This is a genomic window from Parasediminibacterium schistidii (assembly GCF_046546515.1).
Classification (GTDB): domain Bacteria; phylum Bacteroidota; class Bacteroidia; order Chitinophagales; family Chitinophagaceae; genus Parasediminibacterium.
The window spans coordinates 57,204-114,874 of the sequence record NZ_JBKHKJ010000012.1 but is presented as its reverse complement, the minus strand read 5'-3'; the positions used below and the strand labels follow the sequence as shown (position 1 = coordinate 114,874).

Genomic DNA, 57,671 nt, shown 5'->3' with positions numbered 1-57,671 from the left:
ACCAGTAGTTACACTTACGCTACCACTTGCACCACTACCTACTACAGCCGTAATAGTTGTAGCATTAGCAACTGTAAAAGATGTAGCTGCCGTACCCCCAAAACTTACCGCCGTTGCTCCAGTAAAATTAGTACCTGTTAGGGTTACTGTTGTTCCTGTGCTGGCTATTGTTGGGGTGAAGGAAGTAATAGTTGGTGCTGCTATATAAGTAAACCCAGTTTTGGTTGCTGTGCCGCCACCAGTAGTAACACTTACACTGCCACTTGCCCCACTTCCTACTAATGCTGTAATAGTTGTGGCATTAACAACTGTAAAAGAAGTGGCTCCAGTGCCGCCAAAACTAACGGTCGTTGCACCTGTAAAGTTTGCGCCTGTTATCGTTACGGTTGTGCCAGTGCCGGCTGTCGTTGGAGTGAAGGAGACAATTGTAGGACTAGTGGGGGCAGCGTATTTGGCTATATAATACTTGCCATTTGTATTTTTAAAATCGCCCCCAGCGTATACATTCCCGTTGGCATCGGTGGCAATGTTTTTGATATAACTATTAAATTTAGAAGTGTTTGTGCCGCCTAATTCACTCCAGGCACTTCCGTCCCATTTGGCTACATAATACTTATTACTGCCATTCTGCAAATCTCCCCCAATATATATATTACCACTACCATCTGTGGCAATACTCCAAATAACGCCGCTATTAAAAGTAGAATTATTTGTGCCACCTACTTCACTCCAACTGCTTCCATTCCATTTGGCCATATAGTTCTTGAGGTTCCCGTTGGTAAACGCGCCACCAGCATATACATTACCGCTTGCATCGGTGGCAATGCTCCAAATAACATTATTAAAAGTAGAGGCATTCGTGCCGCCAAGTTCACTCCATGCATTACCGTTCCATTTGGCTACATAATATTTGCTACTGCCGTTCCGAAAACTGCCTCCGGCATAAACATTGCTGTTGCCATCAGTGGCGATACTGTAAGTAATATTATTAAAAGTAGAAGTATTTGTACCGCCCAGTTCACTCCAACTGCTACCGTTCCATTTGGCTATATAAGATTTACTACTTCCGTTGCGAAAATCTCCGCCAGCATATATATTACTATTGCCATCAGCAGCAAGACTGTAAATAGTACTATTAAAAGTAGAAGCATTTGCACCACCCAGCTCACTCCAAGCACTTCCATTCCATTTGGCTACATAGTATTTGCCATTTGCATTAGTAAATAACCCCCCAGCATATACATTCCCGTTTCCATCGGTGACAATACTGTATATAGGGTTATTAAAAGTAGAAGCATTCGTGCCGCCTAATTCACTCCAAGCACTACCATTCCATTTGGCTACATAGTATTTGCCATTTGCGTTGGTAAATAAGCCCGCCGCATACACATTGCCGTTGGCATCGGTAGTAATACGCCCCCAAATGTTATTATTAAAAGTAGAAGTATTCGTGCCGCCCAGTTCGGTCCATTGTGCTTGGGTTTTTGTTGAACCAAACATTAACAAAAAATAGAAAATAGCAACCAACGCTGCCGATTTTAGCGAGCGGGGCAATAATAAATTGGTCATAAAATGAGTTTTGTGGTTTGATTAAAAAAGTATTTGAAAAAATTAAAACCTGTTTTATTTCTTTGTTTCAGTGCTTAATATTTTTCGCTACAAAACAATACAAAAAAAAGTTAAAAAAAATACCCGGTTATGGGTATTTTTTGAATAAATTTAAAGTGTTTTGAAAATGCAGTTTTAGTTAAAGGCCTAACCTAATTAATGGCAAGGCAATGCGTCAGAATTATCCTATTCCCAAGTGCCAATATTTTTTAGCAATGCTTGCACCTTAATCAAGTTGTAATAATTTTTTTGTAATAATTGTATTTATTCGTAAATTTTTATTGCAAGGTTGTAATAAAAATATTGCAATATTTTATTTTATTGCAAAAAAATTATTACAAGTGATGCAAGCAAAATATTTTGACGAATGATTCATTAAATACATAAAAAAGAGGATTAGCATTAGATTGCCAGCCTCTTTTTTGTATTTTCTGCAAAAGAATGGTAAGACTTTTTGCTTTACTCTATAAAGAAAAAAGCCCCGCTACAAGCGGGGTTTTCTTGTAATTTAGATTGCGACTGCCTTTTATTTTTTAAATGTACCTGTAATGGTTTTAGCAACGTTGCTGCTGTCAGCATACAATTTAGCACTATAGCTGCCTGCAAAAGAAGCCGAAGCAGAGTCGATGGCAGTTAGCGTGATGGTATTGTTGTCGCTGTAGTGGCTGCTGTATTTTTTGCCATTGATACGGCTATAAATATAAAAACTGCTAAGCGTAGTGTCGGCACTAGAATAAGTGCCTGTTTTCAAGGCTTTCAACGATGCCAATCCTAAGCTAAGCGAGGTAGTGCCTTGCACACCACTGACGCCATAAAAAACTAGGTTTTTGCTAGATAACGTGCCAGTTGTAACAGTCGAGAAATCAACTGTGCTGCCATCAAAAGTTGCTTGGTTTACGCTTGGGCCTGATGTGCCCGGTGTAGAGTCTTTGGAGCAGGCGAAAAAACCTGTTGTAGCCAATGCCATGGCCATAAAAACGGTGTTTCGTCTTGTTCTCATTCGTTGTTTTTTAGTTTTAAATGTTAATTATATTTACCATGCAAATAACATACAAAAAAAGTTGAAAAAAATACCCGGTTACGGGTATTTTTATAATAAATCTAAAATATTTTTCAAATTAAATATATAATTTAGCCACCAAACTGATTTATGATGACTGAAACCGGAATTGAAAGCATAATAGCCAGAAGTATTGCCGAGATTGATGTAGTTGCCGATAAGCTACCGGGCGTTTCCATCATCCACGACCTGAGGGACTGGTCGGTAGCGTGGATGTGCAAGCGGGGGTTGGTACATTTAGGGGTAACCCTAGAAGAAATCACCAGCATAACGTCTGCCGAATATTTTGGGCGTTATTTTAATAGCGAAGACACCGATGAAGCAACCCCTAAAATATTAGGGCTGCTTGAACGAAATGATGATGACGATTTTTGCACTTATTTCCAACAAGTGCGTTTTCGTATTCACGAAGATTTTAACTGGTATATGTCTAGTACTAAAATACTGGCACACGATGGTACAGGTAAGCCCTTGTTAACCATCACGCTGGCTTTGCCTATAGATGCCATGCACCACATGACGGCCAAAGCTGCTAGACTATTAACCGAAAATAATTTTTTGCGGAAGAATTTCCACCTGTTTTCCAGCCTTAGCAAGCGGGAATGCGACATACTAAAGCTGATGGCATTGGGAAAAAGCTCGGCGGAAACAGCCGCAGAACTCTTCCTTGCCCTTGGCACCGTGGAAACGCACCGAAAAAATATTAGGAGGAAATTGGATACCAGCGATTATTACGAACTGAGCCAGTTTGCAAGGGCTTTTGATTTGATTTAGATGCCAACTTTCCGAAAGTTCAAAACTTAGAACTATTTATAAAACTACCCAAAATGGATATTGAACAAAAAATAAAAGACAGGATTGAACAAATAAATGAGGTGGCAAACTTGCTGCCGGGCGTTATTATCATACACCGCATGCCAGGCTTTAGCTTGGAGTATATGTCGCCCAGCGGGCTGGCCCAGCTAGGCATTACCTTAGAAACGTTCCGTAACTATACCTTGTGGGAATACACAGAAAAATATTTCAACCTGGAAGATGCAAAGGAATATGAACCAAAACTACATAAAATGATAGATAGTAATACGGATGAAAACATTACCTTTTTCCAACAGGTAAAAATAAACGGCAGCCAAGATTGGACTTGGCACATCGGCACTATGAAAATATTGATGCGCGATGATGACGGGCTTCCCCTACTAACCATCAATATGGTATTTAAGGTGGATCCCATGCAGCAAATTACAACAAAAGTGGAACGCATTTTACAAGAAAACAATTTCCGCCGTAAAAATATACACCTGTTTTCTCAACTAAGCAAACGGGAACGCTTGGTATTGACACTAATGGCGTTGGGCAAAAGCTCAGCAGAAACAGCCGCAGAACTCTTCCTAGCCCTTGGCACAGTGGAAACGCACCGAAAAAATATCCGGCGAAAATTAAATGCTACTGATTACTATGAACTGTGCCAGTTTGCACAGGCTTTCGATTTGATATAAGTGCTAACTTCCTTAAAGTTCAAAACTTTCGGGAAGTTGAACTTACTACTTATTCAACCACATAAAAAGCAATTTTGGCTTTGTTTTTGCTCGATTTACCACTAAGCACAATTCCTTGCAAATGCAGGAAACAACACTTACCTCTAATAAGCGTTAGTTTTGACCACCTAGAAGCGAGTTTTATCAGCAAGTAAAAGCAATCATTAAAAAAACACATACATACTTTTAAATTATCACTAACATGAAAAATGTCCTTTTTAAAATACCAAGTTCATTTTTCATGTTTGCAAAAAACGTTAGCACATTACATAACCTATTGTTATCTGCCTTTGTTTTGTTTTATGCGGGTTTTGCAAGCCCTGCACATGCGCAATGGAATCATATTGGCCCGGTAGATAAGAGCCTTGCATCCAATGGTGGGTTTGTGGAGAGCTTAACGAGCGACTACCAAGGAAATGTGTATGGTTTTGGATATTTTAATCAAGATAACCCATCTTTTGGCATTGGGAAATGGGATAGCAATCATTGGAGCAGGGTAGGGGACAGCTCCAGTAAGCGGCTTGGTTTTAGTACTGGGTCGATTAGTTGTTTTGATACTGCTGGTAACCTGTTTATAGCCACAAGCAGTGGAAATATAGGCGTAGCAAAATGGGATGGCACTACTTGGAGCGAACTTGGTGACCATCGTATAAATGACACAACACTTGGCATCAGAAATATATGTGCCGACACGAAAGGTAATGTGTATGTAATGGGTAGTTTTTTAAATAAAAGCACAGGCAACCCTTATTACTTAGCAAAATGGGATGGGAGCAGCTGGAGCGAATTTGGTGGTACAAACTTATTTGGTGCTAGTAGCTTGAATTATCTGTGGAGCGATACAAAGGGCAACGTATATATTTATTTAGGGAGCAATGGGGTAAACTATGTAATGAAATGGGATGGCAGCAGTTGGGGCGTAATAAGCAGCGGCTTTTTTAAGAATGCCACTGTTAGCGCATACTGTACCGACTTAAAAGGTATAGTATATGCCTCTGGGCACTTTAGCGACAGTAGTGGGCAGTATTATGTATCTAAATGGGATGGCAAAAGATGGTATGGGTTAAGTGGCCTTAATACAACCAATGGCGGGAGCCCCTTTATATGCACAGATGTAAAGAGTAATGTTTATGCAGCAGGTGTTTTGGATTATGCAAATGGGGTAGCCAAGTGGAACGGTGTCACATGGGATAAAATAGGGAACTTGGATTCCATTTCTCTCGGAGGAGAGATTGTTTCTAATATAGCTGCCGATTCATTTGGCAGGGTCTATATTAATTTAACTAATAAATATAATTCCTCTTCCATTGTAGTGAAATGGGATCGTAACAACTGGGCCGAAGCCGATGGCGTAGGCAGCAGTACAGCCAATGCCCCTATTTATAAAATAAGCAGCGATACAAAGGGCAATGTTTATACAGCAGGCACTTTTACCAATAGCAAAAGACAAAACTATATATCAAAATGGGACGGTGACACCTGGGGAGAGTTGAAAAGCTTTAATGGCTATTCACTAGCGGGTACTTTTATCAATTCCCTTTGTAATGACTCAATAGGCAATTTGTATGCCTCTGGTTACAAAAATGCCCAGTCTAATACTTATAATTTTTTAATAAAATGGGACGGCACTAATTGGGCAGAGGTAGCGGGGACCAACTGCACTGTGCCAAACGGGGCAATCACATGCATGTACACGGATGCAAAAGGGAACATGTATGCTGCTGGGGGTTTTAAAGACAGCCTTCACTTCAAGGATACCCTTATTAGGCAAGGGGTGGCAAAATGGGACGGGGCGCAGTGGGCAATACTGGGTACCAGAACCATACTAGGAGGTTACATCGGCCTTGACAAGGATAACGGTTCAATTTTAACTATATGCAGCGATGCCAATGGGAATGTGTATGCAGCTGGTGCATTTTACAATAGTAATCAAAATTATTATGTAGCAGAATGGGACGGCAGCAAATGGAGCGAGCTTGGGGGGCTAAATGCCCTTGCCGCTAACAATCCTATCCAAAGCATACAATGCGATTCAAAGGGGAACTTATATGCAATAGGGGGCTTTACCAACAGCAACGGAAATAGTTATATAGCCAAATGGGACGGCAGCAGCTGGAAAAGGATTGGGGATATTCACCACGAAACTGCCATTTATACCTTTTATGGTTATAGCTTATCTATTGATGCCAATGACAATGTATATGCCGCAGGCGATTTCCTAAACAGCGATATGCATTATTATGTAGCAAAATGGGACGGCATCACATTTAGCGAGCTTGGCACCAGTGCCTTGGCTGCCCCCAGGCCCATCAACTGCGTGTATGCCGACAAGGCATCTGGAAGGGTTTTTATCGCTACCCAATTGCCAGAAAGCACTGGCGGTCGCACATGGTGGGCTTACTATGGCAGTGGCATACCTACGCCACTAAAACTTGTTGCGTTTGCTGCCACTGTGGGCAACAACGCAGTAAACCTGCAATGGCAAACCGCCAACGAAGTAAATACTCAATCTTTTGCTATAGAATGCAGCAGCGATGGCAAAGCATTTGCACCAATAGGCAGTGTACGAGCAAAGGGAAGCGGGGATAATAGTTATGCTTTTATAGATATCGCACCCCTTCAGGGACTAGGGGCTTACCGCCTGAAAATGCAGGACAAAGACGGCAGCTTTGCTTATAGCAAAATAATAGAGGTAAACTTACCAATTGCCCATTATCCATTATCCATTTACCCCAACCCTGCCAAAGACTATGCCGTGCTGCATTTTAACCAAGCAGTTTCTTCGGTATCAATAGCCGTATATAATGCTTCGGGGCAAAAAGTATTGGCCAAGGAATTGAAGGGCGGCACTTACAATAGCTATGCCCTGCCTATACTTCATTTAACAGCAGGCACTTACACGGTAACAATGCAAACAAAGGGCGCAAGCTATAATAGTAAACTGGTGGTGGAATAGAGGTGATTTTTTGCTAACTTCCCGAAAGTTCAAAACTTTCGGGAAGTTATACTATTTAAACGTGCTACTTATCCAGCAAGGCTACCAAGGATAATATTTCCCTTTGGCTATCCGCCTCCGAAGGCAGGCTGTAGCACTTGCTCAATTCTTCCAGCAATACCTGTATAATCTTTTTGTGGCTAAGGGGCTTGTAATATTGCTGCGCATTGGGCAGAGACATTTTGTGGAGGTAATTTTCAACCTCTGCGTGGCTATATGCCTGCCCAGTAGTGGCATCTACAAAAAAATGGATTTTATTTTGCGGGTGGCCTTTAAAAGTAGCTACTTCATAATCGGAATGGTAAAAAGCAATGATAAAATGCCGGGGTATATTGATAATTTTTGCATTAATGTCTAGCAGCCCACACATCACTTGGTAAATAATGCCATTTGTAAGAGCATTGCCCTTCTTTTTTGCCAAGACTTTGTTCAAGAAAAAATCATCTTTTTGGCTATAAGTAACCTCGTTGCCTTTCAGGTTGTAATAGTTGTAAATAATGCTGCTTAGCACATTTGCATGTTCTAAGGGCGTGAGGAAAGTATTCAGTTCCAGCCACACATTGCGCCTTATTTTTTCAATATCCTGCAATACAGGCGTGCTTTGCAGGTCGGGGTACTGGTATTTTGCTACCAACAAAGCCCCAAACAAAAGGTCGTGGTAGGCACTGTCCCTCCATTCTGCCAGGTCTGCAACTAGGTCGGTATAGTGCAGGCGGTGTATCAGGGTTTCTATGCGCTCTTGCACATCCTCGCTTGGGGTATTTTCCCACAGGTCTTCCAGATTGGGGATGATGGCTTTGCCAAAACCAACAATCCTGTCTGAAACTGTTTCATAAACTTCCTGGTCCGGATCGTCAATCAAGGTAAAAAGCGCATTTATTTCTCTGGTATGGTTCATAGCTTTCAAAATTTAGGATGGATAAAACAAGGTTTCATTTACTGGCACACATCTATCCCCTATAATGAACGTTCAAACCAACTGAAAAAGTATTTAAAGGGAAAGTTTATTTATCCCACTGTGTGGAAATGTATAGCTGGGGTATAAGCTTTTTTGCACAATGGGGCATTTAATTAGGAATTGGGAATTAGGTGCAAGTTTGGTTAATCAGAGACGAAGTCACGAAGAAACAAAGAGGCATAAAGTTTTAAGGAGAAAAAAGAAAAATGATGTTATCAATCGTAACATGAGTAAATCATATATCTGAGTGTTTATACTCAAATGATATGTTTCCCAAAATTGCTTCTGAATTGGCTTGGGGTTGTGCCTTTTATTTTCAAAAATTGCTTGTTGAAATTTACGGCTGTGTTAAAACCGCTGTCATAGCAAATATCTATAATGGGCTTGTCTGTTTCCTGCAATTGGGTACAGGCATAGCCAATCCTAACTTCGTTTAAAAAAGAGATATACTGTTTTTTGGTGCTTTTTTTAAAATAGGCACAAAAAGCAGTGACGCTCATATTGGCAACTTTTGCAATTGCTGCTAAGGTAATTGGTTGCTGGAAATGCTTGATCGTATATTGAATGGTATCATCCAGTCGTTGTTTGTCCTTGGTGTTCACTAAGTTCATTTGCCCGGTAGAGAGTGTTATTTTATCTTTTTCATCCAATATCAATTGTAGGCAGTCGCACAAAATGCCAATGCGTAAAAAACCTGTTGCTGTTTCCAGTGCCACAATCAATGCCGCAAGCTGTGCCTTTGCTTCGCCTTCTATCCTAATGCCCTTGATTGACAACATGAATAGTTCTTTAAGTTCATTGCTCTCTGGCAATGCCAAAAAGGCCTTTCCCCAAAAATCATCTGTAAACTGCACCACCACGGCACTGCCCACCATTCCATCGTATTGCTTTTGAAAAGTATGCGGCACTTGGCTGCCAATAAAAAAAATATCATTGGTTTTAAACTCGCCTACATAATTGCCTATAAAGCTCATGCCATTGCCTTGGGTAAACAAAATTAGTTCATACTCTATGTGCTGGTGCCATGGCACTTCAAAATGGGGCGAGGTAAAGGTTTTTGCAACAAAAGAGGTATGGGCATTAAGAGGGAGTTTCTGTACCAATGGCTTCATGCAAAAAAATTTTGTACAAATAAATACAACTTATCCATCCATTCTAATAAAATAGTTTTCATAGTCAGCAAAAAGTAAGCTTTTATTTATATTTTCAATAGTATCTATGCAGCTTATTGTGATTGTAAAATAATTTGCCATGCCCCAATGGATGCCATCTCAGCTTGCTCGTTTACATTTTTTATTGTTTGTTATGTGTTATTGCACTATTGCTAATGGACAAGGAGTAACAACAGCAGCCACTGATACAAATGCCATTGTGGCTATTGCCTATCCCCCATTAACGGAAAGGGAAGGGAAAAACTTGGTTCTTCCATCGCCACCATCAGAGCACCCACGCTTGTGCTTTACCCTAAAAAATATTGCTTTGCTAAAAGAAAAAACAACTAGTCCTTTAATAAACGATTGCTGGGAAAAGTTGCTAAAGGCATCTAAATTTGTTACAGATGGTTATTTGCCATTGGGCAATATCCAAAACAACGATATAAAAGTAAGGGATGCCATTGAAGCAAAAGCTTTGTTGTATGCCTTGTACCATAATGAAGAACAGGGCAAAGCGGCTGCCAGTGGGGCGCTTCATTATTTAGCCACGCTACAATTTGACAAGAAAACGCCCGATTTAACCCGAGAAATGGGCAGGGCAATTTTAACGGGTTCATTGGTATACGATTGGTGCTACTCTTTGCTTTCCTCGGCAGAAAAAACAACCCTTATTGGCAGGATGGAAACCCTTGCCACGCAAATGGAAATTGAATGGCCACAAATAAAAGGAAGCTCCATCACCAGCCATACAGTAGAGGCGCAATTAGCTAGGGACATGCTTTCATTTGGCATTGCCACCTACAACGAAAAACCCATTATTTACAACAGAATTGCAGGCAGGATGATGGCAGAATTTGTACCAGCCCGCAACTTTTTTTATCCTGCCAATTACCATCACCAAGGCAGTGCCTACGGGGCTTACCGGTTTTATTGGGACATGTTTACCACATTTATTTTCGACAGGATGGGCTACCCAAATTTCTATGGCAAGCAGCAGCAGGGCATACCCTATTATTTTATCTATAGCCGCAGGCCAGATGGACAATTGATGCGCAATGGGGATGATTACACAGAACAGTTTACACCCTTTGGCAAATGGTGGGGTTTGGGGCAAAGCGCATTGCTATATAGTGGTGCTTATCATAAAAATGCCATTGTATTAAACGAGGCTTTTAAAGAAAGAAAGCTGGGTGAAACCCCAGATTATTTGTTTGATTTCCTGTTTTTTGATGCCAAGGCAATAGATACAAAAGCTACAAAAGCCAGCCTTCCATTAACCAAATATTTTGCTATGCCATTGGGGGCAATGATTACCAGGACGGGCTGGGAGGATGGCATAGCATCAAACGATGTGGTGGCTACCATGAAAGTGCAGGAGTACAATTTTAGCAACCACCAGCATTTAGATGCAGGCAGTTTCCAACTATACTATAAAGGGCCTTTGGCAGTGCAAAGCGGCATTTACCAAGGCAAAAAAGGGGGCTATGCCAGCGAGCATTTCAAAAACTATAGCCAGCGCACCATTGCCCACAATACCATGCTTGTGTACGACAGCAGCGAGCATTTCACATGGCATGGAAAGGCTATTACCAATGATGGTGGGCAACCTTATCCAGGCGATGCGCACGAGCCAGAAAATATGAATGAATTGCTTACACTGGGATATAAAACAGGGGCTGTGTTGGCACATTCGTTTGGCCCAGACTCGCTACAACCAGACTATACATATTTAAAAGGCGAACTGGCAGAAGCTTATCCCAAAAAAATAAAAAGCTTTCAGCGTTCTTTTGTGTTTTTAAACTTGCACAATAAAGACATCCCTGCTGCATTAATAGTGTTTGACAGGGTTGAGGCTACCAATAAAAATTTCAAGAAAACATGGCTATTACATTGCGTAGAAGAACCTTCTATTAAGCAAAATATTTTAAAAACAAAGAGTGGCAATAAAGGCTACAATGGACAATTGGTGAACACTACTTTGCTGCCTTTGCCAAATAACCTTTCTATTGCTAAAATTGGAGGGTTGGGCAACGAGTTTACTGTGAATAGCGAAAATTACCCGCAACAAATTGAAGCTACAAATAACTCATGGGACAGTGCCGTTTGGCGAATAGAAATATCGCCAAAAATACCTGCCGAAACAGATTATTTTTTAAACGTAATGCAGGTAATGGACTACGATAGAAGTAATAAGCAAATGCCCGCCAAAGCAATAGAAACCTCGAAACTTACAGGTACAATATTAGGCGACCGGATGGTTTTGTTTAGCAAAGATGGGCAGGTAGTTAATGAAAATTTAGAATTGACTATAACTGGCAATACCCCATTAAAAGTGTTGGTTGCCGATGTGCAGAATGGCAAATGGAAAGTGCAATGCACTAACAATATAAGCCAACAGCCAATTTTAATTGAAAGTACCAATCACTTGCTTTATTTTAATGTTGGTAACGGGCAGTACCAAATAATCAAATTATAAGAAAGAGAAACATGGATAGTATTCCTAAAGTAATATGCTCGTGTCGTGGCACTTCAAAAGATGGCGTGGTAAAGGTTTTTTTTAATAAAATAGGAATGGGCATTAAGGGGCATTTTTTGTAGTAGAGGCTACATGCAAAATCAGGGTTGAACAAATAAATGCAATTAATATGTCAATTTTAATAAAATAGTTTTCATATTCAGCAAAAAAGTAAGCACCTGTTTCTTTTTTGAATAGTACCTATGCACAATAAACAATTTGCAATTTGCTATTATGAAAAGAAGAGAATTTACCAACCTTGCAGCACTGTTGGGTACTGGCAGTATGTTAACACCCTTACTATCTAAAGCTGCAGAAAATCATTTGACAAGTTTTTTTGAAAACGATAATGGGTTACCCAAAAATTTGCCCTCAAATATTAGGGCTTTAGTAGAAAATGTGCTGAAACAAAAGTTCAGCGATGTAAATACCGATTGGTTTGGTTCCATTCAAATTGAAGGCTTATTGAGGTTTGCAAACAGGGGTTTTAAACAAGGCTACGAGTTTGCAGACAAATGGTTTAAGTATCATATAGAAAATGATGGCAAGCTAACTGACGAGGAATATTTTAAACAATACGATGGCCCAAAGGCAAGGATTTTAAGGGACGGGCCTCTAGCATTTGTCATTTATTCTGCCAACCTTGGCGTCTCATTCCCTGTGCATGAACTGTATAAAATAAATAAAGATGCCACTGCAAAAAGAGTTTGTTTTGATGTGGCAGATGCGGTGTTGCATTACGCCGGGAGGGATAGGTTTGGCATGTTAGCCCACGACGATTATAATTATATGAATTTTGCCATACCCGATACTGCTTATTGGGCCACACGAACCAATGCTATTGCAGCAACCTTATGCACTGATAAAGACGTGGCCGCTATTTACTGGAAACAAGCCATTTTTCAATTAGAGGCGGGCATTAAATATTTTCTTGACAAAGAAAAAAAACTTGTAAGGACGGGCTTGTTCAAGGGCGAAAACGCAACTACTTATTGGTGCCGTTCACAAGGCTGGCTTTTATGGGCCATTGCTGGGCTGCTCCGTTACCTGCCACCAAGCCACCCAAAATTTAAGCCTATTGCAGAAAACATGAAAATTATAGCAGATGGCGTTAAAAAGTACCAGAGCAAAAGTGGAGGCTTGCATGTGTTGGTAGATGACCCATCAACTCCTGAAGAAGTTACCAGCATCTCGATGGTATTGTCTGCTTTGAAAGAAGGTACACGCAAAGGATGGATACCTAATGAGTATGATGAAGTTTTTGCCAAAGCATGGGCTTTTATACTTAAAAGTGTAGATGAAAAAGGGAATGTACATAATGCCTATACAGGCTGGGCTGTGCCTGCCGAGCAAAAACAAGTAAATAAGATAGATGAACGTTTTATGGGTTTTGTGCCTGGTATCATCATTGTGGCAGCCGATGAAATGATAAGATAGTTAACAAACTTTTTCAAAAAATTTACTATGGCTTTTGCAAGCAACGATAGCGCACCATTACCATTGAACACCCCTGTGGCCATCAACAAAAAATATGTGCTGCTTATAAGCACCGTGGCCGCTTTGGGTGGTTTGCTTTTTGGTTTTGATACTGCCATTATATCTGGCACCATCCCCTTTATCAAAAGCTATTTTGGGCTTGACGAATTGATGCTTGGCTGGGCAGTAAGCAGCATTTTAATAGGCTGTGGCTTGGGTGCAATGGTGGCTGGCAAACTGGCGGATAGGTTTGGCAGGAAAAAGGTATTGTTTGGCTGTGCCTTGTTGTTTGCTGGCACTGGCGTTGGCGTGGCAATGGCTACATCATTGTTCACTTTTATCAGTTTCAGGATTGTGGGCGGGCTGGCGGTGGGTGCAGCAGCGATGGTAGTGCCTATGTACATTGCCGAAACCGTGCCTGCCGTTTATCGGGGCCGCATGGTTGCCTTGTACCAATTGGCCATAGTGGCAGGCGTATTGCTAGCTTATGTAATCAATTATTTATTAACCGGCTTAGGCCAAGATGCCTGGCGTTGGATGTTTGCCTCTCAAGCATTGCCAGCAGCCCTGTTTTTCTTTGCCCTTTTCCTTGTGCCTGAAACACCTAGGTGGCTCATTCATAAAGTATTTACAACAAAAGGGTTGGATGTGTTGCTAAAAACAGGGGGACAGGAATATGCAGATGCTACGTATAAATCTATTATCGAAACCTTTAGCCACGACACCAAAGAAAGCTGGGCAGATTTGTTGTTGCCTGCTTTTAGAAAAGTAATGGGCATGGGTATTGTGATTGCTATTTTTCAGCAAATAACAGGCATCAATGCCATTTTATACTATGCCCCTGAAATATTCAAAAACACAGGCGTAAGCACTGCCGATGCTGCTATGCAAACCATCGCAATAGGTGTAGTGATGTTTTTATTTACACTGGTAGCCATTTGGCTGGTAGATAAATTGGGGCGGAAAAAATTGCTGCTTACGGGTAGTGCGGTAATGGCTGTTTCGCTGGTAGTAGTGGCTGCCTGCTTCCAGCAAAATTTCTTTGCTTACTATGTAGTCCTCATATTTTTAATGCTGTATATAGCAGGCTTTTCGGCCAGCTTGGGTGCTGTTACTTGGGTTATCCTTTCTGAAATTTTCCCCAACCGTATACGTGGCTTGGCTATGTCGTTTGCCACTTTGGTTTTATGGCTTGCCGATTTTGCTGCCAGCTTTTCATTCCCCATCCTCAACCAACATTTTGGCACATCAAGTACCCTATTGTTGTTTGCTTTTTTCTGTGTGCTTTACTTTATTTACATACAAACAAAAGTACCCGAAACCAAAGGCAAAACATTGGAACAACTCGAAATCTTATTGGTAAAAAATAATTGATTATGCAATATTCAAACGGCAACACTGCCCTACAAAACATTACCCAGCAAGACATTGATTTTTATACAACAAATGGTTATTTGGTGGTAAAAAATTTATTTAGCGAAGCAGAAATAGCAGAGTTGAAACAAGACACGGCAAAAATATTCAAAGGCTTTTACGGCAATATAGAAGGCTTGCTACCCGTGGCAGATGGCGAAACGGACGATGCTATTTTAAAGAAGTATGTGGCTATCCATTTCCCCCATAAAATATCGCCTATTATTAAAAAATATTTGGCACACAAGGCCGTTTTAGACGTGCTTACCAGCATCATTAGCGCCAATGTAAAATGTATGCAGAGCATGTTATTTGTAAAAGGCTCTGGCAAGGCAGGGCAAAGCTGGCACCAGGATGAGTATTTTATACCTACTAGGGACAAATCTTTAACAGGCGTATGGATAGCCATTGACAATGCCAATGTAGAAAATGGTTGCCTATGGGTGGTGCCGGGCAGCCAAAACCCCGCCTACATAATGCCAAGAACAATCAACGAAAGCAATGAATATGCCGATGAAGACACCATTGATGTAAGTGGCTACCCATCTGAAAACGTTATCCCTTTAGAAGCCCAAAAAGGAGATGTTGTTTTCTTCAACGGATACCTGTTGCACAGTTCCTTGCGAAACAAAACCGAGGATGATTTCCGCACGGCATTGGTAAACCATTACATGAGCGCAGAGAGCATGTTGCCTTGGGACCAAGATGGCAAATTCCCACTGACCGAGGATTTACGGGATATTGTGCTGGTGGCAGGAACAGATCCCTATGCCCACAAGCCAATTGTAGATATGAACCATCCTTATTTAAGGCCAGAAGTTTTACATGCCATAAAAAACGATTAATAAAAACATCATGAACAGAAAAGATTTCATCAAATACAGTTCACTGTCATCCATGGCAGTATTGGCTGCCCAAACAGGGCTAGCAAATTTTAATGTGCCCAAAACCGTTCGCCCATTGGCCATTACCATGTGGGAGTTTAGCTGGCTGGAAAGGCGTTGGCCCGGCGGCAGTTACGAAGATTGGGACAAAGCTTTGGACGAATTGGTACTTCGCGGCTACAATGCTGTGCGCATAGATGCCTATCCACATTTAATAGCTGTAGACGCAACCAAAGAATGGACTTTATTGCCCGTTTGGGACATATACGATTGGGGAGCGCCCGCCACCATAAAAGTGCAAGTGCAGCCATCGCTTACCCAATTTATAGCCAAGTGCAAAAAAAGAAACATTAAAGTTGGCCTATCTACTTGGTACAGGGAAGATGTGGACAATACAAGGCTCACCTTAGATACCCCTTCAAAAATGGCCAACAATTGGTTGGCTGTTTTAGATATTATTAAAAAAGAAAACCTGCTGGATGCCATACTTTATGTAGATCTATGCAATGAATGGCCAGCCAATGTTTGGACCCCTTTTTTCAAAGCAAAGAGGGACGGCCATAATTGGAGCATAGAAGCATCCACTACATGGATGAAAGAAACGATGGAAATAATGCACAAGCACTATCCAGCAATACCTTTCACGTTTTCATTCGACTATTACGAAGAGAAAATTTTACAAAAGAACCCTACGCCCTACTTAGATTTTGTGGAGCAGCATGTTTGGATGGCCAGCTTGAACAATGGAGAATTTAACAATGCAGTAGGTATAAATTGGGATGGCTTCAGTACAGGCGATTTAAAAAGCCTGGCTGAAAAAGCAGAACCATTGTACAAAAGCAAGCCTGAGTATTGGAATAATATTTTAACATCTTCTATTAAACAGCTTGCAGCAGATACCCAAGCTACCAAAAAACCGCTTATAACTACCGAGTGCTGGGGCGTAGTAAACTATAAAGATTACCCGATGCTCAATTGGGAATGGGAGAAAGACCTATGTGAATTGGGTGTAACCACTGCAGCAGCTACCGGGCAATGGGTAGCTATAGGCACCAGCAACTTTTGTGGTCCCCAATTCAAGGGCATGTGGGCTGATGTGGCGTGGCATAAAAAATTGACTGGGATTATTAAAAATGCACCCATTGCTCCAAATTTAAAAGGCAGCAAAATATTAAATAGGTTGTAAGGACAGGTACAATTTACCTTATTATTCATAACAAAGGGGAACATAGCAAGAAAAAGAAAATAAGTGGGGACATGGTACTTCCCTTGCAATTTTAACGTCTCATAGATATAAAAAAAAAGAATGAAACAATTGCTTTACTTGCTTGCAATCTGCCTATTATTAATCAATAGTACTTCATGCAAAAAAAATGACACAACCACCACAACGCCAATAGTTACTACCCCCACATCAACCTTTCCATCTAACCTGATTTTTAATACGGGATTCGAGGCTGGTACTTATATGGTTTCAACAAGTAGCCAAACAGCTGAGTTTAGGGGAACCGATGCTTCTGTCCCTGCCCCTAACAATTGGGTATCTGACTTTGTTAACAATCCCAGCATTGGTTTATTTAGGATTTATTACGAACAAGGGGATTCTTCGCAAAGGCTTTGCAGCATTGTTGCAGACCCAGTAAACCCATCCAATAAGGTAATGAACTACAAAATAAATGTTCCAAATATTGATTTGCCTTTAAAAGATCAATACACCGTAAACGGTATTTTATTTAATAAGAAAGCAAGGATACAAGCAGACTTATATGGCAATATTGGCTTAAAAGAAGTGTACCAGTCAATAAGGCTATTTATACCTACCGACTTTAATAAATTGGTTAATTCTCCTTATCCTGGTAATGGTGACTGGATAACCCTGTTTGAATTTTGGAACAATGCGTCATTTGTAACGCCCAATTACGATTTTCGTTTTGGCATCACGCTTTCTAAGGTATCTTCTGCTGTTGGATCACCTTTTTATTTTAAGACAGAAGGGCAAACATACGACACTGCCACTGGCTATAAAACGGTTTGGACAAAGCAAAACACCGCTTTTCTTGCCCCTATCGGCAAATGGATGACCATTGACTATTATATTAAAGAAGGTAACAAGGGTACTGGGCGTTTTTACTTTGCCGTAACCCCAGATGGTGGCAGCAAAACCGTAGTGTATGATTTGAATGAAGCAACCTGCCACCCCGATGACCCAAACCCCGATGGGCTTACAGAATTCAACCCTATAAAATTATATGGCTCCAACAATATTGTAAACCAGATGAATGCAAGGGGAGGCAAGTTTCAAGTGTATTGGGACGATTTTAAAATATGGAAAAGATAAACCGCTTATTAAAACCTTGCTTTTAACCTCATTAAAAAAACAATGAAACAATTTTTCTCCTTGCTTGCAGCTTGCTTATTTTTAATTACCAGTGCTTCATCCCAAAAAAATGATGCCGCTAGTACAAAGCCAGTTACAACGTCTTTCACTTTTCCCTCTAGCCTGATTTTCAATACCGGATTCGAGGCTGGTACTTATATGGTTTCAACAGGTAAGCAAACAGCAGAATTTAGGGGGGTAGATAGTTCTGTTCCACCCCCTAACAATTGGGTGTCAGACTTTGTGGATCATCCCAACATTGGCTTTTTTAGGATTTATTATGAACAAGGGGATTCGTCCCAAAGGCTTTGCAGTATTGTTGCAGACCCTGTAAACCCATCCAATAAGGTATTAAATTACAAAATTTTGGAACCTCACATTGATTTACCTCCTGCTTCCCAATATACCATTAATGAGGTTCTATTCGATAAGAAAGGAAGGGTACAGGCCGATTTGTATGGCAATAATGGGTTGAAGGAAGTGTATGAGTCAATAAGACTATTTATACCTACTGATTTCAATAAATTGGTTAATTCTGTTTATCCTGGTCAGGGCGATTGGATAACCCTGTTTGAATTTTGGAACAATGCAGCTTGGGTTACCCCAAAATACGATTTTCGTTTTGGCATCACTTTGCACAAAGTAAAACCTACTGCAGGTTCCCCTTTTTATTTTAAAACAAATGGGCAAACATTCAATGGTAAATATACCACTGTTTGGGAAAAGGAAAACAAAGCCTTTATAGTGCCTATCGGCAAATGGATGACCATTGAATATTACATTAAGGAAGGCAATAAAGGCGATGGGCGTTTTTACTTTGCAGTAACCCCTGAAGGTGGCCCCAGAACCGTGGTTTACGATTTGAATGTGCCTACCTGCCACCCCGACGACCCCAACCCAGATGGCTTGTCAGAATTTAATCCTATAAAATTATACACGTCTAATAACTTAATCAACCAAATGAATGACATGGGTGGCATATTTCAGGTTTATTGGGACGATTTTAAGATTTGGAAGAGATAAAACCCTGAATAAATTACATTTCCTATTAATAAATAGTTTCTCAATGCTCATCAAATTAAGAAATATCTGCCTAATGGCAACTTTTACGCTTCCCTTCACTATCTGTACGGCACAGGACAAACCTTCTAAACCCATACTTATTTTCCAATCAGGTTTTGAGGGCAGCACCAAAGTGGTGGCAGATTCTGGCACAGACGACCATGGGGCATTGTACGAGCATATTGCAGGCATAGACAGCGGCCTAAAACAAAAAAGAAATTGGGACAAAGACTGGGTAGGTGTTTTAAATGATGGGTACATGGGTGTGCAATATACTGGCGGCGATGCCTCCAAAAGGTATGCAAAAGTAGAAGTAGACCCAACAAACCCCAAAAACAATGCACTCCACTTTTGGCTAAATGATGCTTGGCCAGCATCGGAAGGGCAAATAAAAGCAAGGGTTCAAACCAATATTTATGGCATCAAAACTGGTTATAAAGAATTTTACCAGTCTGTAAGGGTATTTTTAACGGAGGATTTTAACGCCTTAAAAACCTACCCACATAGGATCCCTTGGTGTACCATATCCGAGTTTTGGAACAATGAATGGTGGGTGAAAGGTGAAGAACATGGTTTTAGGGTAACGCTAGGCGTGGGAAAGCCAACTGCAGAAAGCAACGAACTTAATTTTATTTTGAATGCAGAAAATGCCGGCCAAAAGGAAGTATGGAACGCAGATAATGTTGCCATAAAAGTACCCATTGGAAAATGGTTTACGATGGACTATTATTTTAAGGAAGGCAACAAAGAAAATGGCAGGTTTTGGATGCGCATTACCCCAGATGGTGGTGAGCCTCAAAATGTTTTTGATGTACATAATTTTACACATGCCACCAATGACCTTTCTCCCAATGGCCTTACCAGCTACAACCCTATGAAACTATACACTTCCAAAGATGTTGTTGGTTTTATTAAAGCACAGAACAAGACTTTGCAGATATATTGGGATGATTTTAGATTGTGGTCAGATAAACGGCCTTAGGTGCGACACATACATTGTTCCTTTTCTAGCTGTTAGTGTCCATCAACCGCTAGGAAATAACTTTGATAATTCCTAATTTATAATTCCTAATTCTCCTTCAACCTTACTGACTTTGTGGCGATACATTCGTTATCACAATATCACTACTTGCAGCAGCTAAAGAAATTGCCCTTTCATCCAACAGCCCAATCACAGCAAGGTTTATTTTTTCCCTAAGCAGGTTAAAATCAGCGGCAGTTTGGGTTATTACTGTATAATATTCTATTTCTACTATATGGGCGTTCTTGCCTGTATCTTTTAAAAATGCGGAAGCACTCACTATTTCTGTAAGTTGCAACAATTGCTTGATGGCTGGGGTTAGCTCTTGTAGTTGTTCAGGCTTTGCAGACAGGCTTAGTTCTAAAGTGATCACTACTTTCCGCTGTGTGCGGCGGCTAAGGTTGTCCACAATGCTGTCAACCATTTGCTTGTTGGGTACAGATATATAGGTTTTTTCTTCTGTTCTTATCCTAGTGCTGCGCAAGCCTATTTTTTCTATTGACCCTGTAAGGTTGTTTACTTTCACACTGTCGCCGACGGTAAAAGGGCGGTCAAAAAAAATGATAAAAGAAGCTATTAGGTTTTCAAGGCTTTCTCTTGTGGCCAACGCCAATGCAGCCCCAACAAGGCTTAGACCCGTAACAAGGTTGCCCACGTCTTTATTGAAAGAAAAATGGAGGATAAGCAGAAAGCCCATGATAACTAGTATCATTTTGAAGAAGTCTTTAAAAAACACAATTAGCTGGCTTTCTGCCTTGTCATTCGCCCTTATGGCTACTTGTTCCAGCACAGTTGCCACAAAGTCTATCACCCGCAAGCAAAGCCATGTAAACGTGATGATTAAAGTAGCACTAGATGCGGCATCTATAACCTGAAAAAATGTAACCCTGTATATTTTGAAATTCAGCTCGGCAGGGTAGTTTAATTTGTCTAATGCCACGAAAGAAATAAAAAGCAACAAAAAGTTTTCTAATGGCTGCACGATAAGGCTTAGAAAAGCTTGTTTGTCAAGCCGCTTCCCAGTTCGAGCAACCAATTTAAAAAGTATAGTAGCAAAGTATTTAGAAAACAGCTTTTTTAAGCAAAATGCTAGCACTATGGTGAAAAACACAGACAGATAGCTATATACCGTGTTGTTATAAAATGTTTGGTGCAAAAAGTTGAACATGGGTGCAAATTAAAGCACCTTGTATATTTCTAAACCATCCTTGGTAAGTAAATAGCAAATATTTTGCTTTTGCACTATTTTTTTAGCCCTTGAAATGTTGATATTGGTTTTAGCAGAGGAGAATTGCAGGGTTTTAGGTTTGCTAGCATAAAACATGGTGCTGTCATGACCTTGCAAAAAAGCATCGGTTACCTGCACATCCTGCCAGTTTAGTATGGGGTAATCAATTTTAAAGCCGCCATAGTAGTCAAAAATTTTCCATCCTGCTTTGGGCTGGTACAGGTATAGCAACCCATTGATGTCAATAATGTTTTTTGGTGTGTACCCGCCATCAAACAGCAGCCTGAAATCTGGTGTTTCTAAAAGCACATTGCCCGACTCGTCTATTTTTTTTAGCTTGTTGTCAATCTCGTCAAATACCCAAATATTGTTGTCGTAGCTCTGTGCAATGGCCCTTGCCTGAAAAATATTTTGCTGCCGCAAGTCAATAGTATTCCTGTTGTTTAGTTGCTTGTCCAGCATTAGGATGGTAGTATAGTCTTTGTAATATACTAGCACCCGCAGTGGGTTGCTTACATCTATGGAAAATATATCGCCATACAGTTTGCTGTCGTTAAAAATAGCGATGCTATCCAAGTAGCTGTTTAGTTTTTTTATCTGGTTGGCTTGTGTAACCAAGAAGATATTGCCTAAATTATCCACTGCAAAGTCTGTGTAGCTGCCTTTTAAACTTTGGGTCAGTTGCAACTGCAAAGTAGTATCCGTTGCTGCTTGTAGTGGCTGGCAATTGAAAAAAATTGATACAATAAAAAATAATACTATCCTGCCCATGTGTGTAGTTGCATGTCCTGCCCATCAAAGGTAGCATAAGTACAGGTACGGATCCAGTCGCCTAGGTTTATATATCGGCTGGTATCGCTTAGTTTGAAATCGAGCGGCAGATGCCTATGGCCAAAAATAAAGTAATCGAAATGTTGGTGCTGCAATATTTCCTTGCAGAAAAGGATAAGCCATTCTTTGTCCTCCCCTAAAAAATATTGGTCTGCATTGCCTGTTTTTTCTTTGCTACGCCTGCTTAGGTAGTTGGCCAACCCCATGCCTAGGCTTGGGTGCAACTGCCCAAACAGCCAATGGCAAACAGGGTTTCGGAATATTTTTTTAATGAATTTGTAGCCATTGTCGCCAGGGCCTAGGCCATCGCCATGGCCGATATAGAATTGCTTATTGTTAAACTCGAATGTTTTAGGGTGGTGGTAAACAGGTATGTTTAGTTCTTGTTCAAAATAGCCGCTCATCCACATATCGTGGTTGCCTACAAAAAAATGGATAGGTATGCCACTGTCTGTAAGTTCTGCTAGCTTTCCTAATATCCTTGTGTATCCTTTAGGCACTACTGTTTTGTACTCGTACCAAAAATCGAACATATCGCCTACAATAAAAATCTGGAATGCATCATGCTTGATAGCATCTAAAAACAGTACTAATTTCTTTTCACGAACTAGGCTTTTTTCATGGTTGGGCGCACCCAGATGAAAATCGGAGAGGAAGTATATTTTTTTAGAAGGGGTTATTTCCATAGTTGTTGTTTTTCTTTGCCACAAAGGCACAAAAACACGAAGAAGCACAAAGAAAAGGAAATTTAAAAGGTTCTTACATTACTCAAAGCCATTGGGTGCATAAAAGTCTTTCGTTTTTTTAATTAAAAATCAACCTAGCCCAACCTTACCTCCCGAAAGACCGGAACAAGTTACCCAAAAGAAAAGATAACAGGAATAGGGCAACAATATTTGCATATTTTTAATAATATCAATATTTCCTAGTGTTATATTAAAATAGTTTCAGTTTTGCCATTTTTGTGGGATTTTTATTCTGTTTTTTTTTTCAAAAATCGCCACCACCCTTATAAGTCATTGATTATCAACAACTACATCAAATTTTTGTGCGTAATTCGTGCTTATTAAGTGCTTATTTTTTGAGTGATCTGTGCTTATTTTATGCATATTTTGTGCTTGATTTGTGCATATTTTATAGACATAAATACAAGACCAAATTTTTGGACTACAACTATCTTAATATTAGTAAAAAAAGAGCTACGATTGGGATACCAAGACAATAGTTTTGTAAATAGTTTGTATAAAATGCATTTCTAGCACAAAGATAAAGTTTTTATAGATTGGGGGGTATCAGGACAAAGCGAAAAAGTTTTATGCACCCAAGCCACTTCTTATTTTTCTTTTTTCTTCCTATCTTTTTTCTTTTATTTCCTTTGTATCGCTTTGAGTCTTCGTGCCTTGGTGGCAAATAATCACGAGTCCACTAAAAAACAAAAAACTTCTTTTGGGCCATGTACGCCTACTACCAATGTTTTCTCAATATCGGCCGTGCGGCTGGGGCCAGATGCCAAGGTAATTAGTGAGGGAAGATTGCTGCCATACTTCGCTTTTATATGCTGCAAGCCATCTTTTATATCATATACCAACTGGCTGGTAAAAGCAACGCAGATATGCACGGGTGCATACACGCTCGTTGTTCTGCCTTGTTCTGCAGCACTCATGATAATGCTGCCAGTCCTCGCAACAAGGTTTTCGCAGCTAGTAATGGAAGCATCACAGGCTTTTAAGTCTGTTGATGTAAAATTAGCATAGCCATTGCTGGCCAGTTGCTTCATCAGGCTATCTTCCACGCAATAGATATTTTTCCATTGCCGGGCATTGGCCAGTGCATTTAAGTTGGCCACTAATTCTTCTATATCTGCACAAAAAGAAAACCTGCCTTGTAACTTAGTAAAGTTTTCGGCAAACACAATTTCCAAATCTTCTGCCAAGGGCTTAAAAACATCGCCATCGGCCTTGCCCCCATCGAATGGGGCAGGCACTGAACTAGTCAGTGCCTGCTTTATTTTGTTTAATATTATTTCTCTTGAGTTATCCATTGTTTGTTTTAAGTTTTGTGTTTTAAGTTTTGAGTTGTTTTAAGCACATTGCCATAACACAGAACTTAAAACAAAAAACTCAAAACAAAAACCTATGCTCCAACTACTGTTACAATCGTTGTTTCAGGTGGGGCTATTACCACTTCCGGTTCCGATTCCAGCAATTTTTTTGCTTCAAAAGGGCGCTTGCCAATCAATAGCTCCACATCGCTTTTGTGCAATACCTCTTTCGATAATAATTCTTTTGCAAGGGTTTCTACTTCGCTTTTCCTTTTTGTCAATAATTCCAAAGTAAGTGTATAAGCCCTGTCAATAATGGCTTTTACTTCCTCGTCTATTATTTTGCCAGTGCCTTCGCTAAATGGCTTGGTGAAGGTATTTTCCTGCGTAGGGTCGTAGAAACTAACGTTGCCAATTTTATCGCTCATGCCATACGCTGTAACCATGCCATAAGCCATGCGGGTAATCTGCTGCAAGTCGTTGCTGGCACCAGTAGATATTTTGCCAAAGAAAATTTCTTCGCTGGCTCTTCCGCCTAATGTCATACAAATCTGGTCCATTAGTTGGTCCACATTGTACAGGTATTGTTCTGTTGGGGTGTATTGCGCATATCCCAAAGCAGCAGTTCCACGGGGCACAATGGTTACTTTCAATAATGGGTAAGCATGTTCCAGGAACCAGCCACAAACTGCATGACCAGCCTCGTGGTAGGCAATTATTTCTTTCTCATGCGGGGCAATTATTTTGTTTTTCTTTTCCAAGCCGCCAATAACCCTGTCAATTGCATCTTGAAAATCAATCATTTCCACGGCTGCCTTGTCTTTCCTTGCGGCTATCAAAGCGGCTTCGTTGCATACATTGGCTATATCTGCTCCAGCAAAACCAGGTGTTTGCTCGGCCAGTTTATGCACGTCTAGCTTTTCGCTTACCTTTATGGGTACTAAGTGTACTTTAAAGATGGCTTCACGCCCCTTTACGTCTGGCTTATCTATGCTAATCTGCCTGTCGAACCGACCCGGCCTTAGCAAAGCACTATCTAGTACATCAGGCCTATTGGTAGCAGCAAGTATAATAATACCCGTATCACCACCAAAACCGTCCATTTCTACCAGCAATTGGTTCAAGGTATTTTCCCTTTCGTCATTGCTCATCATTACGTTTTTGCCCCTTGCACGGCCAATAGCATCAATTTCATCAATGAATATGATACATGGGGCTTTTTCACGGGCTTGCTTAAACAAGTCCCTTACGCGGCTTGCGCCCACGCCTACGAACATTTCTACAAAGTCGCTGCCGCTCAAGCTAAAGAAAGGCACTTGTGCCTCGCCAGCCATAGCTTTTGCCAATAAGGTTTTACCAGTACCAGGGGGGCCAATTAACAAAGCACCCTTTGGTATTTTGCCACCTAACGCCGTATATTTTTTAGGGTTTTTCAGGAAATCTACTATTTCCATCACCTCTACTTTGGCTTCATCCAAGCCAGCCACATCTCCAAAGTTGATGTTTACTTTTGCTCCCTTATCAAACAAAGTAGCTTTCGATTTGCCAATATTGAAAATACCGCCTGGGCCACCGCCGCCTGGGCCACCACCGCCCATTTTGCGCATCAATATCAGCCAAATGCCCGCAAATACCAGTACATACACAATCAAGCTGGAAGCTGGGCCAAAAAAGTCTGGCTCGTCCCTTACACTTTGCGGAACAGCTGCCACCGCAGGGTGGCTTTTGTAGAATTTATCATAATCGGCATAAAAAACTTCCCATTTAATAATCCTGAACATGAAAAGTGGGGCCCCTTTTATTTTCGTGGCATCCATCTTTTCCTTGAATTTTTTTACATAAAAATCTTTTCCGAGGCTATCGCTTTTTATGTAAACATGCACTTCATTCTTATTGCTAATCAGTTCTATCTTAGCTATGTCGCCCTTGGCAAGCATTTCATTTTCAAAATCCTGCTCGCTTATTTCTGTTAAATCGGGGGAACTTTTGTTGTAGATAGATGATGCTACCAACCCAGCGAAAATGAGTCCATACACCCAGTAAATATTAAACTTAGGTGTTTTGCGGGACGGCTTGTCGTCACCAGAGTTGGTGAATGGTATTTTAGGTAATTGTTTATCTTCTTGTGCCATAATGAATTACTTGCGTCAAAATGAAAATAATGCCTGTACTCTCTAAAAGTTCAAATACGGCTTGTTAAAAATTTTTCTTATTCGTGTTTTTGCAAAACTGCGTCGCTCCACATGTCTTCCAAACTATAAAATCTCCTTGCTTCTGGGTGCATTACATGCACTACTATGTTTACATAATCTACCAATACCCATTGCCCGGTGGTTTTGCCTTCGTGCTTGTAGGGGTCTTCGCCAGATACTTCTTTTACTTGGAATTCAATAAAATCTGCAATTGCTTTTACCTGCGTGGTAGATGGTGCCTGGCAAATAATGAAAAAATCTGCCACAGCTTCCGGTATTTTCCTGAGGTCTAGGCTTACAATCTGCTCGCCTTTTTTTTCTTCAATGGCATTGATGATGGCCTTAAAAATTTTTGAGCTTTTAGTAAGCCTCGTTAAGCCTTTGGTGCGGGTGCCTAAAACAGAAAGTTGTTCCAACAAAAATGGTGTTTTTAATTTAAAAAAATATACTATAACTTAAACATAAATAGGTTTGCTCTCCATGCGTGCATTTTGTTTGCAACATATAAATGTTTTACCAAGCAAAGATAAGCAAGCTGCACGGGTGCATAAACATAATTATACCAATGTTTTCACTTAGTACAATATTCTATTTACCTTCGGTTCCAAAAATAATACTTCTTTGCCTCTTACAACTGCTAATAAAGATTCAAATTTTGTATTTCCTGAAATTGGCAGCTTTTTTATTGAGCTGGATGAAGTAGCAAGTACCAATAGTTATGCCATTGACAAGATACAGGCAAATTTGGCTGCACACGGCACTGCATTCTTTGCCCATGCACAAACTGCAGGCAGGGGGCAAAGGGGCAGGCAATGGGTGGCCGAGGCTGGTAGTAATATTATTATTTCTTGTGTTGTGGATACACGCTTATTATCAATGCAGCAGCAGTTTTCTTTCAGTGTTTGCATAGCCCTTGCGTGCAGAAATTTTTTTGCATCTAATACAGGTGGCGATGCTGCCATAAAATGGCCAAACGATATTTACTGGCGTGACAGAAAGGCAGGCGGGATATTGATAGAGAACATTATCAGGGGGCAAGAATGGCATTGGGCTGTTGTAGGCATTGGCATAAACATTAACCAAACTGTTTTCCCTGATGGATTAAAAAACCCGGTTTCACTACGCCAAATAACAGGAAAGCTACTAGATGCAGTAGCCCTTGCAAAGCAATTGTGTACTTTTTTAGAAGCAAGTTTTCAAGAACTACTAAGCTGGGGTGCCCCAAAACAATTGGCTGCGTATAACCAATATTTGTACAAAGCAAATGAACAGATACTGCTAAAAAAAGACTCGGCCGTTTTTAGCTGCACCATAAAAGGTGTGAATGAATATGGGCAGTTGCTGGTAAGCGGCTGCTCTTACGACTTTTTTGAATTTGGGGAAGTGGAATGGGTGGTATAGTGGAGGCAAATGCGGAATAGACGAGGAGGCAAAGATTTAACCACTTACAACAAATTCAACTGCCGCCTTACGCCTGCCTTTGCAACAATAAAAAGTTTGCTGTAGTCTGGTATGCGAATGCGCTCTTCCATTATTTTTTGGGGCTGCAGGCGTTTTATTTTTTTGAAAAGAGATAGGTAATATTTGTAGGCAACATATACCCCAAACCTTGCCTGCATGGGCAATTGCAGGATGGCGGCATAGGCATTGTTAAAATCTTGTTGTATGTCTGCTTCTATGCACTGCTTGTCTGCATAGCTAAAATTGTCAAAATCGCACTCTGGGAAATATACCCTTTTCAGGCCTTCATAATCGGCCTTTAGGTCTCGCAGGAAGTTTATTTTTTGAAATGCAGCCCCTAGGCTCCTTGCCCCGGGTTGCAGTTGCTGGTAAAGTTGGTTGTCGCCATTGCAAAACACATACAGGCACATCAGACCTACCACTTCGGCACTGCCATAAATATATTCCTCATACCCACCTTTGTCGTATTTGTTCCTGTTTAGATCCAGTTCCATGCTGTGCAAAAAAGCATCAATCAGCTTTTTGTCTATATTATAATGGTTTACTGTTAGCTGGAAGCCATGCAAAATAGGGTTCAGGCTTATGCCCCTGTCAATGGCTTCATATGTAGCTTGTTTAAATTCGTCAAGCAGGGCTTGCTTGTCAAACGCATGGAATGTGTCAACAATTTCATCTGCAAAGCGAACAAAGCCATAAATATTATAAATCGGCTGGCGCAACGGCTTGCCTAGCAAATGAATAGCAGAAGAAAAGCTGGTACTGTATTTCTTCGTGGTATTCTTGCTGCAATCTTGGCAAACATCATGAAAGAGTTGCATGTTGGTCATAGCGCCTGATTATTTTATACCTATGATTAAATGATTTGAATGATTCTAATGATTAAAACGCTTGAAATGGAATAAATTTCGAAACCAAGTTTCTTTATATTATTATGAACTTTCTCTCTCTCCTTCAGGGCGTATGCAATACGCCCTGAAGGACGACTGACCACTTATGACTTACGACTTCTTTTGCTACCACCTCCCCGCTTATCAAGCTAGGAGGCACCCCTGGTCCAGGGACGGTCAACTGCCCTGTGTAAAACAAATTGCTTACTTTCTTGCTTTTGCACGAGGGTTTTAGTATAGCCGTTTGCAACAATGTATTGGCTAGCCCATAAGCATTGCCTTTAAAAGCATTGTAATCTTCCACAAAATCACTTAAGGCAAAAGATTTTTTATATATAACATTTGTTTTTATTTTTTGTTGCAAATGCATTTCCAGCCTGTCCATAATCATGTTAAAATACTTTTCCCTAAGGACCTCGTCATCTCCTTCCAAGCCAGTAGCAACAGGGATTAGCAGGAACAGGTTTTCGCAACCTTCTGGGGCAACTGTGTCATCCGTTGCAGAAGTAATACTCATGTAAAACATTGGATCACTAGGCCATTGCTTATCAGTGTAAATTTCTTTTCCATGTGTATCGAAGGACGTGTCAAAAAACAAGGAGTGGTGGGTAATGTTTTTTAATTTTTTATTCAAACCCACATAGTATAGCAAACAACTAGGGGCCATTACCCTGCTTTCCCAGTACTTGCTGGTATAGCTTCTGTACTTTTTGGGCAATAGCTTTGTTTCTATATGATGGTAGTCTGCAGCACCAACCACAATATCTGCTTCTATAAAATGCGTATTGGCTGTTTTGCCTTCGTCCGATTTTACGCCAATAGCTTTTCCATTTTCAATTTCAATACTTGTAACATTTTCATTGAACCTAAATTGAACCCCCAATTCTAAAGCTAGTTGGTACATGCCCTCTACTATCTGGTACATGCCGCCTTTGGGGTACCAAGTGCCGCCCACTATGTCGGCATAGTTCATTAAACTATATAATGCGGGGGTATTCTCTGGTAATGCCCCTAAAAATAAAACTGGGAATGAAAGTAGTTGCCTTATTTTTTCGTTTAAAAACAGCTTGTTTACATGCGTTTTAATAGAATTGAAAACATCTAACCGGAAAATGCCACTAATTAAATTCCAATCCAAGAACTCGGATAAGGAACGGCCTGGTTTGTGTACCAATTTGTTGATGCCTACTTGGTATTTATAAGCAGCTTCGGCAATAAAGGTTTCTAGTTTTTTGGAACTGCCTGGCTCCAATTCGTTAAACAACTTTTCTAGTTCTGTATAATCAGCAGGGATGTCCATTGGTCTATCTTTCCAGAATACTCGGTAGGATGGGTCTAACCGGGTAAGGCTATAATAATCACTAACATTTTTGCCAAATTTCTGGAAATACCTTTCAAAAACATCGGGCATCCAATACCAGCTTGGCCCCATGTCAAAAGTAAAGCCTTCTGCTTCCAATTTTCTTGCCCTGCCGCCCGGCAAAGGATGCTTTTCCAAAACCGTTACGCTGTAGCCTGCTTTTGCTAAGAAGCTTGCCACTGATATACCCGCAAACCCAGCCCCTATAACAACAACTTTTTGTTTTATCATTTAAAAAATTTGATAGCCATAAAGGCTCTAAGCAGCGCAAAGAAAATAATGAAAACTCTATGCCACTATAAAATATCAAAATTAAGTGATGTATGTAATAAGGCATTAGAAAAAACCATCGCTCTATATTCCTAATTTATAATTCCTAATTAAATCAGTGTCTTTCTAGTTGTGCTTTCAGCAATTTACGGGCAAAGTGTATACGGCTTTTTATGGTACCGAGTGGCTCGCCAAGCATCCCTGCAATCTCGTGGTACTTGAAACCATCAAAGTAAAGCAGGAATGGGTTCTTAAAAATACTAGGCAATTCGTGTATCGCTGCGTTTGCCTCTTTTATGTTAATGGCGGCTATCGCCTCGTTTGCTATAAAGCCTTGGTTTAGATTTAATAAAAATTCATTGGGTGTACTGTCAAAAATAGTATTCTGTTTTGCCTTCCTGCGGTAATTATTGATGAAAATATTCCGCATAATGGTGTACAGCCAGGCTTTTATGTTCGTGCCAGTATTATATTTTTCCCTATTTGCCAAGGCTCTGTACAACGTTTCTTGGAAAAGGTCTTTCGCTTGCTCATTGTCCCTTGTCAATGTGATGGCAAAGGGCTTTAAAAATTCTGTGTTGTTTAACAATATCTGGTTGAACTCGGCTGCTGACATAATATCTTGTTTAAGAGTGAACATGGCAAAGTTAAACAAAATTCTTACCATAATTTTTAATTCTGTGAATATTTTACCAAATTGAACAATATTTTTTTTGGGCGACAGCCTACATTTGTATCATTATGGGCAGGTTGTTTATAAATATGCTTTTTATTTTCCTTTTATCCATTCAGGTATTCCCTGTAAAGGAGATTAGGAACTTGCTATTGGGCAAACAAACCTGTTGTGAAGTGCTGAACGACAGCGATGATGATGACTGCGATACCGATATGGTTAAAAAAATGGGCAGCACTACAGAATTTGAATTTGTTGTTATCCATACTGCAATTTCCCAGCCAATCCAATCAACTGAACTTGCGTATAAAGAGCATGGTGTTTATTATCCCCTGAACCATGCTGCCGATGTGCATACACCACCACCAAACTGTTAAGATTTTAGGCAAAAAGGCAATAGGCAAGGAGCAATATTTGATGCCTTGTAGATTCTTTTTTTGCCTAATTGCAAAAAAACTATTTTAAACCTAATTTTTCTATCCACCACATAGCCACATAGGACACATAGCTCAAAGCGAGTATAAAAGAAAGAAAACATAGTTGTTTATTTATGTCTATACATTAATTCATAAGGCATTGCCAAACGATGCCTCTTGATAAAATTGGTAATTCAACTTGAATAAAGCATATCTTTTCACAAGCCATGGCAAAAGACAGAAAGCCTTTGTTCCCTCCCTTTTTCTTTCCTATGTGTACTATGTGCCTATGTGGTGAATAATTTCCGACTTTTATTCTTAACATCACATGAAAAAATATTTTCAAAATGCAGGTGCAGATGTGCCTGCCTCTATCGTTGTTTTATTGGTTGCACTGCCGCTGTGCCTTGGCATAGCTTTGGCAAGCGGTGCTCCTTTATTTTCAGGCATTATTGCTGGCATTGTTGGGGGCGTTGTTGTGGGTACATTAAGTGGTTCCCAACTAAGTGTTAGTGGGCCTGCTGCGGGCCTTACTGCTATTGTGGCTGTTGCCATTGGCAAATTGCACGTCTATGATGCTTTTTTATTAGCTGTGGTAATAGCGGGTGTTTTGCAGTTAACATTGGGCTTCCTGAAAGCGGGAATTATTGGCGATTATATCCCCAACTCGGTTATTAAAGGGATGCTGGCAGCTATTGGCCTTATCCTGATACTAAAGCAACTGCCGCACCTGGTTGGTTTTGACAGGGATTTTGTAGGAGATGAAGATTTTGCCCAGGCCGACAAAGCCAATACATTTAGCGAACTACCAAATGCTTTGAAAGCATTTGCCCCCGTGGCTATTTTTATTGGGGTAGTATCCGTGCTGTTGCTGATTTTGTGGGAACGCCCATTTTTTAAGAAACAGGCATTGTTTACATACATACCAGGCCCGTTGGTGGTTGTTATTTTTGGTGCTTTGGTAAACCAGTACTTTGCTTTATCGGGTTCTGGTTTTGCATTGAAAGGCAAAGAAATGGTGAGCCTGCCAGTGGCAACTAATATCAACCATTTCTTTTCTTTTTTTACTAGCCCCAATTTTAGCTATATCACCAGCCCCGAAGTATGGAAAACAGGGCTTACCCTGGCCGTGGTGGCTAGCTTAGAAACACTGCTGGGCATAGAAGCGGTTGACAAACTAGATGCTTTGAAACGGGTTACCCCCACTAACCGGGAGCTAAAAGCACAAGGCATAGGCAATATTGTAAGTGGATTGATTGGCGGACTGCCGCTGACTTCGGTTATTGTGCGCAGCTCTGCCAATGTAGGTTCTGGTGCCAAAACCAAGGCATCGGCCATCATGCACGGGTTGTTCATGCTGCTGTGCGTGTTGCTAATCCCATCTGTGTTGAACAAAATACCACTTGCTGCCTTGGCAGCCATATTGGTATTTACAGGGTACAAGCTGGCCAAAATACCTTTGTTCAAAGATTTTTATGCAAAGGGTTGGGACCAGTTTGTGCCATTTGTGGCTACAATTATTGCCATTTTAATGACAGATTTGTTAATTGGTATTTTAATTGGTATTGGCGTAGGTTTGTTTTTTATGATTCGCAGTAATTTTAGGTCGGCAATATTGGTGGTGCACGACAAAGACCATTATTTAATACGGCTTCGTAAAGACGTATCTTTCTTAAACAAGCCTATTATAAAAAGGAAACTGGAAAGCGTGCCAGCAAATGCGTACGTTATTATTGATGCTACCCGGGCAGATTTTATAGACAAGGACATTATTGAGGAAATAAATAACTTTATGCTGCACGCCCACTTGAAAAACATAACCGTGGAAATGAAAAGGAGTGCTTACAAATCGATGCATGTTTTGTTTAACGAGCCACCTTTGCGGCTGGCCGTGTAATAAATTTGCATAAATTCTAAATAATTTTCCTCTATTTAAGCTTTATGTTGTTCATGGTTAAAGCCTGATAGATACTCACTTGTACCCCCAGCCTAAAGGTATGGGGGTAACAACAACTTGCTATAGAAAGGTATTAATAATAACCCCGCGCCTTTAGGCTGGGGAGAAATAAATACAGCTAAATGGCTTTAGCCATGATACTTAAGGGCAATGATGAGAAAGTTAGTCCTAAAACGGTATGTATAGGTACGACATAAAAATGCTTAGGGACACATATTTTCATTTATTTTAGCCTCAAAATAAACAATTTCAATTTTATTATTTATTAAATCAAACTCATTTTTTATGGAAATATACGAAAAGTTATTAATAGAAAACAAAGCATGGGCAAAGGAACAAGTAGAGGACGACCCACAGTTTTTTAGCCGCTTGGCACATTTGCAAGCCCCAGAGTTTTTATGGATTGGCTGCAGCGACAGCCGTGTGCCTGCCGATAAAATTACAGGCACCCAGCCGGGTGAGATTTTTGTGCACCGCAATATTGCCAACATGGTGGTGCATACTGATCTGAACATGCTTAGCGTGCTGCAATATGCCGTGGAAGTATTAAAGGTTAGGCACGTGATTGTTTGCGGGCATTATGGGTGCGGCGGGGTAAAAGCTGCCATGACACAGCATTCTTTGGGGCTTATAGACAAATGGCTGCTCAATATTAAAGACGTGTATAGGATACACAAAAACGAAGTAGATAGCATTGGTAACGAAGAAAAGAAAGTGGATAGGCTGATAGAGCTGAACGTAAAAGAACAAGTGATGAACCTTGCAAAAACATCCATTATACAAGGGGCGTGGAAAAAAAACCAGCAGCCACACTTGCATGGATGGGTATATGGCCTGAGTGACGGCATTATCCACCCCATTTTTGAACTGCCAGCTGGCAGCCCAATAGACTCGCTTTATACGTATGACAACTTATAAGTAAATGATAAGGTACGAAGTGATTTTAACTGCAAAATCTAGATTAAATTGCTTCGTGCCTATTCTTTGTTTTTTAAGCGCTCATTTAGTTTTAGCAAGCATGCTATAGTGGCTTTGTTTGTTTCAGTTTCTGCCTGCTCATAGTAAGAATGTGGCGTAGTCCGGGAATCTACGAACTTGTCATACTTGTCTGTTTTTTCCCTGAAATATTTTAAAAGATCAGGCTGCTTTGCCAATACATCCCTCATTCGTGAGATGCTCGGCTCCTTGCACTTGCCTTTATCAGTGACAATCATTAATTTATATTCCGCCGGCATCGAAAGCGATGCAACTCTTGTTGCCAAGCCTACTACCCCAAAACCAAGCCCAATCATTTCTTTAAATTTCATATTAAAAAATGGGTAAGGTCCAATGCAGCCCAATTTCCAATACCGGGTTGCAATACCCTCATTATAGTTTATGTATACACTGCTGCCATCGCAAAAACCCCATACATGCCCAACCCTGTGCAAAGAATCTGTCAGTTCAAAATCAGCACCAATAATGGTTGTATCCGTTTTGCTGGTTTGTAGCAATATAGTTTTGAAACTCCTTGTTACAGAAGGTGTATTGTTCACATATTCTTCATAGCTTTTATAAAACCCTCTATTTAATGAGTTGGTATGTAGAACATTGGCACTATCGCTTTGCCCATAAGCAAAGTGTAAAAGTATCATTAACACTAGCAGTAAAATGCTTTTCAGTTGCATATTTTTTGATTTTTCAATTATAACTTCACCACGCACCCTGTAATGCTGCTTTCAAAAGCAGCTTCAATAATGCGGATTGCGTTTACGCTGTCTTCCGGCAGCACAGGCACATCGCCACCTTTGCGTATAGCGTGGTATATACCATCGAAGTAATCCATATAGTTGCCTTGCAAGGAATCTATTTTCTCTTTTATTATTTCCCCATTTTTTTCAGTGTGCAGCAGCCCTTGGCTAATGACATGCTCCTTGCCCCAGTCTTGCCCCAAGGGCAAAATGCCCGCCAGCAGTGCTTCTTCCTGCACATTGGTTTTCGGTTTTACAAAACTTCCTTTGCTGCCGTGAATGGTATAGCCCATGCTTGGTTCCCTTGCCACAAGCGTGGAGCGCACCCTTACCCTTAGGCTTGGGTAATACAACAAAATCTCGAAATAGTCATCTACCTTGCTGATAGTACGCATAATGGAGATATCTGCAAATACAGCGGTGGGGTAACCAAACAATTGCAGTGCTTGGTCTATCAAGTGCGAGCCAAGGTCATATACCAAACCAGTGCCTTTCTCGGGTTTTTCTTTGTGCGCTTTATAGCTTAGCACTTCCATGAAACGGTCAAAATGCAGCTCTGCTTCTACTATATCGCCTAGTAATTTTTTTTGAAGCACATGCTTCACAGTCAAAAAATCACTATCATACCTTCTGTTTTGATAGCCTGATAGCTTTTTCTTTTGGGCATGGGCAATTTGAATAAGCGCTTCCCCCTCTACTGCTGACACGGTAAAAGGTTTTTCAATAACCACATGCTTGCCTGCCAGCAATGCTTTTTTTGCAAATTCGTAATGCGTTACATTGGGTGTGTTTATAATTACTAGCTCTACTTCTTGGTCGGCAAGCAGCTCCTCGTACGAATCGTATGAAATAGCACTTTCATACTGTTCCTGAATAAATTTGTTGCTCCGCTCCCAGGCACCATGCAGTGTAAACGCATTGTTGACCGACAAAAAAGGTGCATGGAATACTTTGCCGGACATACCAAAAGAACATAAGGCAGTTTTAATAGGTATTAGATGGCTCATGAATAAAATTTTAATAAATATAGGCCTGCTTTAACAAATTTAGTATTCAAAATTTAAAATATTGCTAATAGCCACACTTTTCAACTTTATTGTGCCATATTTGTTATTGTAAAAAAACAAAAAAATGAAATATTTATTTACAGTACTGAGTGTTGCGCTGCTTAGCGCTTTCACGCTCCGCCCAAGCCATACCATACACGCTTTTAAAGTAAAAAGCATTGATGGCGGCACTATAGATTTTGCAAAATTTAAAGGCAAGAAAATCTTGGTAGTAAATGTGGCCTCCAAATGTGGCTTTACAAAGCAATACGATGCCTTGGAAAAATTGTATGAGGCTAACAAAGAAAAACTAGTAATTGTAGGCTTCCCCGCCAACAATTTTGGCAGCCAAGAACCTGGAACTGATAGTGAAATTGTAGAATTTTGCAAGGCAAGATTTGGCGTAACTTTCCCAATGGCTAGTAAAATAAGCGTGAAAGGCGATGACATGGCACCTATTTACAAATGGTTGACCACAAAAGAAGAAAACGGGGTATTGGATGCTACTATTGCTTGGAATTTTAATAAGTTCTTACTAGATGAAAATGGCAAAATGATAGCTTATTTCCCAAGTAAAGTAACACCAGACAGCGAAGAAATAGCAAAATATTTGAAATAGAAATATTGCTATTTATACTTAAAATATTCACAAAGGCACAAAAGCTCGAAGTAGCACTAAGAAAAAAAGATAAAAGGATTAGTTTCTTTTTAGTTCATTAAATCTTTGTGCCTCTTTGTGTTTTAGTGCCTTTGTGGCTATTGTACTATCCTAAAAAATACCCAACCATTTGTTAACGCTTTGTTGGCTTTGTGGTAAAACTTTTACTTTTGCAGCCCTTACAATTAAATATAGAAGAATAGATGAGTAAAATAACTGCTGCTATTACCGCTGTTGGTGGGTATGTCCCCGAAACAAGGCTTACCAATTTTGATTTGGAAAAAATGGTGGATACCAGCGATGAGTGGATAAGGACAAGGACGGGTATTTCGGAAAGGAGGATTATGAAAGAACCAGGTACTGCCACTAGCGACTTGGCTGTGCCGGCAGTATTGGAAATTTTGCGCAAAAAAAACCTTGACCCCAAGGAGATAGACTGCATTATCTGTGCAACCGTAACGCCAGATATGTTTTTTCCTTCCACGGCTAATATTGTTTCTGACAAAGTAGGAGCAATTAACGCTTTTGGCTACGATTTAAGTGCTGCCTGTAGTGGCTTTTTGTTTGCGCTTACTACTGGGGCTGCTTATATAGAAAGCGGGCGATACAAAAAAGTAATTGTAATTGGTGCAGACAAAATGTCGAGCATACTAGACTATACCGAACGCAACAACTGCATTATTTTTGGTGATGGCGCCGCAGCCGTTTTACTAGAACCAAATATGGAAGGGTACGGTGTACAGGACAGCTTGCTAAAAAGCGATGGTACTGGTAAGGATTTTTTACATATAAAAGGGGGTGGCTCTTTAAGGCCAGCTTCTGTGGAAACAGTATTGGCAAAAGACCATTTTATATATCAGGAAGGCAAATCAGTATTCAAGTTTGCTGTAAAAGGCATGGCAGATGTAAGTGCAGAATTACTGGAACGCAATAACCTAACAGGAGACGATATTGCATGGCTGGTGCCGCATCAGGCAAACCTGCGTATTATAGATGCTACTGCAAAACGCATGGGTATGCCAATAGAAAAAGTAATGATTAACATTAGCCGATATGGCAATACTACTGCTGGCACTATACCACTTTGCCTGTGGGACTGGCAAGACCAACTAAAAAAAGGCGACACCATTGTACTAGCTGCCTTTGGTGGCGGGTTTACCTGGGGTGCTACTTTGGTGAAATGGGGATTTTAGGGAGTTATGAATTATAAATTATGAGTTAGGGGTTGAAATTCATTTCAACTCGGATTTTGCAGTTGAAATCTATTGCAAGCCCCAACTACTTCAAACACAAGCATTTGCTTGAGTTTTTGGCCTTGCCATAGTACACTATGTTTTCGACCAAAAATTCGGCTCAAATACTTGTCTTTATTGCATTTAAGCCTTTCATAACGAAGTCAACTGCAAGATCCGGGTTCAACTTATAATTTATAAGTCATAAATTTATAATTCCAACTTAACTTTCCTAATAAATACAACAACCATGAAATACAATTATTTAGGCAATACTGGGCTGTTAGTGTCTGAAATTTGCTTTGGCACCATGACTTTTGCAGGCAAAGGTGGCATTTGGGAAGGTATTGGCAAAGTGCAACTGGATGAAGTAAACCAACTGATAAAAACAGCGGTAGATGCTGGCATTAATTTTATTGACACTGCCAATGTTTACTCTTTTGGGGAATCGGAAAAACTGCTAGGGCAATCTATAAAAGACCTTGGCCTCAACAGGAACGATTTAGTAATTGCCACGAAAGTGCGGGGCAAAATGGATGAAAGCCCCAATAGTGCAGGGTTATCACGCTATCATATTTTTAATTCTATAGATGATAGTTTGACCCGTTTGCAGATGAACCATGTAGATATATTCTATGTACACGGGGTAGATTTAAGGACGCCCATTGAGGAAACCATGCGTGCTTTAAATGATTTGGTGCTAAGTGGCAAAGTGCGCTATATAGCCGTTTGCAATTGGCCAGCTTGGATGGTGATGAAAGCATTGGGTATTGCAGAAAAAAATGGGTGGCACAAGTTTATTGGCCTTCAATATTTTTATTCATTAGCGGGCAGGGATATTGAAAGGGAAATTGTTCCATTGGCACAAGACCAAAATTTGGGCATCATGCCATGGAGCCCATTGGCTGGGGGCTTCTTATCAGGTAAATTCACCCGAACCACAGAAAAAGCTGGTGATTCCCGCAGGGACAATTTTGATTTTCCCCCAATAAACAAAGCAAAGACCTACGATATTATTGATGTGCTTGCTGAGATAGCTAAGCAACACAATGTATCCGTAGCACAAGTTTCTTTGGCATGGGTACGACAGCAACCGGGCATCACTAGCACTATAATTGGTGCTAAGAACATAAACCAGTTGAAGGATAACCTTAAATCTATAGATATAATACTTTCTGCTGAAGAGCTTGAAAAAATAGATGCAATGAGTGCATTGCCGAAAGAATACCCTGGTTGGATGGTAGAAAGGCAAGCATCTGACAGGACAAGATAAATATTTGCCTAAAATAAAAAATGCCAGCATCGAAAGTCTCTATGCTGGCATTTTTATTATTTACAAAGCCTGCCTTAAAAAGCAGTAGTCAACTCCAAGTATTTCAAAAATTCTGCCTTCCTGCTTTCTTCTTTAAACGCACCACTGTAAAAAGCGGTAATAGTGCTGCTGGTGTCGTCTTTTACCCCCCTACTGGAAACACAAAGATGCTTGGCATCTATCATTACGGCCACATCGTCTGTACCCAATACTTCCTGTAATTTCTTGCCTATCTGCATGGTAAGCCTTTCCTGAACTTGTGGGCGTTTGGCAAAATATTCTACCAAGCGGTTTAGCTTGCTAAGGCCAATAACCTTGCCATTGCTAATATAAGCCACATGCGCTTTGCCCATGATTGGCACAAAGTGATGCTCGCAGTTGCTATAGAAAGAAATATTTTTTTCTACCAGCATCTCATTGTACTTGTACTTGTTCTCGAACAAAGCCATCTTGGGCATGTTGGCAGGGTTTAGCCCCTGGAATATTTCTTTCACATACATTTTAGCCACACGGCGGGGCGTACCTTTCAGGCTATCATCTGTTAAATCCAAGCCTAGCGCATCCATGATGGCACGGAAATGCTTTTCTATTGTTGCTATTTTTTCTTCGTCGCTTAGTTCAAAAGCGTCTTCCCGCAATGGTGTATCTACCGAGGTTAATAGATGGTTGTCGCCCATTTCATCAATCATCATGTCGCTGATTACCAATTTGTTGTCTTCATTCAAATGGATATTCGACAAAATTTCGTTCTGTTTCATAAAGCCTTATTTTCAAGTCTAATTTGTTATCAATTGTTGGCCTAAGCAAGTTGTAAATAACTATTACAATATTTTCAGCCGTGGGGTTTAGTGTTTCAAATTCAGGAACGTCTAAGTTTAGGTTTTTATGGTCGAACCTATCCAAAACCTGTTCTTTAATAATGTCGCTGAGTATTTTCATGTCCATCACATAGCCAGTATTAGGGTCGGGCATGCCTATTACTTGTACAATTAATTCGTAATTGTGGCCGTGGTAATTTTTGTTGTTGCATTTGCCAAACAGCAACTGGTTTTCTGCTTCGCTCAAACCAGCATTGTTCAGCCTGTGCGCCGCATTAAAATGTTCTTTCCTATAAACCGCTACTTTCATGTACCAAGGTTAAAATTTACCTTAACCCCACATATGGGCCAAGGACGGCATAATGCCACACTGCACAATAATGTAAAAAACGAAAGGAACATACTATTGCTAACTGCCCGGCACTGTGTAAAAAGTGTGTTTACCAAGTGGCCAGAAGAAAAAAGACAAATAATCAGCAACTAATTTATTAGGTTATCGGTACTAATAACAAACCAATTTACCTGTATCCCAAATACTTATCCAAAAGTATGCACTATATAATAACGCACAAAGTTTCTATTTGTTGAATGTTGGAATAAAAAAATGTCTGAACCTTTGATTTTCGATGATTTGTATGATTTTGCATGATTTTATTGAAGCGAATGGATATAAGACCATTTTTACTCCCCAAAGTATTCTACATAAATCCTAGGTGTTTCGTATAGTTTGATGCAATGCAATTGAACAACAGGCGGTATATGTGGCGCTAATTCTTTCCAAATGCCCATGGCCAAATTTTCGGTGCTGCACATTTTACCTTTTAGGAAATCTACATCCAAGTTGAGGTTTTTATGGTCTAGTTTTTTTATTACATAAGTTTGGATGAGTTTGCTTAGCTGCTTTACATCCATCAAGAATCCTGTATCGGGGTCTGGTGTACCTTTAATGGTTACGAATAAATCAAAATTGTGCCCATGCCAGTTTTCATTGGCGCAAAGCCCAAAAACTTCCTCGTTTTTTTCTTTGCTCCAATTGGGGTTAAAAAGCTTGTGCGCCGCATTAAAATGTTCCAGCCGAGTTAAATACACCATTACGCCTCATTCAAAATTTGTGCAAAGGTAATGGATAGATTTTGTTTTTTGTCTGAACCGGGATTTTTAGCACCCTTTGTTTTTTTACTTCCTGTATGACCAGTTCTTCCTCAAAAACTTCCTTGCAATTGTTTTTGTTGTACTGGTGCAGTGCCTGCATACTATACTCAAGCAGCGTGCATAACGACGACAGGCTTTGTGCCTTTTCGCTGTGCCTTACTTTTTCAACGGCTTACACCATGCTTTTTTGACAGTTCCCTGTAGGTTATTTCACCTAACAAATACTGAATGATAAGCGATTGCTTTTTGTCCATTTTACAGCTTTTTGCTGTAAACCTATTTTAGGACAAGACACCCAGCTGTGAACGACCTATGTCAAGCCACAAAGTTTATGAGAAAGTAAAACTTTTTGAGAGGCCAAAGCCTACCGCAGGCTTCCTTTTGTGTTCTTTTCAGGCTTTTTTTTAAATTTTAATTTTTCAGGTTGTTTATTTGATGTAACTCATTGATATACAGTTGTTTTGTTCATTATTGCGAAGATTTTAGAGTGAATTAATGGTGATTTATTGTGGATTTAATGATGATTTTTTGTGTATCAATATGTATTTATCGTGTATCAATGATGATTTATCATGTATTAAAAATCATTTTTTTAGGTTTCAAAGTCCGTCTATTGATAAATCGCTGTAAATTAGTAAAGTTGCGATAGTAGTCCAAAAGAGGAATCCTATATGGGGGCATATTTCCCCCATGAGCATCCCAAAATTCCCCCATATAGGTTGGGTATTGTTGGGACGAAGGAGACTTTTTGAACCAGTGAGCGTTTTTTGATTCCACAAACTGCCTAGGCTGGCTGTGGCGGCAGGTTTTGTCAAGTTGCCTTTGTCTGCTGTTTGGGATTATCCAACCAGTTTTGCTGTGTCCTATTTTCCTTTTCTTATATAGTTTTAATACTATTCGTTTGTGGCTGAACATTACGAAAACGGGGTGGCGAAATGGCTACCAATTTAAAATATGCGAAAATTTCAAATTGAGCAATAATTTTATATATTTTCAATTGATTGTTTGCCAACCTGTTGCATTGTATTTCGAAAAAAACAACGAAAAAATATCCTCTAATGTATATCCTCCGAAAAAGCTTCCCTTTGTGCTTTCAGTTCAGCCAACTTCTCTTTGCTGTAGGCAATCCTTGAAATCAATACAAACAATACGGGTACGATAAAGATAGCCAGCATGGTAGCGGCTAGCATACCGCCTAGTACAGTCCATCCAATGGTGCTACGGGCTACTGCGCCTGCACCGCTTGCAAATACAAGCGGCAATACACCGAGGATAAACGCAAAGGAGGTCATGATGATGGGGCGGAGCCTTAGCCTTACAGCCTCTAGGGTTGCAGGGATAATTTCCGTGCCGCTATCTACCCTTTCCTTGGCAAACTCCACAATCAGGATGGCGTTTTTGGCGGCAAGGCCAATCAACGTTACCAAGCCAATTTGCGCATATACGTTATTGGCAAGGCGTGGGATAAGGGTAAGGGTAAGGATGGCACCAAATGCCCCGATAGGCACGGCCAGCAATACGGAGAACGGTACTGCCCAGCTTTCGTACAAGGCGGCCAGGAACAGGAATACGAATACGATGGACAAACTAAATATTACCACCGTGCTGTTGCCTGCATTCAATTCCTCACGGCTAAGCCCTGAAAACTCGTAACCATAACCTGTTGGCAATACTTTGGCAGCCACATCTTTCAGGGCATCCAATGCCTGGCCGCTACTGTAGCCAGGCTTGGGGCCACCATTTATCTCGGCAGTCCTGAACAGGTTGTAATGGGAAATCAATGGGGCGTTTTCAGTGAGTTTATAGGTAGTCAATGTGCTTAGTGGCACCATTAGGCCTTCCTGGTTGCGTACATAGTATTGCTCCAGGTTGCGGATATCGCCCCTGAAAATACTGTCTGCCTGTGCCACTACCCTAAAGTTTCGGCCATATATGGTAAAGTCATTTACATAACGGCTGCCCAAGAATGTCTGCATGGTATTGTAGACATCGCTTAACGACAAGCCCATTTTTTTACATTTATCCCTATCTACTGTTACCTGATAACCGGGTGTTTTGGCGGTAAAGAAGGTAAAAGCACGGCCTATTTCCGGCCGCTTATTGGCTTCTGCAATAAATGTTTGTACTACTTTTTCAAATTGCCTTATGTCGTCCGTGCTTTCTTTTTGTTCCAGTTCAAAGGTAAAACCACCACTTTGTCCAAGTCCTGGGATAGCAGGCGGGGCAATAACAATAATGTTTGCACCCTTTATACCTGCAAATTTCTTTTGCAGCGTAGCGATTATTTCTTCTTCCGTTTCTTTACGTTCGTCCCAAGGTTTCAGGGAAGTAAATATGGCCGCACTATTGGATTTACTGGCCAATGTAAGGGCATTGATACCGCCCAAAGCAGCAAAGTGTCCAATGCCTTCTGTATGCTGCAAAGTATCCATTACTTGATGCAATACTTCCAAACTGCGGGTGGTGGACGATGCTTCGGGCAATTCGAAGGTTACATAAATACGGCCTTCATCTTCCGTAGGGATAAATCCAGTAGGTTTTGCTTTGAACATCAACCCTGTACCTACATAAATACAAACCAACAGTATAATAGCCAATGGGGATGCCTTGATAAATTTTTGTACCCCTTTTGAATAGCCATAGGTAGTCCTTGCAAACCAGCGGTTGAACTTGTAAAACAGTTTGTTCAATCCTTTGGAATCTTTGTCCAGATGCATGGGTTTCAGGAACAAGGAACACAATGCTGGTGTTAATGACAAGGCCACAAAAGCGGAAATCAATACAGAAATGGCAATGGTAATGGCGAACTGTTGGTACAGCCTACCCACGATGCCCGGTATAAATCCTACGGGTACAAACACCGCCGCCAGGATAAGCGCAATGGCAATAACCGGTCCTGATATATCTTTCATGGCCTTTGAAGTGGCATCTTTGGAAGACAAGCCGTCATGATCCATATAATGCTGTACGGCTTCTACCACCACAATCGCATCATCCACCACAATACCAATCGCCAGTACAAAACCAAACATGGTTAATGTATTGATGGTAAACCCTAGTGGAAGGAACAAGGCAAATGTGCCAATAATAGCTACTGGGATGGCCAATATAGGAATAAGCGTTGCACGCCAACTTTGCAGGAACATGAATACCACTAGCACAACTAACCCTAATGCTTCCAACAGTGTTGTAACCACCTCGCTAATAGAAACCTGGACTACGGTAACGCTTTCAAAAGGTACGATATAATCAATATCCTTCGGGAATGATTTCCTTAAGTTATTCATGGTTGCATACACACCTTTTGCTACATCCAAGGCATTGCTGCCTGGGGCTTGGTATACCAACAAATAAGAACCTCTTTTACCATCTACAAATGAATTGCTGTTGTAGCTGTATTTGCCCAGTTGCACACGGGCTACGTCTTTCAGGTAAACAACATTGGCATCCCCGGGTTTGTTCCTAATGATTACATTATTGAACTGGTCTACATTGCTCAATCGACTATTGGTAAATACCGTATATTCAAATGCCTGATCCTTGCTTTGTGGGGAAGCACCAACGGAACCGGCTGCAATTTGCAAGTTTTGCTCCTGTAAGGCAGCCACTACTTCATTGGCAGTAATACCCAGCCTTGCCAGTTTATCCGTTTGCAACCAAACCCGCATACTAAAATCATCTGCCCGGGTAAATATATCGCCCACACCCGGTACACGCAGCAAGGCATCCCTTACGAATATGTTGGTGTAATTATCCATAAATGTTACACCATGAGAACCATTAGGGGAATAAATAGCTACCAACAACAAGATGCTTGGGTTTCGCTTACGGGTGGTCAATCCCAAACGCTTTACATCATCGGGCAAGGATGGTGTGGCAATACCAACCCGGTTTTGAATGTCCAATGCCACAATATCAGGGTTGGCACCTATTTTAAATATAGCATTGATGGTTGTTTTACCATCGTTGGTACTATTGCTTTGCAGGTAGTCCATGCCCGGCGTACCATTTATTTGGGTTTCTATTGGGGTGGTAACCGTTTGTTCCACCGTTTGTGCATCTGCCCCAGTAAAGCTACCTGTAACCTGTACCGTTGGCGGTGTAATATCGGGGTATTGGCTAATTGCCAGGTTTTTGATGGCAATAACCCCAAGCATTATGATGACAATAGATATTACAATAGCTGTAACAGGCCTTCGTATAAAAGTATCTGCGATCATGAAATAATTTTAAATTAAGAATTAGGAATGAGGAATTTTTCGCCACGAAGACACTAAGGCTCAAAGTAGCACGAAGAAAAAAAGCAATTAAGGAAAGAAGCTAATGCAGGTTACACTAAACATATCGTTGCTTTAAAGCACTTACCTTTCTTTCCTTCTTTGTGCATCTTTCTGTCTTTGTGCCTTTGTGGCAACCTTTAAATTATTTTCCTTTGGCACTGTCTGTACCTGCAGGTGCAGCAGTTGGCTTCCCCACAACCTTCACCTTTACACCGTCTTTCATTTTTTGTACGCCGTCCAGTACTATTTTATCATTTTCTGCCAAACCATCTTTCACCACTATTTTGTCATTGATGATGGCACCTGTTGTTATTCTTTTTTGTACCACCTTGCTGCTGTCGCCTACTACAAATACAAAATATTCGCCCATTTGCTCTAGCAAGGCTTTCATTGGTATTAGTAGTTGTGTAGCATTACTGTTGTTTTTGATACGGACATTGCAACTCATCCCTGCCCGTAAATATTTCTTGCTATTATTAAATTCAAGCCTTGTTTTAATGGTACCTGTTTGTGGGTCAACCGCCCTGTCTATCAAAGCAATTTTGCCAGGAATAGGATAAATGGAACCATCGGGCAAGGCAAGGGTAAAGATTGAATCTGCAGGGTTTGACCCTTTCTGCTCCAACTGTGTAAAGCGGTAAATTTCTTTTTCGTTGACCGAGAAATCGACCGCTATTGGATCATCTGTAGATACAGTATTTAATACCATGCTACCTGCTGTAACCGCCGTACCCAATTTTACTTGGGATATACCAATTGTACCTGTAAAAGGCGCATAGATAGTAGCATAATGAACATTGGTTTCCACGCTTCTGTAGTTGGCTTTTGCTGCTTCCAGTTGCATTTTTTGTGCTTGCAAATCTGCTAAAGCATGGTCGAGTACTTGCTTGGCGATGGCATCGTGTTTGGCCAGTTCATTGTATCTATCGGCATCTTGTTGGGCTTTTGCCAGGTTGGCTTTGCTTACATTTAAGTTGGCACCTGCTTGTTGCAAATTGGCACTATACAATTGCTCGTCAATGGAATATAGTTTTTGCCCCTTGGTTACTTGCTGGCCGTCGGTAAAATATATACCTGTTATGGCACCGCTTACTTGCGCCCGTATATCTACTTGGTTCAAAGCTGTAATAGTAGCAGGGTAATTATCATAATAAGTGGCACTTCCTTGGTGTACTTCGTAAACTGATACAGTTGGTGGTGGCGGTGGTGGCGGGGTTTTGCTTTTATCGTCACCGCAAGCGGCTAAAAGCAGGAGGGAAAGGGATAAGAAGGAGATATATTTCATGATGTATGATTTATAATTGAACGTTTATTTTAGAGACCTCACCCCAACCCCTCTCCGAAGGAGAGGGGCAAGAACGAAACCCTCTTAGCATTATATTAAGATAATTATTGCTTATTACTTAATTATTAATTAACCCCAGTGCTTGTTGCACATCTACTTTAGAAGAAAGGACCTGATAGAGCGCATTGGTAAAATTCACCTGTGCAGAGCGCAGGTCTGTTTCTGCCGTTATTACTTCCAAATAGTTTTTAATGCCTGCTTTGTACTGCAACTGGATGGTATTGTACACATCTTCAGCCAAGGCCAAATTGTCTTTAAGTATATAAAAATCATTTAAGTTGCTTTTGTAGGCAGACAGTGCCTGGGCATATTGCGTATTGATGGTGCTGCGCAATTGCAATAAATCCCAGTCCACACGCTTAATAGCCAACTCGGCAGACCTTGTTTGATATACCCTTTTGTTGCCTTCAAATAGTGGGATGTTTAATTTCAATCCTACAAAGGAATTCGGAAAATTCTGCCCATACAATTTCGAAAAGTCATTATTTAGGAAATTGAAATTATAGCTACCAAAGGCAGATACAGACGGATAATAGCTCCATTTGTAATACAGCAGGTTATATTGTTGTAGGCGTTTAGTGGTTTCCAATTCCCTATATTCTATGCGGTTACTGTAAGTAATTGCCTGTAGGGTGTCCACCACCATTTCTTTCTCCATCTGCAATGAATCGTATTGCAGTTCAAAATAGTTGTCTGCCATATAGCCCATAGCATCTTTCAATGTCGCATTTTTAGACTTTAGCAATTCCTGCTGGCTTTTAAGTTGTGATTTTGAATTGTTTAAGGCAATAGTGGCACGTTTATAATCTATCTTATCTACTATCCCACCCTGATACTGGTAATAAGCATTTTTCAGGCTTACTTCTAAGCGGTTAATATCATCTTTCAATAACTCTACTTGCTTTTGCGATAGCAATACATCGTAAAAGGCCTTGCTTACATCTACCACTACCTGAATTTTATTGTCTTCTATATTTTCTTTTGCCTGTTGGCGAACATCCTTTGCAGAACGCTTTGCCAGTAGTACGTCTTTATTGAAAATGTATTGATTAGCAGATAGCAACGCACCAGATGTATTAAATGTGCCTTGTTTTATATAGTTGCCATTAAAAAAAGCAGTAGGTAACTGGAAGTTGTGTTGGATATTGTAATCAAAATTTATTAGCGGGTACCAATCAGCCAATTTACTTTTGATGCTGTATTCAGTAGTTTGCTGGTCTAGCAATGCCTGCTGCACCAATGGCTTGTGCTGCAGGGCATATTGTACGCAGGTTTCAAGGGAAGCTGCTTGCAGGGAATCGTTTGCAAGATTTTTTTGGGCGTAGCCTTTTTGTTGCGCTGCAAGAAATGAAACAATGATTAAGCCTGCGGGTAATAATTTATTCATCTGTATCTATCAATAGTTACGAAATAGGTTTTACTAGGGGAATGTGAGGGCAGGCATCCAATGAAAAACAAATGTAGGTACATTAATAATTTTGTTTGCTTTGAAATAAGGAACATATTTGTTTTTAAGTGATGAACGGTTAAATAAGACTAAATAATAACTGTGCACTATTTTAAGTAAGTATGCAGACTTAATTAAGTAAATACTATTTATTTTAGAGACCTCACCCCAACCCCTCTCCGAAGGAGAGGGGCAAGAACCAAACCCTCTAAGAATTATATTAAGGTAATTATGGCTTATTACTTACATCACTTTATTACAGCGAAGGGCTTTCGCTAAAGCACAAAAAGCGTTTTACGCAAAGGAGGCTCAAAGGTTTTGCAAACAAGAGGCAAAACACTTTGCTTAAAGGATGCAAAAGATTATGCAAATGCAGCATACATTAACCAATTGATAATAATATATTTATTAAATTGCACGCCTGCCTTTGTGTGATTATAGCTTATGCCTACGAGCAAGCACCAACCACCATAGTTAGCAACATTATCTAAAACAAAAGTTATTGCCCTTTTTTATTAACGATTAAATTATCGTACTTAATAGTAACATCATCAATGAACGAACCCGCTTATAACCTTTCCTGGAAAATAGCTTCCCGGCATCCATTATTCATTGTCATGTTAGGCGTAGGCTTGGTAGCCAATTCTTTTACGCTCATGAAGCTACCCTCTTTTTTTCAAGTGTTGCAAAACAGGCAGGGAGTGGTGCTGAACGACATTGTATTAGAGAGACTGCCCTCTGTCAATTTGTCTATTCCCATCTTTGTCATCATTTGGTGTAGTGCCATCCTTACTATTGTACGCTGCCTGCAAAACCCGTACATTTTTATTTTATTTGTGTGGAGTTTCCTGCTGCTTACTTGGTCTAGGCTACTTACCCTTACATATATCCCATTAGACCCACCCCGTAACCTAGTGCAGCTTAAAGACCCGCTTACCAATACCTTTTATGGCAACTTGGTTGTTACGAAAGATTTATTTTACTCTGGCCACACGGCCACGCAGTTCCTTATGTTCTTGTGCCTGCAAAAACAGTGGGATTTTATATTTGCCCTTTTTTGTACCATCAGCATTGGTATCATGGTGCTGGTGCAGCATGTGCACTACACGGTAGATGTGCTGGCGGCACCTTTATTTACCTATATAATATTTATTACTGCAAGGTTTATTGTGAAAAAGGGCTTGCGTGCATTGCAACAAGACAATTCAACCCTTTAATAACTGGCCATATAAAGCTTTTTGTTTCGTGTTTCCACTAAACTAAGTGTTCGCCCAGGTGGGTGTCCTCACACAATATTATAAAGCGAAAACCTTTTATGCACCCATATTTTTTGCAATACCAAACAAAGCCGTACATTTATTCTATTTAAAACTGTTGTAGTAAACCTATTTATATAAAGCGTTAAGCAAAATGATTGTTTTATACACAAACTACTACATAAAGTATGTGAAAATTGTTCTTTTTTGCATTCATTTCCATCCTGTATCGTGATAGAGAAAAACCCTAACGTATGCTTCTGAATGAAAACAGCCTATTGGGTTTGCCAAATAAGCCAGATAGCCATCTTGCCATGTATCAATTAATCCTGCAACAAGCGGGGTTTGCTTTTATTATGGAAACCAAGGATGGCTATATTGTTGAGACAAACGAGGCTGCACAGGAAATGTTTGGCTATGCCAATGAGGAGTTTTGCACTAAAAAAAGGGAAGAAATTATTGCTTTATACGAAACAACAAACCATATTTATTTACAAGAAAGTAATGCTTTCGATAAAACAAAGACAAAAGCAAAAGGCATAAAGAAAAGCGGGCAACAATTTGAGATAGAATTTTCGACGCTCATTTTGCCCCAAGCTAGCCCAGAAGCCCCAAAATTGGTTTGCCTTTTTATTACAGCAATCAGCAAGGAAAGTATCAGCCATAGCAGTATAATGATGGATACAGCTAACGACCAAATGCAGGCATCGGAAAATAAACTAAGGCGTACCGTAGAGATATTGGAAGAAACAAACCATATAGCAAGGGTGGGCGGCTATGAATATGACGTGCTAACAAACGAGACAAGCTGGACAAGTGTTACAAAAGAAATACATGAATGGCCAGCTGATTTTGAGCCGCCTATAAAGGATGCCTTGTTGCTTTTTAAAGAAGGCACGGTGCGTAATACTATTTTAAAAGCGGTGGAGGCGGCGATTGCAAACGGAATATCATTCGACATGGAGTTGCCCCTAACCACTGCAAAAGGCAACCTGAAATGGATAAGGATTACTGGGAACAGCGAATTTAAAAATGGGATCTGCACCCGACTTTATGGTATTGTTCAGGATATACACGAGCAAAAAACAGCTCAGGAAAGCCTAGCCAACGAAAGGGGGCTGCTACGCACATTGATAGACAACTTGCCAGTGGCCGTGTTTGTAAAAGACAAATTTGGAAAAAAACTAATAGCCAACAAGCTAGATGTCCAGTACATGGGGCTTTCAACTGAGGAAGATGCCATTGGGAAAACCGACCTTGAGTTGTTTGCACAAACTACAAACCATAGAGGCTATAAGCAAGACATGCAGGTATTGTATACTAGTCAACCGATTATAGAGGAAGAGGAGGTATTTAGTAAGGCCGATGGGGGTAAAATGGATGTTGTTATTTCTAAATTCCCGCTCATCAACCAAGATGGCAAAATAGATGGCATTATAGGTATATGCAGGGACGTAACAAAACAAAAAGCAATAGAACACAGGCTACAACTGGTTGACTTTTCGTTTAGGAATGCAGCCGTTTCTGTTTTCTTGATAAAAGAAGATGCCAGCTTTTACGACTTCAACGAGGCTGCGCATACATTGCTCGGCTATACAAAAGCCGAAATGATGGCTTTGACAGTAGAAGACATAGACCCTGGATATGCACAGCAAGACTGGCCAAGCCATTGGGCAACCCTGCGTGAAAAAGGCAGCATGTCGTTTTACTCAAAAGAAAAAACAAAAGAAGGAAAATTGATTGATGTGGAAATAAAAGCCAACATCATCAAATATGGCGACCTAGAACTAAACTGTGCATTTGTAACAAATATTACCGATAAAAAGAAAGCCGAGGAGGCACTGCAAAAAAGCTATGAACGTTACGAGTATGCCACCATAGCCACATCCGATGCTATTTGGGAAACCGACTTGGTGGAAAACAAACTTTTCTTAAGCAGTAATTTTGAGCTTCTTTTTGGGCATCAGGGAGGGCTGTATGACAATGCAGACGATAATGAATGGTCCAGGAATGTACACCCAGAGGATATGCCAGCCATATTGCAAGCTGTAACCGAGATACTAGCAAACAATGGCAACAGATGGCAAAATGAATACCGGTTCAGGAAAGCTAGTGGCGAATATGCACTGGTTTTGGACAGGGGTTTTGTGGTAAGAGACAGTGCTGGCAACGCAACTAAGCTGGTGGGTGCTATGCACGATATTACAGAGAGCAAAAAAACAGAACTGGAAAAACAGCATTTGGTAGAGGAACTAACAAGGAACAACCAAGAACTAAAACAGTTTACCTATATCACCACTCACAACCTCAGGGGGCCGCTTACCAACCTTGTTTCTATATGCAATATGCTTGATACTGAGCAAATACAAGACCCTAGGACTTTAAAACTAATAGACGCCTTTACAAAATCTACCTTTTACTTAAACGAAACCTTAGACGACCTTATTAAAGTTTTATTAATCCGTGAAAACAGGAACCTTCCTGTAAGCACCATCAATTTCCGAGATATTTTAATAACAGTTGCTTCGTCTATCGAATCTATCGTACAAAATGCAGGTGCCATTATTAGCTCCGACTTCACATCTGTACAGCAGGTAACCTTCAACCACGCTTACATGGAAAGCATTTTCCAGCACCTGATTATCAATGCCATAAAATATGCCCACCCTGATAGGAAACCAATGATAGAAATATACACTGTAAAAGAACCCGGTATGCCTACCCAGCTTATTTTCTCGGACAATGGCATAGGCATGGACATGGGCATTGTGAAAAACAGGCTGTTTGGGCTATACCAGCGTTTTCATAACAATGCAGATAGCAAAGGCGTAGGCCTGTACCTTATCCATTCCCAGATAACTGCCCTTGGTGGCAAAATAGAAGCAGCCAGCGAGGTAAACAAAGGCACTACATTTACAATTACGTTCAAATAAGTACTAGTGCTTTTTGCGATAGAGGCTTATATGCACTGACTAAAGTATTTACATCAAAAACAAAGTACTTACAGTAGCTGTTCCAATATTTCTTGTGTAAGGCCATTAGCTGCTGCCTCTGCATTTGCTTTTTTCATAATTTAAAAAAAGCTGTTCATTACAATCTGTAACTGGTATTGTAATATTTTCCAGAACCAAAAACATTTACTTGTTCTTCCCAAAAATACAAAAACTTACTGAAAGTGTTTATGCAATTAAACGTCTGTTTGTATTATTTTTTTTCAATCTTATTTGGTTTATAGGAGGGTTGCCAAACAATTGTCTGAACCTGTGATTTGCGTTGATTTAATTGATATGCTTTGATTTTTGGAAAATGAAAAAGGTTATTTTAGCTATTGAAATTAATACATCAAAATAATGATAAAGCCAGAATACAAATATTCCGATATTACAGCTAAAATACTAGGTAGCTGTTTTGAAGTGCATAAAATATTGGGTAACGGATTCCAAGAAGTCATTTATCAAAGGGCATTGGAAAGGGAAATGAGTATCCGGGGCTTATCTTTTGCAAGGGAATTTGAGATGCCTATTTTTTATAAAGAGGAACAAATTGGAACAAGGCGAGTGGATTTTTTGATTGAAACAGTAGTTTCAGTTGAATTGAAGGCACTTGCAAAACTTGATGAAATACATTTGGCTCAAGCCATTAATTACTTGGAAGCATACAACTTAGAAATAGGGATGCTGATAAATTTTGGTGCCAAAATCTTGGAATATAGGCGGTTGATAAATCCAAAGTTTAAAATGTCCTGACCTTTGATTTTCTTTGATTTTAGTGATATTCTATGATTTGTAGAAATTGTCTTAACCTTTGATTTACAGTGATTTAATTGATATACTATGATTTGTAGCGACTATGATTAAGTACTTAAAATCAATCCAATCAAAATAATCAATGTAAATCAAAGGTTAAGACTGAGTGCTAAAAATCAATTCAATCAATCTAATCACTGAAAATCAAAGGTTAAGATGTTTTTCACCTTCTCCACCACCAATCCCAAATTACTAGCATCCTGCCCGCCAGCAGTAGCCAATAATTTCTGCCCACCGCCACCACCTTTAATTAGGGGCGCAACTTGTTCCTTGATTATTTTTTGTGCATCCAATCCTTTGGAAGCGTTGATGGTTTCATCAATAGCAATGGCTACAAAAGCTTTTCCCTCTACATTGGCGGTTAATACCACTACAAAATCTTTTATGTCTGCCTTTAAGTCTATACATAGCTTTTTCAAGGCGTCGCCATTGCTCACTTCTATTTGTGTGCCAATGAATTGTATGCCATTGATGGTTTCTACTTTTTGTAGTAACTCTTTTCGGGTAATGTTTAATTGCTTTGCCTCAAAACCTTCTATTTTTTTGCGTAGCTCGCTGTTTTCTGTAAATAGGTTTTCCAATGCTTTTACAATGTCTTTCGGGTTTTTCAGCGTGCTGCGCAATGAGCTAAGGGTATTGGATTCTTCTTTTGCCAATGCCTCTGCCACGCTGCCACTAACGGCTTCTATCCTGCGTACACCAGCCGCTACTGCTGTTTCGTGCTTTATTTTAAAGAAACCCAGTTGGCCTGTATAGCCCACATGCGTTCCGCCGCAAAGCTCCACGGAGTAGTTTTTATCCATCACAACCACCCTTACTACATCGCCATATTTTTCGCCAAACAAAGCCATGGCACCTAGTTTCAGGGCATCTTCCTTGTTCATTTCATTAATGATAACAGGCACGTTTTCCCGTATTTTTTCATTTACAATGCTTTCTATCTCGGCTATTTCCTCGTCAGTAACCTTGGCAAAATGCGAAAAGTCGAAACGCAATTGTTCTTCATTTACCAAGCTGCCTTTTTGTGCTACATGCGTGCCTAATACCTGCCTCAAAGCAGCGTGCAGTAAGTGCGTGGCACTGTGGTGTATAGAAGTTGCTTCCCGCAAATGCGTATATACCTTGGCTACTACAGTTCCTTCAATATTTTCTGGCAATACCTCGGTAAAATGTATGGTAAGGTTGTTCTCTTTCTTCGTATCGTTTACAATAATGTGTTCACCATCAAAATTCAACGTGCCTTTGTCACCCACTTGCCCGCCACTTTCGGCATAAAATGGGGTTTCTGCCAATACTATCTGGTAACCTTCTTTGCCCTTGGCTTTTACTTTTCGATATTTTACCACACTGGTTACGCCATCTAAATTGTTGTACCCAATAAATTTAGATACACTGTTTTCTTGAAGGTTTATCCAGTCTTCCGTATCAACAACTGCTGCGGCACGAGAGCGGGATTTTTGTTGTTGGAGGGCTATTTCAAAACCAACCTCATCAACTGAAATGCCATTTTCTCTTGCTATTAGTAGGGTAAGGTCTAAAGGGAAACCATATGTATCATATAACTCAAAGGCCATTTCTCCTTTTATAAGATATATTTTCTTAGCTGTAGAAATTTTTTGATTTATAAATTCTTCAGTATTTCCAAGATTAACTAACTGATTAAATATTTCTGGGTAATTCTCTTTAGTAAGAATACCAGTTGTTGGTATTTCTATAGAAAAGAGTTCTGACTTGCTAGGTATATTGGATATGATATGTTTATTTATTGTTGAGAAGTAGCGATAAAATTTATCAAGCCCTTTCTCAATAGTCCTTAAAAATCCTTCCTCCTCTTCCTTAACTACCTTACTTACAAAATCCAATTGGCTATTCAATTCAGGGAAAACATTTTCAAATTGTTTTGCCAAAATAGGCATCAATTGAAATAGCAATGGTTGATTATAACCTAAATAAGAATAATAATACCTTACTGCACGGCGCAGTATACGTCGTATTACATAACCAGCCCCAGTGTTGCTTGGCAATTGCCCATCGGCTATCGTAAAGGCAATGGCACGGATATGGTCTGCCAATACCCGGAAAGCAATGGCTTGTTTTGTATCGCTAAAATCGTATTGCTTGCCCGTTATTTTTTCTATCACGGCTATGGTGCCAGTAAATACATCGGTATCGTAGTTAGATGTTTTTTGCTGTATCACCCGAACCAAACGCTCAAAGCCCATGCCTGTGTCCACATGCTGGGCGGGCAAAGGTTGCAGGCTGCCATCTTTCAAGCGATTAAACTGCATGAATACATTGTTCCAGATTTCTATTACCTGTGGGTGGTCGTTGTTTACCAATGTTTTGCCCTCTACGAGTTTGCGCTCGGCATCGGGGCGGCAGTCCACATGTATTTCCGTGCAGGGGCCACAAGGACCTGTGTCGCCCATTTCCCAGAAATTGTCTTTTTTATTGCCTAGTAAAATCCTATCCTCACTTATAACTTTTTTCCATTCATCAAAGGCTTCCGTGTCTTTAGGCAAGCCTTCCTTTTCGTCACCTTCAAAAATGGTTACGTATAGGCGGTCTTTGTCCAGTTTATATACTTCTGTCAATAATTCCCAGCTCCAGGCAATGGCTTCTACTTTAAAGTAATCCCCAAAACTCCAGTTGCCCAGCATTTCGAACATGGTATGGTGGTAAGTATCAACGCCCACTTCTTCCAAATCATTATGTTTGCCACTTACACGCAAGCATTTTTGTGTGTCCGCAATGCGGTTGTGCACTGGCTTGCCATTACCCAAAAAAAGGTCTTTAAACTGGTTCATACCCGCATTGGTAAACAATAGGGTAGGGTCGTTTTTTATTACGATTGGGGCAGAAGGTACAATCTGGTGTTGCTTGTTTTTAAAAAAATCGAGGAACTGCTGGCGGATATCTACACTTGTCATCATTCTAGCAAGTTTGTTAAACTGTTATTATAAGTACGTTAAAAAATTATCTTTGAAGGCGGCGAAGGTAGTTATTTCAGATACAGGTTGCTTCTTTTGCCATAAAGGCACGAAGCAGGGCCGGTAGTAAATGGTAAGTATTAGGTAAAAAGTACATAAAATAAATTGTTGGCAAATTTAGACCCTTTTAATACCTATAACTTATAACTTATTACCTATAACTAAATACTTTGCGTTTTATTTGAGCCTTCGAGCCTCTGTGGCAATGTTTTAAATAGTCAAATGAAAAAAATAAAATATTACTATAATACCAACACCCTTCGATACGAGAAGCTAGACGTGCCTTTCAGGGTACGGATGCTGCGGATATTTGGGTTTGTGGCGGCTTGCTTGGTTACGGCTTTTATTATCATGAGCATTGCTTACCGCTATTTCCCTTCTGCCAATGAAAAAAGGTTGATGGAGCAAAACAAGGCATTGAAAGATAACTATACTGTGCTGCAAGACCAAGTACAACAGTTGCAATTGCAAATGGCTGAACTGGAAAACAGGGACAATACCGTGTACCGTGCCATTTTTGAAGCCACGCCTATACCAGATAGCGTGCGGGTAAAGAAAATGGAAAAAAGCAACGAGGTAAAACTAGTGCAGGGGCTAAGCGAAAATATATTGATCACGGGCATCAAGGGGCAGTTGGACAACCTTACTACCCGTGTAGCTTTCATGGATAAAAGCTATGCCGAAATAGCGGGGATGGTAAAAAACAAAGAAAAACTGCTAAGTGCCATACCTGCCATTCAGCCTGTGAGCAACAAAGACCTTAGCCGCATCGCCAGTGGCTTTGGCTACCGCATAGACCCAGTATATAAAGTAAGGAAATTTCATGCTGGGCTAGATTTTACTGCCCCTCAAGGCACGCCTATATACTCTACTGCCGACGGAACCGTAAAAGAAGCTGGGTTTAACAACAGTGGTTTTGGCAACCATGTAATCATCAACCACGGCTATGGCTACGAGACTTTGTATGGCCACATGGTAAAGGTAAAAACTAGGCCCGGCAAAACAGTAAAACGTGGCGAAGTGATTGGTTATGTAGGCAGCACGGGCAAAAGCACTGGCCCACATTGCCACTATGAAGTACACCGCAACGGCATTCCTATAGACCCTGTATATTATTTTTACAACGATATTAACCCGGCACAATTCGACCGCCTGCTGAAACAAGCAGCGAGTGCTAACCAAAGTTTTGATTAATTGTCTGAACCGGGATTTGGGGGGATTTTGG

The 57,671-nt window shown here is 40.3% G+C and carries 44 protein-coding genes (1 of these 44 only partly in view); 22 read left to right on the top strand and 22 right to left on the bottom strand.

The window, feature by feature from the left end; genetic code table 11:
- On the bottom strand, positions 1-1,569 hold the beginning of the coding sequence (locus ACHFIY_RS09065) for an IPT/TIG domain-containing protein (RefSeq protein WP_410845762.1). The gene continues 4,968 nt to the left of window position 1, outside the view; the window shows 1,569 of its 6,537 coding nt (coding positions 1-1,569); the start codon lies at positions 1,567-1,569; the stop codon falls past the left edge of the window.
- Positions 1,570-2,134: 565 nt separating this feature from the next.
- Positions 2,135-2,608: a hypothetical protein gene (locus ACHFIY_RS09060; protein ID WP_410845761.1), complete on the bottom strand. Its 474-nt coding sequence runs from the start codon at positions 2,606-2,608 to the stop codon at positions 2,135-2,137.
- A gap of 150 nt (positions 2,609-2,758) precedes the next feature.
- Between ACHFIY_RS09060 and ACHFIY_RS09055 the strand changes: the two genes are divergently transcribed.
- The 3 genes from ACHFIY_RS09055 to ACHFIY_RS09045 all read left to right on the top strand — a co-directional run bounded on the left by ACHFIY_RS09055 (position 2,759) and on the right by ACHFIY_RS09045 (position 7,159).
- On the top strand, positions 2,759-3,442 hold the full coding sequence (locus ACHFIY_RS09055) for a helix-turn-helix transcriptional regulator (protein ID WP_410845760.1): 684 nt from the start codon (positions 2,759-2,761) through the stop codon (positions 3,440-3,442).
- 53 nt (positions 3,443-3,495) lie between these two features.
- On the top strand, positions 3,496-4,164 hold the full coding sequence (locus tag ACHFIY_RS09050) for a response regulator transcription factor (protein ID WP_410845759.1): 669 nt from the start codon (positions 3,496-3,498) through the stop codon (positions 4,162-4,164).
- Between the two features lie 241 nt (positions 4,165-4,405).
- Positions 4,406-7,159: a T9SS type A sorting domain-containing protein gene (locus ACHFIY_RS09045; RefSeq protein ID WP_410845758.1), complete on the top strand. Its 2,754-nt coding sequence runs from the start codon at positions 4,406-4,408 to the stop codon at positions 7,157-7,159.
- A gap of 64 nt (positions 7,160-7,223) precedes the next feature.
- Here ACHFIY_RS09045 and ACHFIY_RS09040 read toward each other — a convergent pair whose 3' ends face one another.
- Complete coding sequence (locus ACHFIY_RS09040) at positions 7,224-8,096, bottom strand: transglutaminase family protein (protein ID WP_410845757.1); 873 nt, start codon at positions 8,094-8,096, stop codon at positions 7,224-7,226.
- Positions 8,097-8,413: 317 nt separating this feature from the next.
- The gene (locus tag ACHFIY_RS09035) at positions 8,414-9,268 is read right to left on the bottom strand and encodes an AraC family transcriptional regulator (protein WP_410845756.1); all 855 of its coding nucleotides are present in this window, start codon (positions 9,266-9,268) and stop codon (positions 8,414-8,416) included.
- 193 nt (positions 9,269-9,461) lie between these two features.
- On the opposite strand from ACHFIY_RS09035, the gene hepB reads away from it, so the two are divergent.
- The 8 genes from hepB to ACHFIY_RS08995 all read left to right on the top strand — a co-directional run bounded on the left by hepB (position 9,462) and on the right by ACHFIY_RS08995 (position 20,019).
- Positions 9,462-11,786 (top strand): heparin/heparin-sulfate lyase HepB, encoded by a 2,325-nt coding sequence (gene hepB, locus ACHFIY_RS09030; RefSeq protein WP_410845755.1) that lies wholly within the window; start codon positions 9,462-9,464, stop codon positions 11,784-11,786.
- A gap of 273 nt (positions 11,787-12,059) precedes the next feature.
- Entirely contained in the window at positions 12,060-13,262 is a 1,203-nt protein-coding gene (locus ACHFIY_RS09025; RefSeq protein ID WP_410845754.1) for a glycoside hydrolase family 88 protein, read from the top strand.
- Between the two features lie 27 nt (positions 13,263-13,289).
- Complete coding sequence (locus ACHFIY_RS09020; RefSeq protein ID WP_410845753.1) at positions 13,290-14,675, top strand: sugar porter family MFS transporter; 1,386 nt, start codon at positions 13,290-13,292, stop codon at positions 14,673-14,675.
- A gap of 2 nt (positions 14,676-14,677) precedes the next feature.
- The gene (locus ACHFIY_RS09015; RefSeq protein WP_410845752.1) at positions 14,678-15,559 is read left to right on the top strand and encodes a phytanoyl-CoA dioxygenase family protein; all 882 of its coding nucleotides are present in this window, start codon (positions 14,678-14,680) and stop codon (positions 15,557-15,559) included.
- Between the two features lie 10 nt (positions 15,560-15,569).
- Complete coding sequence (locus tag ACHFIY_RS09010) at positions 15,570-16,784, top strand: cellulase-like family protein (RefSeq protein WP_410845751.1); 1,215 nt, start codon at positions 15,570-15,572, stop codon at positions 16,782-16,784.
- Positions 16,785-16,904: 120 nt separating this feature from the next.
- The gene (locus tag ACHFIY_RS09005; protein ID WP_410845750.1) at positions 16,905-17,936 is read left to right on the top strand and encodes a hypothetical protein; all 1,032 of its coding nucleotides are present in this window, start codon (positions 16,905-16,907) and stop codon (positions 17,934-17,936) included.
- Between the two features lie 42 nt (positions 17,937-17,978).
- Positions 17,979-18,998, top strand: a complete 1,020-nt coding sequence (locus tag ACHFIY_RS09000; RefSeq protein ID WP_410845749.1) for a hypothetical protein — start codon at positions 17,979-17,981, stop codon at positions 18,996-18,998.
- 43 nt (positions 18,999-19,041) lie between these two features.
- Positions 19,042-20,019, top strand: a complete 978-nt coding sequence (locus tag ACHFIY_RS08995) for a hypothetical protein (RefSeq protein WP_410845748.1) — start codon at positions 19,042-19,044, stop codon at positions 20,017-20,019.
- 103 nt (positions 20,020-20,122) lie between these two features.
- Here the strand turns inward: ACHFIY_RS08995 and ACHFIY_RS08990 are convergent, their stop codons facing one another.
- The 6 genes from ACHFIY_RS08990 to rsfS all read right to left on the bottom strand — a co-directional run bounded on the left by ACHFIY_RS08990 (position 20,123) and on the right by rsfS (position 26,769).
- On the bottom strand, positions 20,123-21,226 hold the full coding sequence (locus ACHFIY_RS08990) for a mechanosensitive ion channel family protein (RefSeq protein ID WP_410845747.1): 1,104 nt from the start codon (positions 21,224-21,226) through the stop codon (positions 20,123-20,125).
- Positions 21,227-21,235: 9 nt separating this feature from the next.
- Complete coding sequence (locus ACHFIY_RS08985) at positions 21,236-22,057, bottom strand: hypothetical protein (RefSeq protein WP_410845746.1); 822 nt, start codon at positions 22,055-22,057, stop codon at positions 21,236-21,238.
- Entirely contained in the window at positions 22,045-22,803 is a 759-nt protein-coding gene (locus ACHFIY_RS08980; RefSeq protein ID WP_410845745.1) for a UDP-2,3-diacylglucosamine diphosphatase, read from the bottom strand. The genes ACHFIY_RS08985 and ACHFIY_RS08980 overlap by 13 nt, the downstream gene beginning before the upstream one ends.
- A 728-nt stretch (positions 22,804-23,531) precedes the next feature.
- Positions 23,532-24,158, bottom strand: a complete 627-nt coding sequence (locus ACHFIY_RS08975) for a LutC/YkgG family protein (protein WP_410845744.1) — start codon at positions 24,156-24,158, stop codon at positions 23,532-23,534.
- A gap of 92 nt (positions 24,159-24,250) precedes the next feature.
- A complete protein-coding gene (ftsH, locus tag ACHFIY_RS08970; protein ID WP_410845743.1) occupies positions 24,251-26,290 on the bottom strand; it encodes an ATP-dependent zinc metalloprotease FtsH in 2,040 nt (679 codons plus the stop codon).
- 77 nt (positions 26,291-26,367) lie between these two features.
- Positions 26,368-26,769, bottom strand: a complete 402-nt coding sequence (rsfS, locus tag ACHFIY_RS08965; RefSeq protein ID WP_410845742.1) for a ribosome silencing factor — start codon at positions 26,767-26,769, stop codon at positions 26,368-26,370.
- 202 nt (positions 26,770-26,971) lie between these two features.
- Between rsfS and ACHFIY_RS08960 the strand changes: the two genes are divergently transcribed.
- Positions 26,972-27,751 carry a biotin--[acetyl-CoA-carboxylase] ligase gene (locus tag ACHFIY_RS08960; protein WP_410845741.1) on the top strand — a complete coding sequence of 260 codons (780 nt, stop codon included), beginning with the start codon at positions 26,972-26,974 and terminating at the stop codon, positions 27,749-27,751.
- Between the two features lie 44 nt (positions 27,752-27,795).
- On the opposite strand, the gene ACHFIY_RS08955 is transcribed toward ACHFIY_RS08960, so the two are convergent.
- The 3 genes from ACHFIY_RS08955 to ACHFIY_RS08945 all read right to left on the bottom strand — a co-directional run bounded on the left by ACHFIY_RS08955 (position 27,796) and on the right by ACHFIY_RS08945 (position 30,944).
- Positions 27,796-28,638, bottom strand: coding sequence for a phytoene/squalene synthase family protein (locus ACHFIY_RS08955; RefSeq protein WP_410845740.1), 843 nt, complete (start codon positions 28,636-28,638; stop codon positions 27,796-27,798).
- A gap of 124 nt (positions 28,639-28,762) precedes the next feature.
- Positions 28,763-30,289, bottom strand: a complete 1,527-nt coding sequence (locus ACHFIY_RS08950) for a phytoene desaturase family protein (protein ID WP_410845739.1) — start codon at positions 30,287-30,289, stop codon at positions 28,763-28,765.
- A gap of 154 nt (positions 30,290-30,443) precedes the next feature.
- Positions 30,444-30,944: an RNA polymerase sigma factor gene (locus tag ACHFIY_RS08945; RefSeq protein ID WP_410845738.1), complete on the bottom strand. Its 501-nt coding sequence runs from the start codon at positions 30,942-30,944 to the stop codon at positions 30,444-30,446.
- Positions 30,945-31,069: 125 nt separating this feature from the next.
- Between ACHFIY_RS08945 and ACHFIY_RS08940 the strand changes: the two genes are divergently transcribed.
- The 3 genes from ACHFIY_RS08940 to can all read left to right on the top strand — a co-directional run bounded on the left by ACHFIY_RS08940 (position 31,070) and on the right by can (position 34,292).
- Complete coding sequence (locus ACHFIY_RS08940; RefSeq protein ID WP_410845737.1) at positions 31,070-31,378, top strand: hypothetical protein; 309 nt, start codon at positions 31,070-31,072, stop codon at positions 31,376-31,378.
- 367 nt (positions 31,379-31,745) lie between these two features.
- A complete protein-coding gene (locus tag ACHFIY_RS08935; RefSeq protein ID WP_410845736.1) occupies positions 31,746-33,314 on the top strand; it encodes a SulP family inorganic anion transporter in 1,569 nt (522 codons plus the stop codon).
- A gap of 345 nt (positions 33,315-33,659) precedes the next feature.
- Positions 33,660-34,292, top strand: coding sequence for a carbonate dehydratase (gene can, locus ACHFIY_RS08930; protein WP_410845735.1), 633 nt, complete (start codon positions 33,660-33,662; stop codon positions 34,290-34,292).
- A gap of 59 nt (positions 34,293-34,351) precedes the next feature.
- Here can and ACHFIY_RS08925 read toward each other — a convergent pair whose 3' ends face one another.
- Both ACHFIY_RS08925 and ACHFIY_RS08920 read right to left on the bottom strand, forming a co-directional pair.
- Positions 34,352-35,008 carry a DUF6563 family protein gene (locus tag ACHFIY_RS08925; protein WP_410845734.1) on the bottom strand — a complete coding sequence of 219 codons (657 nt, stop codon included), beginning with the start codon at positions 35,006-35,008 and terminating at the stop codon, positions 34,352-34,354.
- 50 nt (positions 35,009-35,058) lie between these two features.
- Entirely contained in the window at positions 35,059-36,111 is a 1,053-nt protein-coding gene (locus ACHFIY_RS08920) for a Gfo/Idh/MocA family oxidoreductase (RefSeq protein WP_410845733.1), read from the bottom strand.
- Positions 36,112-36,235: 124 nt separating this feature from the next.
- Between ACHFIY_RS08920 and ACHFIY_RS08915 the strand changes: the two genes are divergently transcribed.
- The 3 genes from ACHFIY_RS08915 to ACHFIY_RS08905 all read left to right on the top strand — a co-directional run bounded on the left by ACHFIY_RS08915 (position 36,236) and on the right by ACHFIY_RS08905 (position 39,313).
- The gene (locus ACHFIY_RS08915; protein ID WP_410845732.1) at positions 36,236-36,769 is read left to right on the top strand and encodes a glutathione peroxidase; all 534 of its coding nucleotides are present in this window, start codon (positions 36,236-36,238) and stop codon (positions 36,767-36,769) included.
- Positions 36,770-37,011: 242 nt separating this feature from the next.
- Complete coding sequence (locus ACHFIY_RS08910; protein ID WP_410845731.1) at positions 37,012-38,001, top strand: beta-ketoacyl-ACP synthase III; 990 nt, start codon at positions 37,012-37,014, stop codon at positions 37,999-38,001.
- Between the two features lie 289 nt (positions 38,002-38,290).
- Complete coding sequence (locus tag ACHFIY_RS08905; RefSeq protein WP_410845730.1) at positions 38,291-39,313, top strand: aldo/keto reductase; 1,023 nt, start codon at positions 38,291-38,293, stop codon at positions 39,311-39,313.
- A 74-nt stretch (positions 39,314-39,387) separates the two neighbouring features.
- On the opposite strand, the gene folE is transcribed toward ACHFIY_RS08905, so the two are convergent.
- From folE to ACHFIY_RS08875, 6 genes are all read right to left on the bottom strand, one after another.
- Positions 39,388-40,110: a GTP cyclohydrolase I FolE gene (folE, locus tag ACHFIY_RS08900; protein ID WP_410845729.1), complete on the bottom strand. Its 723-nt coding sequence runs from the start codon at positions 40,108-40,110 to the stop codon at positions 39,388-39,390.
- Entirely contained in the window at positions 40,070-40,480 is a 411-nt protein-coding gene (locus tag ACHFIY_RS08895) for a 6-pyruvoyl trahydropterin synthase family protein (RefSeq protein ID WP_410845728.1), read from the bottom strand. Before ACHFIY_RS08895 ends, folE begins: the two co-directional genes overlap by 41 nt.
- 371 nt (positions 40,481-40,851) lie before the next feature.
- Positions 40,852-41,262, bottom strand: a complete 411-nt coding sequence (locus tag ACHFIY_RS08890; protein ID WP_410845727.1) for a 6-pyruvoyl trahydropterin synthase family protein — start codon at positions 41,260-41,262, stop codon at positions 40,852-40,854.
- Positions 41,263-42,377: 1,115 nt separating this feature from the next.
- The gene (locus ACHFIY_RS08885; protein WP_410845726.1) at positions 42,378-45,542 is read right to left on the bottom strand and encodes an efflux RND transporter permease subunit; all 3,165 of its coding nucleotides are present in this window, start codon (positions 45,540-45,542) and stop codon (positions 42,378-42,380) included.
- A 202-nt stretch (positions 45,543-45,744) separates the two neighbouring features.
- Positions 45,745-46,887, bottom strand: a complete 1,143-nt coding sequence (locus ACHFIY_RS08880) for an efflux RND transporter periplasmic adaptor subunit (RefSeq protein ID WP_410845725.1) — start codon at positions 46,885-46,887, stop codon at positions 45,745-45,747.
- A gap of 118 nt (positions 46,888-47,005) precedes the next feature.
- Positions 47,006-48,334: a TolC family protein gene (locus ACHFIY_RS08875; protein ID WP_410845724.1), complete on the bottom strand. Its 1,329-nt coding sequence runs from the start codon at positions 48,332-48,334 to the stop codon at positions 47,006-47,008.
- 614 nt (positions 48,335-48,948) lie between these two features.
- On the opposite strand from ACHFIY_RS08875, the gene ACHFIY_RS08870 reads away from it, so the two are divergent.
- From ACHFIY_RS08870 to ACHFIY_RS08860, 3 genes are all read left to right on the top strand, one after another.
- Positions 48,949-49,611, top strand: coding sequence for a phosphatase PAP2-related protein (locus tag ACHFIY_RS08870; protein WP_410845723.1), 663 nt, complete (start codon positions 48,949-48,951; stop codon positions 49,609-49,611).
- 293 nt (positions 49,612-49,904) lie between these two features.
- Positions 49,905-52,583, top strand: coding sequence for a PAS domain S-box protein (locus ACHFIY_RS08865; RefSeq protein ID WP_410845722.1), 2,679 nt, complete (start codon positions 49,905-49,907; stop codon positions 52,581-52,583).
- Between the two features lie 417 nt (positions 52,584-53,000).
- Positions 53,001-53,396, top strand: coding sequence for a GxxExxY protein (locus ACHFIY_RS08860; protein WP_410845721.1), 396 nt, complete (start codon positions 53,001-53,003; stop codon positions 53,394-53,396).
- A 194-nt stretch (positions 53,397-53,590) separates the two neighbouring features.
- Here ACHFIY_RS08860 and alaS read toward each other — a convergent pair whose 3' ends face one another.
- Entirely contained in the window at positions 53,591-56,386 is a 2,796-nt protein-coding gene (gene alaS, locus ACHFIY_RS08855; protein ID WP_410845777.1) for an alanine--tRNA ligase, read from the bottom strand.
- 282 nt (positions 56,387-56,668) lie between these two features.
- Here alaS and ACHFIY_RS08850 point away from each other — a divergent pair, with 282 nt between their 5' ends.
- Positions 56,669-57,640, top strand: a complete 972-nt coding sequence (locus tag ACHFIY_RS08850) for a M23 family metallopeptidase (protein ID WP_410845720.1) — start codon at positions 56,669-56,671, stop codon at positions 57,638-57,640.
- Positions 57,641-57,671 lie beyond the last annotated feature (31 nt).

Excerpts from the sequence above, each read along its gene's own strand:
- ftsH (WP_410845743.1), bottom strand. The coding sequence starts at position 26,290 with ATGGCACAAGAAGATAAACAATTACCTAAAATACCATTCACCAACTCT.
- ACHFIY_RS08915 (WP_410845732.1), top strand. The coding sequence starts at position 36,236 with ATGAAATATTTATTTACAGTACTGAGTGTTGCGCTGCTTAGCGCTTTC.
- ACHFIY_RS09005 (WP_410845750.1), top strand. The coding sequence starts at position 16,905 with ATGAAACAATTGCTTTACTTGCTTGCAATCTGCCTATTATTAATCAAT.
- ACHFIY_RS08955 (WP_410845740.1), bottom strand. The coding sequence starts at position 28,638 with ATGACCAACATGCAACTCTTTCATGATGTTTGCCAAGATTGCAGCAAG.
- ACHFIY_RS09040 (WP_410845757.1), bottom strand. The coding sequence starts at position 8,096 with ATGAACCATACCAGAGAAATAAATGCGCTTTTTACCTTGATTGACGAT.
- folE (WP_410845729.1), bottom strand. The coding sequence starts at position 40,110 with ATGAAACAGAACGAAATTTTGTCGAATATCCATTTGAATGAAGACAAC.
- ACHFIY_RS08880 (WP_410845725.1), bottom strand. The coding sequence starts at position 46,887 with ATGAAATATATCTCCTTCTTATCCCTTTCCCTCCTGCTTTTAGCCGCT.
- ACHFIY_RS09060 (WP_410845761.1), bottom strand. The coding sequence starts at position 2,608 with ATGAGAACAAGACGAAACACCGTTTTTATGGCCATGGCATTGGCTACA.
- ACHFIY_RS09000 (WP_410845749.1), top strand. The coding sequence starts at position 17,979 with ATGAAACAATTTTTCTCCTTGCTTGCAGCTTGCTTATTTTTAATTACC.
- ACHFIY_RS09055 (WP_410845760.1), top strand. The coding sequence starts at position 2,759 with ATGATGACTGAAACCGGAATTGAAAGCATAATAGCCAGAAGTATTGCC.
- ACHFIY_RS08895 (WP_410845728.1), bottom strand. The coding sequence starts at position 40,480 with ATGAAAGTAGCGGTTTATAGGAAAGAACATTTTAATGCGGCGCACAGG.
- ACHFIY_RS09025 (WP_410845754.1), top strand. The coding sequence starts at position 12,060 with ATGAAAAGAAGAGAATTTACCAACCTTGCAGCACTGTTGGGTACTGGC.
- ACHFIY_RS08885 (WP_410845726.1), bottom strand. The coding sequence starts at position 45,542 with ATGATCGCAGATACTTTTATACGAAGGCCTGTTACAGCTATTGTAATA.
- ACHFIY_RS08935 (WP_410845736.1), top strand. The coding sequence starts at position 31,746 with ATGAAAAAATATTTTCAAAATGCAGGTGCAGATGTGCCTGCCTCTATC.
- ACHFIY_RS08950 (WP_410845739.1), bottom strand. The coding sequence starts at position 30,289 with ATGATAAAACAAAAAGTTGTTGTTATAGGGGCTGGGTTTGCGGGTATA.
- ACHFIY_RS09020 (WP_410845753.1), top strand. The coding sequence starts at position 13,290 with ATGGCTTTTGCAAGCAACGATAGCGCACCATTACCATTGAACACCCCT.
- ACHFIY_RS08985 (WP_410845746.1), bottom strand. The coding sequence starts at position 22,057 with ATGGGCAGGATAGTATTATTTTTTATTGTATCAATTTTTTTCAATTGC.
- ACHFIY_RS08990 (WP_410845747.1), bottom strand. The coding sequence starts at position 21,226 with ATGTTCAACTTTTTGCACCAAACATTTTATAACAACACGGTATATAGC.
- can (WP_410845735.1), top strand. The coding sequence starts at position 33,660 with ATGGAAATATACGAAAAGTTATTAATAGAAAACAAAGCATGGGCAAAG.
- ACHFIY_RS08890 (WP_410845727.1), bottom strand. The coding sequence starts at position 41,262 with ATGGTGTATTTAACTCGGCTGGAACATTTTAATGCGGCGCACAAGCTT.
- ACHFIY_RS08870 (WP_410845723.1), top strand. The coding sequence starts at position 48,949 with ATGAACGAACCCGCTTATAACCTTTCCTGGAAAATAGCTTCCCGGCAT.
- ACHFIY_RS09045 (WP_410845758.1), top strand. The coding sequence starts at position 4,406 with ATGAAAAATGTCCTTTTTAAAATACCAAGTTCATTTTTCATGTTTGCA.
- ACHFIY_RS08925 (WP_410845734.1), bottom strand. The coding sequence starts at position 35,008 with ATGATACTTTTACACTTTGCTTATGGGCAAAGCGATAGTGCCAATGTT.
- alaS (WP_410845777.1), bottom strand. The coding sequence starts at position 56,386 with ATGACAAGTGTAGATATCCGCCAGCAGTTCCTCGATTTTTTTAAAAAC.
- ACHFIY_RS08905 (WP_410845730.1), top strand. The coding sequence starts at position 38,291 with ATGAAATACAATTATTTAGGCAATACTGGGCTGTTAGTGTCTGAAATT.
- ACHFIY_RS09015 (WP_410845752.1), top strand. The coding sequence starts at position 14,678 with ATGCAATATTCAAACGGCAACACTGCCCTACAAAACATTACCCAGCAA.
- ACHFIY_RS08975 (WP_410845744.1), bottom strand. The coding sequence starts at position 24,158 with ATGGATAACTCAAGAGAAATAATATTAAACAAAATAAAGCAGGCACTG.
- ACHFIY_RS08875 (WP_410845724.1), bottom strand. The coding sequence starts at position 48,334 with ATGAATAAATTATTACCCGCAGGCTTAATCATTGTTTCATTTCTTGCA.
- hepB (WP_410845755.1), top strand. The coding sequence starts at position 9,462 with ATGTGTTATTGCACTATTGCTAATGGACAAGGAGTAACAACAGCAGCC.
- ACHFIY_RS08945 (WP_410845738.1), bottom strand. The coding sequence starts at position 30,944 with ATGTCAGCAGCCGAGTTCAACCAGATATTGTTAAACAACACAGAATTT.
- ACHFIY_RS08910 (WP_410845731.1), top strand. The coding sequence starts at position 37,012 with ATGAGTAAAATAACTGCTGCTATTACCGCTGTTGGTGGGTATGTCCCC.
- ACHFIY_RS08940 (WP_410845737.1), top strand. The coding sequence starts at position 31,070 with ATGGGCAGGTTGTTTATAAATATGCTTTTTATTTTCCTTTTATCCATT.
- ACHFIY_RS08850 (WP_410845720.1), top strand. The coding sequence starts at position 56,669 with ATGAAAAAAATAAAATATTACTATAATACCAACACCCTTCGATACGAG.
- ACHFIY_RS08920 (WP_410845733.1), bottom strand. The coding sequence starts at position 36,111 with ATGAGCCATCTAATACCTATTAAAACTGCCTTATGTTCTTTTGGTATG.
- ACHFIY_RS08980 (WP_410845745.1), bottom strand. The coding sequence starts at position 22,803 with ATGGAAATAACCCCTTCTAAAAAAATATACTTCCTCTCCGATTTTCAT.
- ACHFIY_RS08865 (WP_410845722.1), top strand. The coding sequence starts at position 49,905 with ATGCTTCTGAATGAAAACAGCCTATTGGGTTTGCCAAATAAGCCAGAT.
- ACHFIY_RS09010 (WP_410845751.1), top strand. The coding sequence starts at position 15,570 with ATGAACAGAAAAGATTTCATCAAATACAGTTCACTGTCATCCATGGCA.
- ACHFIY_RS08860 (WP_410845721.1), top strand. The coding sequence starts at position 53,001 with ATGATAAAGCCAGAATACAAATATTCCGATATTACAGCTAAAATACTA.
- ACHFIY_RS09050 (WP_410845759.1), top strand. The coding sequence starts at position 3,496 with ATGGATATTGAACAAAAAATAAAAGACAGGATTGAACAAATAAATGAG.
- ACHFIY_RS08995 (WP_410845748.1), top strand. The coding sequence starts at position 19,042 with ATGCTCATCAAATTAAGAAATATCTGCCTAATGGCAACTTTTACGCTT.
- ACHFIY_RS09035 (WP_410845756.1), bottom strand. The coding sequence starts at position 9,268 with ATGAAGCCATTGGTACAGAAACTCCCTCTTAATGCCCATACCTCTTTT.